The following is a 57,671-nucleotide window of genomic DNA, read 5'->3' as shown; positions in this document are numbered from 1 at the left end:
TTTACTTTAATCAGAAAACATTTGGGATGCATAACATTTGCCATTGGAGCCGACAACTACACCTATGCCCATTTTATTAAAGTTTTTACTAAGTATATTGGCTCTATGTCCTGGTGAGTTCATCCAACTATTTACAATAACTTCTGCTGTTACATTAGAGCGCAAAGCTGAAGCATCAGAGGAACTCATAGTCCATATATTTTCTCCAAAGGCTGAATAAGTAACACCAAAGCCTCTAGCAGTATCCCAAGGATTTTTAGTGTAAGGAGAATAATGTTCGAAATAGTTATATTGGAGCATTTCATTAGCTTTATATCTAGAGGCCTGCCTAAGTTTGTCATTCATGGATAAGGAGCTAAGACCTGCTTTTCCTCTTTCATTATTAACCAATGTTAAAACCTTATCTTCTACCGCTGCTAAATAGTCAAAGGTGTATTTTGTTGGTATAGCAGGAAGGGTTCCTGTGGGAACAGGGGCAGCTTCCTTAGATGGTTTTGATGGAGCAGGAGGAGGAGTAGCAGGCACCTGTGACTTTGGTGCAGCGGAGCTACTCTCACCAGGGTTAGTGGTGGTAGGAGGAGCTGAAGGTGATGTAGCAGGAGGAGTTCCTGTACCACCTTGTGGTGTGGTTCCCCCAGGAGTTTGACCAGGAGTCCCTGGTGTTGCTGCTGGAGGTGCTTCAGGAGTTTGCATTGAAGGACTCTGAGGATTAGTAGCAGGAGGTAAATTCCCCTTGTTTTTATTTGCAGGTGCACAAGAGGTAAAAAATATTACCATAGTTAATAAGCAAAACAATTTTTTCATAATAACACCATCCTTTATTAAATAAGTAAGAAGTAAGAAGTAAGAAGTAAGAAGTAAGAGGTAAGAAGTAAGAAGTAAGTTAATTTAAAAAACTCTTTGAGTTTTATCCTTCACTCTTACCTCTTAGCTCTTACCTTTTACTTATCTTTTACTTTCTTTTACAAATTTGAATTTTATATTTCAATACAGAGTTAAAAAGATTTTTTTAACCCAAATTTAGTTTTCCCAATGGAAGGTATTAATATTTACTATAGTTCAAAATATACAAAAAATATAGAAATTTTTAAAACTTTAGTTTATAATAGCATTATAAAGTAAATATCATGGATGAAACTCTCGGGAGAGAACCTTAAGTGGTGGCCGAAGGAATAAGTAATACCTACCAAGTATTATGAATCTCTCAGGCGAAAGTACCGAGAATGGACATAACTCTGGAAAGCATAGCACCGAAGGAGTAAATCTCTCAGGTTAAAAAGACAGAGCAAAGGTAATTAGCCTTGCTGTGTCTTTTTTTGAATGTATGAGAGAACGATTTCAATTTAGTGTCTTACAAAATGAAGGGAAATATTCAAAAACATGCTACATGAATCCTTTCTTATGGGGGGTAATAAATGATAGAAAAATTTATAATAATAACTAACAACTCATTATGTAGGGATTCTTTCAAAGACTTGTATGAAATTCACTACATAGACTCTTCAGTAGAAGAAGTCTTTAAAACCGCAAGGAATTATATACATAAGGGACACGTACTGCTCACTCATCCGCTTTTAAGCAGTATTAAGCCTAATGAGACACCTTATAGAACTATACTAGTAACCAAAGCTATTAGTGAGAAGTATGATTTGAATTCCTTAGAGACAATGGAAAAATCCATTCATACATTGGAAAAGTTTTTAAGAGACTTTAAAACACCCATTTGGAATGAACTGATACTAGAGGATTTTAAATTTATCGATTATGACTTAACACTTAATGTAATCAGGTAATTTATGTCTTGGTTTGTTACAAAATTAACAAATATATTAATATTAAAATAACTATTAACATTTTAGGGGGAATAAATTATGGCTCACATTTATGACACTATAATCATAGGTGGAGGTCCTGCAGGATTATCAGCTGGATTATATGCAGCTAGATCTAAGATGGATACACTGCTTATAGAAAAAGGTAAATATGGCGGTCAAACTGCTACTACCGCAGAATTAGAAAATTATCCAGGATCTATGGAAGAATGCACTGGACCTGGTTTAATTGAAAGAATGAGAAAGCAAGCAGAGGAATTTGGAACAGAATTTGTAAAAGATGAGATTGTAGAAGTGGAACTTGAGGGTAATGTAAAGGTTGTCAAGGGAGTAAAAGAAACTTATTATGCTAAAACTATAATCATCGCTACAGGTGCATATCCACGATTAGCAGGTTTTGAAAAAGAAATGGAGCTTAGAGGTAGAGGAGTTTCTTATTGCGCTACCTGTGATGCAGACTTTTTTACTGAATTAGATGTAGCGGTAATTGGTGGAGGAGACTCAGCTTTAGATGAAGCTATATACCTAACTAAATTTGCAGAAAGCGTAACTATAATTCATAGAAGAGATCAATTTAGAGCAGCTAAATCTATAGTAGAAAAAGCTCAAGCTAATCCTAAAATAAATTTTATATATGACTCAGTGGTGGTAGAAGCAAAGGGTGATGAAATACTAGAGGGATTGGTACTTAAAAATGTTAAAACAGGTGAGCTCAGTGATTTAACAGTGGATGGATGCTTTGTGTTTGTGGGATATCTTCCTATTACAGAGTTATTTAAAGGAAAGATTGAATTAACAGAAAGAGGAGATATTATAACAGATGTGGAAATGAGATGCTCTATTCCAGGAGTATTTGCCGCAGGAGATGTAAGGGATAAGTCATTAAGACAAGTTATAACTGCAGCATCAGATGGAGCTATTGCCGCTACCACAGCTGAAAAATATATAGAAGCAAATGAGCATTTATATGCTAAAGAATTAGTATTAAGCTAATATTTATACTTAGTACAATTATTATTAAGCTAACAATTATTTTAAAATATAATCTTACAAGAAAGGATGGGATAAAATGTTAGAACTGAATAAGGATAATTTTGAAGCAGAGGTATTAAATTATTCTGAAAAACCAGTATTTGTTGACTTTTGGGGAGACAAATGCGAAATATGCAAGGATTTAATGCCAGGAGTACACGAACTAGAAAATAAGTATGGGGACAAAATTAAATTTGCTAGTCTTAACATAAGCAGCGCAAGAAGATTAGCTATAGGACAGAAGGTGTTAGGACTTCCAACTATGATAATTTACAAAAATGGAGAAAGAGCAAAGGTAATAACTCCCGACAAGATAAGCAATCTACAAGATGTAGAAAATTTTATTAAAGAAGAATATGAAAGCCTATAATTTAAAAAATAAATTATAAAAAGGGGTGGGACCTTGAAACTTGAATTAGGATATATTTACATAAAAGATGTACAGTTTGGAGACTCAACTAGAGTCCAGAATGGAGTGCTTTATGTAAATAAAGAAGAGCTATTAAAAGAAGTTTCCGGAGATGAAAGAATCAAAAGTATCGATTTCGATATAGCAAGACCTGGAGACGAAACAAGAATTATTCCTGTAAAAGATGTAATAGAACCAAGGGTTAAAGTGTCTGGTAAAGGTGGGATATTCCCAGGGTTTATTAGCAAAGTAGACACAGTAGGTTCTGGAAGAACTCATATTCTTAAAGGGGCTGCAGTAGTTACTACAGGAAGTATAGTAGGCTTCCAAGAAGGTATCATTGATATGAGTGGTGAAGGAGCGAAATATACTCCTTTTTCAAAAACAAATAACTTAGTAGTTATTTGTGAACCAGTGGAAGGTATTGGAAAGCATGAGCACGAAGAAGCTATAAGAATGGTGGGCTTTAAAGCTGCTACTTATTTAGGAAAGGCTGGAGCTACAATAGAAGCTGATGAAATTAAAGCTTTTGAAACTCTTCCATTATTAAAACAAGCAGCCATGTATCCTGAATTACCAAAGGTTGTATATGTCTATATGCTTCAAACTCAAGGACTTCTTCATGACACTTATGTATATGGAGTAGATGCTAAAAAGATTATACCTACATTCATATACCCTACAGAAGTTTTTGATGGTGCTATTGTAAGTGGAAACTGCGTTTCTGCTTGTGATAAGAATCCTAGCTATGTACACATGAACCATCCAGTTATAGAGGATCTTTATGAAAGACATGGTAAAGATATAAACTTCTTAGGTTGTGTAATCACCAATGAAAACGTATATCTTGCAGATAAAGAAAGAAGTTCAAATATGACTGCTAAACTTGTGGAATTCTTAGGAGCAGATGCGGTTATTATATCCGAAGAAGGTTTTGGTAACCCAGATGCTGACTTAGTTATGAACTGCAACAAAATTACTGAAAAAGGAATTAAAACAGTACTCATTACTGACGAGTATGCTGGACAAGATGGAAGTTCACAGTCTTTAGCAGATTCAACCCCAGTGGGTGATGCAGTAGTAACTGGTGGTAATGCTAACGAGGTTATTACTCTTCCTGCTATGAAAAAGGTAATAGGACACCCAGAAGCAGCTAATATAATAGCTGGAGGATATGTAGGAAGCTTAAGAGAAGATGGATCAATTAATGCTGAGATTCAAGTTATAACTGGAGCAACCTCAGAGGTTGGGTTTAACTATCTTACAGCAAAAGGATTCTAAAAAATAGGAGGTATAAATATGTTAAAAAATAAAAAAGTTGTAGCTATAGGAGATAGAGATGGTATACCTGGTCCAGCTATAGAAGAATGTGTTAAAAGTGCTGGAGCAGAGGTAGTATTTGCATCAACAGAATGCTTTGTTTGAACCGCCGCAGGCGCAATGGATCTGGAGATCCAACAAAGAGTAAAAGACCTTACTGATAAGTATGGTGCAGAAAATCTAATAGTGGTTTTAGGTGGAGCAGAAGCAGAAGCTTCAGGACTTTCCGCAGAAACCGTAGCTGCTGGAGACCCTACTTTTGCAGGTCCTTTAGCAGGAGTAGCATTAGGCTTAGGTGTTTATCATGTAGTAGAACCTGAAATCAAAGATGAATGTGATGCAAGTGTTTATGATGAACAATGTGGAATGATGGAAATGGTACTTGATGTAGATTCTATCATAAGTGAAGTAAAGTCCATAAGAGATGAATATTCAAAATACTAAACCCAGAAGGGGGGATAGGCTTTGTTAAAAATAGTACATTATATTAATCAATTTTATGCTGGTATAGGCGGCGAAGAAAAAGCTGACCATAAACCAGAGGTAAGAGAAGGCTTCGTTGGGCCTGGTATGGGATTAAATGGACTTCTTAAAGGAGAAGCTGAAATAGTTGCCACTATAATTTGCGGAGATTCATATTTTAATGAAAATATGGATGAAGCTAAGGAAGAAATATTAAACTTGATAAAGGGGTATAACCCTGACCTATTTATTGCCGGACCTGCATTTAACGCTGGTAGATACGGTGTTGCTTGTGGTGCTATAGCAATGGAAGTTCAAGAAAAATTAAATATTCCTGTACTTACAGCTATGTATACTGAAAATCCAGGTGTAGACCTTTATAAAAAAGGATTATATATAGTAGAAACTAGGAACAGTGCAGTTGGAATGAGAACAGCTCTTCCAGCCATGGCAAAATTAGCACTTAAATTAGCTAAAGGTGAAGAGATACTTTCACCAGCAGAAGAAGGATATATAGAAAGAGGCATAAGAAGAAATTTCTTTGCTACAGAAAGAGGTTCAAAACGTGCAGTAAACATGCTTGTTAAGAAACTTCAAGGTGAAGAATTCAACACTGAATTTAAGATGCCTGTGTTTGACAGAGTAGAAGCCAATCCACCGGTAAAAGACTTAGCTCATGCAAAAATTGCTATAGTAACCTCAGGAGGTATAGTTCCTAAAGGAAACCCAGAGCATATAGAGTCTTCCAGTGCTTCAAAGTACGGGGAATACAGTATTGAGGGTCTTGAAACCATAACTTATGAAACCCATGAAACTGCTCATGGTGGTTATGACCCAACTTATGCTAATGATGATCCAAACAGAGTTATTCCAGTGGATGTTTTAAGACAGATGGAAAAGGAAGGTAAAATAGGTTCTTTATTTAACCTATTCTATACCACAGTAGGAAATGGAACAGCAGTAGCATCCTCCAAAAAATTTGGAGCTGAAATAGGTGAAAAGTTAAAAAATGCCGGAGTGGACGCCGTAATCTTAACGTCTACTTGAGGAACTTGTACACGTTGCGGAGCAACGCTAGTTAAAGAAATTGAAAGAGTTGGACTTCCAGTAGTTCATATGTGTACTGTAACACCTATATCCTTAACCGTTGGAGCAAATAGAATACTTCCAACAATAGCAATTCCACACCCATTGGGAAATCCGGCACTATCCCATGAAGAGGAATATGAATTAAGATATAAGCTGGTAGATAAGGCTTTAAAAGCTTTAGAAACTGATGTTGAAGGTCAAAAGATATTTGAATAATTAACCCTATTTATGAACACGGAAATTTACAAAAATACGCTGATACGAAAGGAGGAATAAGCTTAAAGCAAAGACCTTATTACGTGTTAAGAGTATTTTTGTAAACCCGTGTTTAATAAACTATTAATTTAGATAATGATTTAATTAATATTCATATATGGAGGTTTTAAAATGGATTTTCCGGTTATTAAAAAAGCATCTTATATATTGGTGAATACTCCAGACATGGTACTTCATAGTGGAACCACCCTTACAGCAGAAAGAGAGAGTCATCCTGAATCAGATTTGTTTGGAAAAGTAAAAGAAAATTTAAGAAGTTTTGAAGAGGTAGTAGCTTATGCTCCAAATCAAACTTATATAGGAAATATGACACCAGAGGAACTTTCTGAAAGAAAAAGACCTTGGCATGGTGAAAGTGTTTCTGAAGCTAATAGATTTGGACAATTCGGAGAAATAATGCCACAAGATGAGTTTTACGGGTTAATGAAAGTGTCAGATGTATTTGATTTAGTTTTATTAGAAGCTAACTTTACAGAAAGCGTAAGAAATAAGTTTGCTTCTCATCCGGTTTTAAAGAACAAAGTTGATGCCCTTAAAGCTGGAGTAGACATAGAAGAAATAAACACTCTTATAGAAAAAGGTATTGGAGAACCTCTTTATCATGAAGATAAAATTGTAGGCTGTGTAAAAAGAGCTCATGAGTTTGATAAGAATCTTTCTGCCCATGTAATAGTAGAAAATTTAGCTGTTAAAGCCTCTGGAGTTTTAGCCTTAATGCATCTAGTGGAAAACAGTGAAGTAAAAGCAGAAGAAATAGATTATATAATTGAATGCTCAGAAGAAGCTATTGGAGATATGAACCAAAGAGGTGGAGGAAATATTGCCAAGGCTATAGGTGAAGTGGCTGGTTTTAAAGGAGCTACTGGAGCAGATATGAGAGGATTCTGTGCAGGACCTACTCATGCGCTTATCAATGCAGCATCCTTAGTTAAATCTGGAATATTTAAAAACGTTGCTATAGTAGGCGGCGGAGCTACAGCTAAATTGGGCATGAATTCAAGAGACCACATCAAAAAAGGACTTCCAGTTTTGGAAGATTGCTTAGGAGGTTTTGCAGTACTTATAAGTGAAAATGATGGTGTAAGCCCAGTACTTAGAACAGATATTATTGGAAGACATACTATAGGGCATGGTGCCTCTCCACAAGCTGTCCTGGAAGCATTAGTGCTAGAACCTTTAGAGAAAGCTGGACTTAAAATAACTGATATTAATAAATATGCACCTGAAATGCAAACACCTGATATTACAGAGCCAGCAGGTGCAGGAGATGTACCTACTCAAAATTACAAGATGATAGGTGCTTTAGCAGTTAAAAAAGGACAACTTGATAGAAAAGAACTTCCAAACTTTGTAATAGAACATGGCTATCCTGGATATGCTCCTACCCAAGGACACATACCTTCTGGAGTTCCAATTATAGGCCATGGAAGGAATAGAATATTAAGCAATGAAATGGACAATTTTATGGTAGTAGGTAAAGGAAGTTTATTCTTAGGTAGGATGACTAATCTTTTTGATGGAGTATCTATCGTAGTAGAAAAGAATACTGGATTAAAGGAAGAGGAGCAAGGGATTTCAAGGGAAGAAATTAAAAACATGGTAGCTGATGCAATGAAAGATTTTGCGGCCTACTTAATGAATAAGTAAGGGGCGTGATAATAATGGATAAAGAAATGGTTAATAAAACTATTGGTGAGGTGTTTAACGAAATCGCTGATAATATTAAAAAGGGCGACTTTGGTAAGAAAACAAAAATAGGACTCACAATACTAGGCTCTGAACATGGTGTAGAAGAAATGGTGAGAGCTGCAGAAATAGCAAGGGCAAATTATCCTAACATAGAGATTATACTTATAGGAGATAAAGTTACAGAGGAATTCCCAGTGGTGGAAGTTAAAGATGCTGAAGAGGGACACAAAAAAATGGTGGAACTTCTTGAAAGCAAAGCCATAGATGGCTGTGTTACTCAACATTTTGAGTTCCCTATTGGAACCTCTACTATGGGTAAAGTGGTTACTCCTGCAAAAGGAAAGCAAATGATAATTGCCAGCACCACAGGAACTTCTGCTATAAATAAGGTAGAAGCTATGGTGTTAAATGCTATAGGAGGTGTTGCTGTAGCAAAAGCAAATGGAATTTCAAATCCTAAAGTGGGAATCTTGAACATAGAAGGAGCAAGGAAGGTTGAAATAATATTAAAGGAATTAAAAGATAACGGTTATTCCTTTGAATTCTGTAATTCTCAAAGAGCAGATGGTGGAGCTGTTATGAGAGGAAATGATCTATTAATGGGAACTCCAGATGTTATGGTATGTGACTCATTAACAGGTAATCTTCTTATTAAGGTCTTTTCAGCTTTTAATACAGGAGGGGATTATGAAACCTTAGGTGCTGGCTATGGACCAGGAGTAGGTGAAGGATATGATAAAGTCATTAATATTATATCAAGAGCTTCGGGAGCTCCCCTCATAGCAGAAGCTATTAAATTCTGTGCAGAAAGCGCTAAAAATAACCTTATGGAAAAGGTTAAACAAGAATTTTTATCCGCCAAAGCTGCAAAACTTAATGATATACTAGAGAAACATCTTAAGAGCAAAGCTGATGATACTGCTGAAGATGTTAAGATGCCTCCTAAAAAGGTTGTAACTTATTCCATAGCGGGTATAGATATACTGGAATTAGAAAATGCCTGCAAAGCTTTATGGAAGGAAAATATCTACTCTGAAAGCGGAATGGGATGCACAGGACCAATAATATTAGTTGCTGAAGAAGATGGTGCTTCTGCTGAAAATATCCTTGTTAAATCAGGGTATAAATCATAGTATATAACAAAATTTAAATTAGTAATCTAGTAAATTGCTAAACTTAACATTAATAGTATTAAAAAAATTGCTTTTTTCATAGAATATACAATTAAATGAATATAATTTAAAAAATATCTAATAATAATTATGAAATTAAAATTTTATGTTTAATTTTAACAATATTAATTATAAAAGATATTTAAAATAATCCGGGCATATGCTATAATTACTAAGATAAATATTAAATGATAAAGTTTACAATTAATATTTTGTTCATTATTTTTATAAATAATCACAAAATATAGTGTTTTCTTTGCTTTTATTATTTATAATATATACAATACCATTATTATTTTGGATGGTATGTAAAGTTATATTTAGGAGGGGTTTATATTATGAAAAAAAGATTAGTTGCAGCTTTATCAGCTATGGCTGTTGCGGCTACAGTACTTGCTGGTTGCGCTAAACCTGCACCAGAGGCTCCAAAACCAGGAGCAGGAGATACAGCAAAAAAACTAAAGGTTGGTCTTGTAACTGACCAAGGTGGAGCTAATGACGGTTCCTTCAACGAAGCAGCTGATAGGGGAATAAAAAATGCTGCTAAAGAATTAGGCGTTGAAAGATTAAATCCTATCGAGTCTAAACAACAAGAACAATACCAACCAAACCTTAAGACTATGGCTGGTACAGCTGACCTAACTGTTGGTGCTGGATTTATGATGGTGGAATCCATGGCTGCTATTGCAAAGCAAGTTCCAGATAAGAAATTCTTAATCATAGATGGAGTAGTTGAAAGTCCTAACGTTGCTTCTTTCTTATTTAAAGAGCATGAAGGTTCATTCCTTGCTGGTGTAATGGCTGGTAAGCTTACTAAAACCAACAAAATTGGTTTTATAGGTGGTAAAGAAGGGGAAGTTATAGGAAGATTTGAATCCGGATTTATTGCTGGTGTAGCTTCCGTAAACCCAGAAGCAGCAAAAGGCTTAATGCCAAAAGATGCTAAATCCCACGGACAATTTGTTAAATATATAGACGACTTCTCAGATCAAGGTAAAGGTAAAGAAGCAGCTAACATGCTTTATAATGCTGGAGCAGATATTATATTCCACGCTGCTGGCGGTGCAGGTGAAGGATTATTCAAAGCAGCTCAAGAAAAGAAACTTTGGGCTATAGGTGTTGACTCCGACCAAGCTATTACTAAACCAGCTTACAAAGACGTTATATTATATTCCATGATGAAAAAAGTTGACGTTGCTGTATTAGATGCTATTAAAAACCTAAAAGATAACCAGTTCCCAGGTGGAAAGGTTGTTAACCTTGGAGTTAAAGAAGGCGCAGTTGGAATATCTGATACAGTTCATGCTAATGTAACTGCTGAAGCTAAAGATTTAGCTAAAAAAGCAGAAACTGATATCAAAGAAGGTAAAATTGTAGTTCCAGGAACTTTAGATGAATTATTAAAGTTCAAGGCTCCTGCTCTTAAATAATTGTAGGTTTAATGTTTAAGGCTAGATGTGAGAGCATCTAGCCTCTGCTATAACAGGAGGAGAGTATCTATGGAAAAAGTAATTGAAATGAAAAATATAACTAAGGTTTTTCCGGGCACCATTGCAAATGATGATGTTAACTTCGACCTGGACAAAGGCGAAATACATGTTCTCTTAGGGGAAAATGGGGCAGGTAAAACTACTCTCATGAACGTCCTGTATGGGCTTTATCAGCAAGAAAAAGGCGATATATATGTTAATGGCCAATTAGCCAATATTAAATCTCCAAAAGAAGCTATTAAGCTTGGTATAGGAATGGTTCATCAACACTTTATGCTAGTACATAACTTTACTGTAGCTCAAAATATGGTTTTAGGTTATGAAACTAGAAAAGGCTTAGTTATTGACATGAAAAAAGCTGAAAAAGAAACTAAGGAATTATCTGAAAAATATGGTTTTAATGTAGATCCTAAAGCGGTTATTCAAGATATGACAGTAGGCCAGCAGCAAAAAGTTGAAATATTAAAGGCATTATACAGAGGTGCAGAAATACTAATACTAGATGAACCTACAGCTGTTTTAACACCTCAAGAGATAAAAGAATTGGGAATTATATTAAAAAATCTTGTTAAAGAAGGAAAATCTATCATACTTATTACTCATAAGCTTAAAGAAGTTAAAAGCATGAGTGATAGGGTTACCATCATAAGAAGAGGTAAAGTTATAGATGTGGTTAACACAAAAGACACAGATATAGATAATTTAGCTGAAATGATGGTAGGTAGAAAAGTTAATTTAGTAGTAGAAAAAAAGAAAATAAAGACAGGAGATACTGTTTTAAAAATAGACAATTTAAAGGTGCTTGACAATAGAAATCTTCCAGCGGTAAGAGGAGTAAATCTTGAGCTTAAAAAAGGTGAGATACTTGCTATAGCTGGAGTAGATGGTAATGGACAAACCGAGCTTATTGAAGCTGTAACTGGTCTTAGAAAAGCAGAAAGCGGAAATGTGGAGTTAGCTGGTAAGGATGTTACCAATAAATCTCCTAAAGAAATCATTGAAACAGGACTGGGACACATAGCTGAAGATAGGCATAAGAGAGGTCTAGTGCTTAAGTTTTCTTTGGTAGAAAACTCTATACTAGGATATCACTATAAAGCTCCTTTTGCAAAAGGCATTATGATGAATTATCCCAAAATAAGAGAATGGTCTAAAAAGTTAATTAAAAATTATGATGTTAGAACTCCCAATGAAGATGTGGAAGCTGCAGCCTTATCTGGTGGAAATCAGCAAAAGGTTATTGTTGCAAGAGAAATAGAAAAAGACCCTGAGGTTATTATAGCAGCCCAGCCAACTAGAGGCTTGGATGTAGGGGCTATTGAATATATTCATAAAAGATTAGTGGAAGAAAGAGATAATGGAAGAGGAATACTTTTGGTATCCCTAGAATTAGATGAAGTTCTCTCTCTAGCAGACAGGATTGCAGTTATTTATGATGGTGAAATTGTAGATGTTCTAAACAGGGAAGATGCTACAGAGCAAAAACTTGGCATACTTATGGCTGGGGGAACTTTGCATAAAGTTGAAAATGGAGGAGAGAAAAATGAAGAAAACTAGTTCAAAGATTTTTCAGCCCATTAGAGGCGTTGGTTCATCAATACTTGCCGTTATTTTTGGCTTATTGATATCCGTATTATTTGTTACTATCTCCTCCGATAAAGGGTTATTTGGCTCTGCTTCATTACTTTTTGACTCCTTATGGAAAGGAAGCTTTGGAACCAGCGATAATCTTATTGAAACTTTCGTATTTGCCATACCACTTATATTTACTGGATTGGCACATGCTGTAGCCTTTAAAACTGGGCTTTTTAATATTGGTGTAGAAGGACAATTCATTATAGGAATGCTTTGTGCGGCAGTTATTGGTATGATTCCAGGACTGCCTAGATTCATCCATCTACCATTAGTGCTTTTAGGTGGTGCCATAGGTGGTGCTATATGGGCAGCTATACCTGGTTATTTAAAAGCAAAAACTGGAACTAATGAAGTAGTTAACACTATTATGATGAACTTTATTGCTATGCACTTAACTAACTATGTAGTTAATGCTAATAAGGCAAAAGGAACAGAAGCTACAAAATTACTTCCTGAAAGTGCAACCCTTTCAAGATTTTTAGGAAGTCAATACAGATTAACTACAGGTATATTTATAGCTTTAGTCTTTGTGGTGTTAGTTTATTTACTACTATGGAAAACAACCATAGGATATGAACTTAGAGCAGTAGGGTTTAACCTATTTGCTGCTGAATACGGCGGTATAAACATTAAAAAGAATATAGTACTTGCTATGGCTGTATCAGGATTAATAGCAGGGCTTGGCGGAGCTATTCACATTTCAGGAGTTCAGCATCAAGCATTTAAACTCTTTGGATTCCCTAACTTTGGTTTTGATGGTATTGCTGTTGCATTGGTTGCAAAGAGCAATCCTTTTGGAGTTATTTTCTCCGCAATACTCTTTGGAGCATTAAACTTAAGCTCAGGGACTTTAATGCTTTTTGGTATTTCAAAGTCAGTGTCATATTTAATACAAGGTACAGTAATACTATTTATTGCAGCTGAATATATTTATAGATTTATTGGAGAAAAGAGAAAAAAGGAGGCATTAAAGAATGAGTAACGAAACTAGAATATTAATTATAGGTCTTATTGCTTCCACGTTAAGAATGGCTACTCCTCTTATATTTGCATCTTTAGGTGGCGTTTTCTCTGAAAAATCAGGAGTTGTTAATATAGCTTTAGAAGGAATCATGACAGCAGGAGCTTTCTTTGCTGTTTTAGGTTCACATTTAACCGGTAATGCTTGGATGGGAATTTTATTTGGTATAGCAGGCGGTATGATTTTTGCAGCTATACATGCTTTCTTAAGCATTCATCTTCAAGCAGAACAAGTAGTTTCTGGTGTAGGTATAAATGTTTTTGCTGCAGCTTTTGTGGGCTTTATGCTTTACAAGGTATTTGGAAACCCATCCCAGTCAGAAGCGGTGGCATCCATCCCTTACCCCACTGAGTTTTTTGCCAAAATTCCTGTTATTGGAGCCGTATTAAAAGACCTTAACTGGTTTGTTTGGCTGGCATTTATAATGGTAATAGTATCCTCTTATATATTTAATAAGACACCATTAGGACTTAGAATTAAGGCTGTAGGAGAGCATCCTAAAGCTGCTGATACTTTAGGCATAAGTGTTTATGGTATCAGATATTTTTCAGTTTTAATGTCAGGTGTGCTAGGTGGATTAGGAGGAGCGACACTTTCCATAGGTATACTTAACTCCTTTAGAGAAAATATGGTTAGTGGTAGAGGTTTTATAGCTCTAGCTGCTATGATATTTGGTAATTGGAAGCCTAAAAATGCTATGATAGCATGTCTTCTTTTTGGATTTGCTGAAGCGCTTCAATTGGCAGCACAAGGCTTTGCCTTTAAGTTACCTCAAGAATTTTATGCAGCCTTCCCATACCTCTTAACCATGTTAGTACTAGTAGGTGTAGTTGGAAAAACTCAAGCTCCAGCAGCAGATGGAGTACCTTACAAAAAAGGACAAAGATAAAATTAGGAGCAAGGTAATCTTGCTCCTTTTACGTTACATACATATCATTACACTGACAATGTGAAAAATAATAAAGTTTGGATTTTGGTATTATGTTACTTTACTGGTTTAGTGCTTCCATTATTAAATTGCTTTTGTATATGATATAATAATTATAAAACTTTTAGGATTGTATGGTGATTTATAATGAGATTAGATTATAATTTGAATTTAACACAGGAACAAAAATTAGTTATGACCCAAGCCATGCAGCTATCAATTAAGCTTTTACAAATGTCTACTTTAGAATTAAAGGAATATATAGATAAAGAGTTCTCTGAAAACCCGATACTAGAGGCTCAATATGAGAAAAATCAAGAAGAAGCTAAAGTTCAAGATAGAATTAATTATAAAGAGATGGTAAAGTATTTTGAGTTCGATAACTATGGATCTCAAAGTTATTCAAACTATGATGAGGATTCTGAAATTTCGCCCTTTACCTTTATAAGCAATAAAAAATCCCTTAAGGAATACTTGCATGAGCAAATTATAGACACAAGTCAGGAAAAATATATTAATTCTATATGTGACTATATAATAGAAAATATAGATGAAAGAGGATACTTGCCAGTATCTTTAGAGGAAATAAGTAAAGAAATAAATATTTCCATGGAACTGGCTGAAGATGCTTTAAATTTAGTGCAAAGCCTAGACCCACCAGGAATTGCAGCACGGGATTTAAAGGAGTGTCTTAAAATACAACTTATTCGTAGAGATTTTAAGGATGAAAACCTTTTTACTATGGTGGAAAGAGAATTGGAAAATCTTGCGGATAACAGGTATCCAGTTATAGCTAAGGAAATGAATATATCAACTGTAGAAGCTCAAGCTTTAGGAGATATAATAAAGACTTTGGAACCAAAACCTTCTAGAGGTTTTTACACAGGGGAGGATACTAAGTATATTATCCCTGATGCCTATATAAGAAATATAGATGGGGAATATTTTATAATAATGAATGATACTGTTCTTCCTAAGTTGTCAGTTAATAATATGTATAAGGAAATAATACAGGAAGAGAAAGATAAGGAAGCTACAGAATATGTAAAAGAAAAACTTAATTCTGCAATGTTTTTAATAAAAGGAATAGAAAGCAGAAGAAGTACCTTATATAAAGTTTTAGAAAAAATTATTGAAAGACAGAAGGAATATTTTGATAATGGAGAGGACTATTTAAAACCTATGACTCTTAAGGACATAGCTATGGAGATAGGAATGCATGAATCCACGGTAAGTCGTGCCATTAAAGATAAATATATATTAACAGGTAGAAAAACCGTTAGGATAAAAGATTTATTTGTAACGGGAATTCAAAAGAACTATTCCAATGAAGATGTAGCCACTACTAATATAAAGAAAAAGATAAAAGAACTTATAGATGAAGAAGACAAAAGTAAACCCATGTCTGATCAAGGAATTTGTGATGTTCTTAATGCAATGCAATATGATATTTCTAGAAGAACTGTAGCCAAGTATAGGGAAGAAATGGATATAAAAAGTTCAAGTAAAAGAAAAAGATTTTAAAAAAAGCATGTAATCCTATGATTATATGCTTTTTTTACCTATTCACTCTTACCTATTCTTATAATTATGTTGACAAAATGTTTACTAAATTAGTATTTATTTACCACTGTAATAGTGATAAAATTATTAATAAAATAGCCCTATCCAGAGAATAATAGTATTAGCAAAATAAAGTTTATTTACAAAAAAATTTTAAAATACCCTTTTAAAATCATATTCTTTAGTTTATAATAGTACTTGTGGGACACAAATTTAAAGAGCGGGACAAGAAAAGACCAAAGGAGTGCTTATCTTGCAGGAAATATTAAGATTACAAATGAAGATTATTCCTGAGCTTATCGAAATACTCGAAAAGAGATATAGCATTCTTCGTACCATATATTTTAATCAACCTATTGGTAGGAGAATTCTAGCTAACAAATTAGAACTAGGCGAAAGGATTGTAAGAACTGAAATAGGTTTTTTAAAAGATCAAAATCTCATTGACATAAATCCTCCAGGCATGACGGTAACAAAAGATGGAGAAGAAATTATCGAAAAGCTTAAGGATTATATACATGAGCTTAAAGGTCTTACCAGCATTGAGAAGGCTTTAAAAGAAAACTTAGGTGTTAATAAAGTTATAGTAGTCCCAGGAGATTTAGATGAAGATAAGACTGTGTTAAAAGAATTAGGAAAATCTGCAGCAAATTACATAAAAAGTATTATAAAAGATAATTCTATACTTGCTATAACAGGTGGAAGCACTATAAGGGAAGTAGTAGATAGTTTTCCTAAAACAACTCAGTTTAACAACATATTAGTAGTTCCTTCACGAGGAGGCATGGGTAAAAAGGTAGAGACTCAAGCCAATACCTTAGCATCTGTACTTGCTCAAAAGCTTAATGGAAATTACAAGATGCTTCATGTTCCTGAAAATATAAGTGAAGAAGTGATGGATACACTAATAAAAGAAAAAGAAATAAGAGAAACTATAGAAAGCATACATAAAGCAGATATATTTTTATATGGTATAGGAAGAGCAGAAGATATGGCGCGAAAAAGAGGTATTTCTGAAAAAGAAATTCAAAATCTTAATTCTCTGGGTGCTGTAGGTGAAGCCTTCGGATGCTATTTTAACTATGAAGGTAAGGTTGTATACTGTACTCCTACCTTAGGCATTAGTATTAATGATAGTGCTAGAATTAAAACCCATATAGCGGTAGCTGGTGGCAAAAGTAAAGTAGAAGCTATACTATCAACTTGCATAAATCAAAGTCAAGCTACGTTAGTTACCGATGAAGCAGCAGCAAAAGAACTATTAATATTATTAAATGTAAATGCATAAATAAGCTGCTTTTCTTCAATATAATAATTGGTAAATATTTTTTTAAATATTAAATAAATTTTAGGAGGTAATTATATGTCAAATGTTAAAGTGGCAATTAATGGTTTTGGAAGAATAGGACGTCTTGCTTTCAGACAAATGTTTGGAGTAGAAGGATTTGATGTTGTTGCAATCAACGATTTAACAGATCCTAAGATGTTAGCACACTTATTAAAATATGATTCTTCTCAAGGTAGATATCAAGGAACAGTTGAAGCTAAAGAATCTTCTATAGTTGTTAATGGAAAAGAAATAAAAATATATGCTGAAGCTGATGCTTCAAAACTTCCATGGGGAGAAATTGGAGTAGATGTAGTACTTGAATGTACTGGATTCTATGTATCAAAAGAAAAATCTCAAGCACACATTAATGCAGGTGCTAAGAAAGTTGTTATTTCAGCTCCAGCTGGCAACGATCTTCCAACAGTTGTATACAATGTAAACCATGATGTATTAACATCTGAGGATCACATAATATCAGCGGCATCTTGCACTACTAACTGCTTAGCTCCAATGGCTAAAGCTCTTAATGACTATGCACCAATTCAATCTGGTATTATGTCAACAATCCATGCTTACACAGGAGACCAAATGTTATTAGATGGTCCACATAGAAAAGGTGATTTCAGACGTGCTAGAGCAGCAGCTGTAAACATAGTTCCAAACTCAACAGGAGCTGCAAAGGCTATAGGATTAGTTATTCCAGAATTAAAAGGAAAATTAATCGGTTCTGCACAAAGAGTTCCAGTTCCAACTGGTTCTACAACAATTTTAACATCAGTTGTTAAAGGAAAAGATGTTACAGTTGAAGGAATTAACGCTGCTATGAAAGCTGCTTCAAATGAATCTTTCGGTTATACTGAAGAAGAAATAGTATCTTCTGATGTCATCGGAATCACTTATGGTTCATTATTTGATGCAACTCAAACAATGGTTTCTAAAATAGGAGAAGACTTATATCAAGTTCAAACAATTGCATGGTATGACAATGAGAATTCATACACTAGCCAAATGGTTAGAACTATAAAACATTTTGCTAAATTATTAAAGTAATTTAAACATTTGATTATAAGTATTTAAAGATTTAAAATAGGTCTGGTTTTGTAGTTGATTTGGGCTATAAACCCAGGCCATTTTACTATAATAGCTTATTACCTATAAATCACACTAAAAAGAGGTGGAAATATGAATTTTAATAAGAAAACTATTGAAGATATAGACGTAAAAGGCAAAAGAGTGCTTGTTAGATGTGACTTTAATGTTCCTTTAAAGGATGGAGTTATAACTGATGAAAATAGATTAGAAGGAGCACTTCCTACAATAAAATATCTAATGGAAAAAGGAGCAAAGGTAATCTTATGCTCACACCTTGGAAAAGCCAAAGGACCAGACCCATCTAAGACCTTAGCACCTGTAGCTAAAAGATTAGGTGAAATGTTAGGTAAAGAAGTGGTTTTTGCAGCAGATGATGTAGTAGTAGGAGATAATGCAAAAAAAGCTGTAAAAGACATGAAAGAAGGAGATGTAGTTCTTCTTGAAAATACTAGATTTAGACCAGAAGAAGGAAAAAATGAAGATAGTTTTTCAAAAGACCTTGCTTCCTTAGCAGATGTTTATGTTAATGATGCCTTTGGAACAGCTCACAGAGCTCACTGTTCTACAGTAGGGGTAACAAAATTCGTTGATACTGCTGTATGTGGATATTTAATCCAAAAAGAGTTAAAGTTCCTAGGTGGAGCTATAGAAAATCCACAGAGACCTTTTGTTGCTATACTTGGAGGAGCAAAGGTTTCAGATAAGATTAATGTAATCAATAATCTTTTAGAGAAGGTTAATACATTAATAATTGGTGGAGGAATGGCTTATACTTTCCTTAAGTCCCAAGGTTATGAAATTGGAACATCTTTAGTAGAAGTTGATAAGGTAGACTATGCTAAAGAAATGATAGAAAAAGCAGCTAGCAAGAATGTTAAGCTATTACTTCCTGTAGATAATGTGGTAGCAGATAAATTTGCAGCAGATGCTAAGCCAATTATAACTGAAGATGAAAACATCCCAGAAGGTCACATGGGATTAGATATTGGACCTAAAACAGCAAAGATTTATGCAGATGCTGTAAAAGATTCTAAAACTGTAATTTGGAACGGACCTATGGGAGTTTTCGAATTTGAAAACTTTGCAAAAGGTACAGTAGAAGTTGCAAAAGCATTAGCAGAAACAGATGCTACTACTATAATCGGTGGTGGAGACAGCGCTGCTGCAGTAAATATTTTAGGATTTGGAGATAAGATGACTCATATCTCCACTGGTGGAGGAGCTTCCTTAGAATTCTTAGAAGGAAAAGAACTTCCAGGTATTTCAGCTTTAAACGATAAATAATATAGAGCAGGGCGAAAGTTCTGCTCTGCATTTAAAATGCGAGAATGAGGTGTTGTAAATGAGAAAAGCAATTATTGCAGGAAATTGGAAAATGCATTACACAGTAGAAGAGGCTGTAAAGGTAGTAGAAGATTTAAAACCATTAGTAAAGGATGCTTCCTGTGAAGTGGTAGTTTGTCCAACCTTTGTATGTCTAGATGCTGTGGTAAAAGCAGCTAAAGGTTCTAATGTTAAAGTGGGCGCACAAAATATGCATTTTGAAGAAAAAGGTGCCTTTACTGGAGAAGTTGCTTCAGGAATGTTAGAAGCTATGAAAGTAGATTATGTTATTATAGGACACAGCGAAAGAAGACAGTACTTTGCTGAAACAGATGAAACTGTTAATAAAAAACTAAAAGCGGCTTTTGCACACAATCTTATCCCAATACTATGTGTTGGTGAATCTCTTGAAGAAAGAGAAGGCAATAAAACTGAAGCTGTTATAGGAACTCAAATTGAGAAAGATTTAGAAGGACTTAAAGCAGAGCAAGTAGAAAGCTTAATTATAGCTTATGAGCCAATTTGGGCCATAGGCACTGGTAAGACTGCAACTTCAGAACAAGCTAATGATACTATTAAAGCTATAAGAGCTATGGTAGCTAAAGGATTTGGCAAGGAAGTAGCTGATAAAGTAAGAATTCAATATGGTGGTTCCGTTAAACCTTCAACTATAAAAGAACAAATGGAACAATCAGACATAGATGGTGCTTTAGTAGGCGGAGCCAGCCTTATAGCATCAGATTTTGCTGCTATTGTTAACTACTAAAATTTATAGTAGATATTAATTATTAAAAGATAAATAATATTTATTAAGTTGTATTTTGTTGCTGTACAGAGTATAATTAAAGGTAGCAAAAGCAGTAAATATAATTATTAATGTCGATTTTGGAGGTTAACTATGGCAAAAAAACCAGTAATGTTAATAATATTAGATGGATTTGGTATTGCACCAAAATCCGATGGAAATGCAGTAGAGGCTGCAAAAAAGCCAAATTATGATAAACTTTTTGCTACCTATCCTCATACTGAGCTTCAAGCAAGTGGAATGGATGTAGGACTTCCAACAGGACAGATGGGAAATTCTGAAGTTGGACATTTAAATATAGGTGCAGGAAGAATAATTTATCAAGAATTAACAAGAATAACAAAAGCTATTGAAGATGGTGATTTCTACAATAACGAAGCTTTAAATATAGCTATGGATAGAGCTAAAGAAAACAATTCTTCATTACATTTGTTAGGGTTGCTTTCCGATGGTGGAGTTCACTCTCATATAGATCACATAAAAGCTTTAATTAGAATGGCAAAGAAAAAAGGCTTACAAAAAGTATATCTTCACGGATTTATGGATGGAAGAGATGTACCGCCTGCTTCAGGAAAAGATTTCGTAATAGAAATTCAAGATTGTATGAAAGAAGTTGGAGTGGGTAAAATAGCTACTATCAGTGGAAGATATTATGCTATGGATAGAGATAACAGATGGGAAAGAGTTCAGCTTGCTTACAATGCCATGGTGTTAGGTAAAGGTGAAACAGCAAATAGCGCTGTAGAGTGCATGGAAAATTCATATCACGATAACAAAACCGATGAGTTTGTGCTTCCTTGTGTTATACTAGAAGACGGAAAACCTACGGCAACAATAAAAGATAAGGATTCAGTTATATTCTTTAACTTTAGACCAGATAGAGCTAGAGAAATAACAAGAGCATTAAATGATAAGATATTTGCTGGATTTGAAAGAAATAATCTAGATTTAACTTATGTTACTATGACTCAGTATGATAAGACTCTTGAGAACGTAATTGTTGCATATACTCCTCAAAGCTATTCTAACACTTTAGGAGAGTATGTAAGCAATAAAGGCCTTAAACAGCTTAGAATTGCTGAAACTGAAAAGTATGCTCACGTAACCTTCTTCTTTAATGGTGGTGTAGAAGTGCCTAATGAAGGTGAGGACAGGGCTTTAATACCTTCACCAAAGGTTGCAACTTACGATTTAAAGCCTGAAATGAGTGCTTATGAAATGACTCAAGAAATTTTAACAAGACTAGACATGGATGTTTATGATATGATTATCATGAACTATGCTAACCCTGATATGGTTGGACATACAGGCGTTTTTGAAGCAGCTAAGAGAGCAATAGAAGCTGTGGATGAGTGTCTTGGAAAAGTGGTTCAAAAGGTTCTTGATAAGGATGGAACAGTATTTATCACTGCAGATCATGGAAATGCAGAAATCATGATTGATTATTCCACTGGTGCTCCAATGACATCACACACCACTGATCCAGTTCCTTTCTTATATGTATCTAAGGATGCAGTAGGTAAATCATTAAAAGATGGTGGAAAGCTTTCAGATATAGCCCCTACCATGCTTAAAGAAATGGGATTAGAAATTCCATCAGAAATGACTGGAAAATCATTAATTTAATAATTAAGTTTGTAAATTAAATGTATATTAAAAGGTTAAAACTTAAATGTATATTAACCTTTTAATATGCTAAAAATTAAACTATGTTTATATTATTAATTAATTATTTAATTAATATAAAGCCAATTAACATCAAGGAGGTTTTTTAAAAATGCTACAAAAACAATATGTAGAAATAGTAGATGTTTATGCAAGACAGATTCTTGATTCTAGAAGTTTCCCAACTGTTGAGGTTGAAGTAGTTCTTGAAGATGGAACTATGGGAAGAGCAGCTGTACCATCAGGTGCTTCTACAGGTATTTATGAAGCAGTAGAATTAAGAGACGATGATAAATCAAAATATAATGGAAAAGGTGTATTAAAGGCTGTTGAAAATGTTAATGACCTTGTAGCTTCAGAGCTTATAGGAATGAATGTTTTTGAACAACCATTAATAGACAAAACTTTAATAGAATTAGATGCAACAGAAAACAAAGCTAAACTTGGTGCTAATGCAACATTAGGAGTTTCTTTAGCTGTAGCTCAAGCAGCAGCTAACTATCTTGGACTTCCACTATACAAATACATAGGTGGAGTTAATGCTAAAGTTCTTCCAGTTCCAATGATGAACATCATAAACGGTGGAAAACATGCTGATAACTCTGTAGACCTGCAAGAGTTCATGATTATGCCAGCAGGTGCTGAAAGCTTCAGCGATGCATTAAGAATGTGTTCAGAAGTTTACCATGCACTTAAGAAATACCTAAAAGAACAAGGACATGAAACTGGAGTAGGTGACGAAGGTGGATTTGCTCCAAACCTAAAATCCAACGAAGAAGCTATCCAAGTTATAGTAGAAGCTATAAAGAAAGCTGGATACACTCCAGGAAAAGATATATTCATAGCTTTAGACCCAGCATCTTCAGAAATATTTGAAGATGGAAAATACAACCTTGCTAGCGAAGGTAAATTGTTATCTGCTGCTGAAATGGTGGAATACTATGCTCAACTAGTAGAAAAATACCCAATCATCTCCATTGAAGATGGTATGGCAGAAGAAGACTGGGAAGGCTGGAAGCTTATAACTGACAGATTAGGAAGCAAAGTTCAATTAGTTGGAGACGATTTATTCGTAACTAATTCTAAGAGATTAAAAATGGGTATAGATAAGGGTGTTGCTAACTCTATACTTATAAAACTTAACCAAATTGGTACTTTAACTGAAACTATCAATGCTATAGAAATGGCTAACAGAGCAGGCTACACTGCAGTGGTTTCTCACAGATCCGGTGAAACAGAAGACACTACTATAGCTGATTTAGTTGTAGCAATGAATGCTGGTCAAATCAAAACTGGTGCTCCAGCAAGATCTGAAAGAGTTGCTAAGTACAATCAATTATTAAGAATTGAGGATGAACTTTGCGAAGTTGCTGAATACAGAGGATTAGATGCATTCTTCAACGTAAAGAACATAAAGAACTTAAATAAGTAAGCTTATTTAACAGCTAAATATACAAAACTCCGATGTCCAACATCGGAGTTTTATCCTTACCTCTTACTTCTTACCTCTTAGCTCTTATCTATTCTCTTACATATTATTTAGTTGTAAATTAGTAGAAATTATGCTAAAATGGAAAAGATGATTTTGTACTCTATGGAGGTGAATCTAAATGAGAATGGCATTGTTTGTTTTGGAAGTTATATTATCTATAGTTTTAATCGTATCTGTATTAATGCAGCCTAGTAAATCTGATGGATTAAGAGGGTTAATGCAAGGAACTACAGAAACCTTTTTTAGCAAGAACAAAAAGAGAACAAGAGAAGCGGCACTCTATAGAGTAACTATAGTATCTGCTATATTATTCGCAATAAATACTCTAGCATTAAATTTAGTAAAATAGTATAAAACTTTCCAGCTGACTTATAAACATAAGGCAGCTTTTTATTTTTCAAAAATTGAGAGAATTTTCATGTAAAAGTATAACATTTTGAATTAATATGTGATATTATATAGATATTACCAATATATAGCATACGTTATATGTCTATTAATAGCATATATTACGTGCACTAGAGGAGGAATATTATGAATAGCTCTATTGTATTAGCCATAAGTGGCGCCGCAGCTCTTTTGTTTGCATTTATCCTTGCTAAAAGCATAACAGCACAGCCTTCAGGAAATGAAAGAATGAAGGAAATAGCAGGATATATTGAACAGGGAGCTATGGCTTTTTTAAGGAGAGAGTACAGATACCTTACAGTTTTTATAGTGGTAGTTTCCGTTATTATAGGAAGATTTATTAATGTACCTACAGCAATATGCTTTGTGGTAGGTTCCGTTTTTTCTATACTGGCGGGATATTTTGGTATGAAAGTAGCAGTGAAATCTAACGTAAGAACTGCAGAAGCAGCAAAACATAGTCAACAGTCAGCTTTAAAGGTAGCTTTTTCCGGTGGAGCTGTTATGGGGATGAGCGTGGTTGGATTAGGAGTTATAGGCCTTGGTCTATTAGCAATTATATTTAATTTAAATGCATATTATTTAACTGGCTTTGGTTTAGGAGCAAGTTCCATAGCTTTGTTTGCCAGAGTTGGAGGTGGAATATACACAAAAGCAGCGGATGTAGGGGCAGATTTAGTAGGAAAACTAGAAGCTGGAATTCCTGAGGATGATCCTAGAAACCCTGCTGTTATTGCAGATAATGTGGGAGATAATGTTGGGGATGTAGCTGGCATGGGTGCTGATCTTTTTGAATCCTATGTGGGGTCCATTATTTCAGCTATAACCTTAGGAGCAGCAGCTTTTAATAATAATAAAGGAATAGTATTTCCCATGATATTGTCGGCTGTAGGAGTAGTGGCTTCAATTATTGGTGCTATAGTGGTTAGAACTAGTAAGGCGGAGAACCCTCAGAAAGCCCTTAATATAGGAACCTATATATCAGGTATACTAATGATAATAGGTGCAGCTGTAGTTGGATACACAACCTTTGGTGACTTTAAAGGTTTTTCAGCTATTGCAGCAGGGCTTATAGTAGGACTTCTTATAGGAAAAATCACTGAAATATATACTTCAGCAGATTATAAAAGTGTTAAAGAGGTGGCAAGACAAGCTGAGACTGGATCAGCAACTACTATAATATCAGGACTTGCTGTAGGAATGAAATCTACTATGTGGCCTATAATATTAATTGCAGTAGGAATATTGTTCTCATATTTTGTGATGGGGGGAAACACTGACCCTACCTTGGGACTTTATGGAATAGCATTAGCGGCAGTAGGTATGCTTTCTACTACAGGATTAGTAGTTTCTGTAGATGCCTATGGACCTATTGCAGACAATGCTGGAGGCATTGCTGAAATGGCTTCCCTTCCTCATAGTGTTAGAGAAGTTACAGATAAGCTGGATTCTGTAGGTAATACCACTGCAGCCATAGGAAAAGGCTTTGCCATTGGTTCTGCAGCATTAACCGCATTAGCTTTATTTGCTGCTTATGCTCAAGCGGTGGATATTAAAATTATAGATTTATTAGCTCCTACCACCTTAGTAGGGGTGCTCATAGGTGCCATGCTTCCTTTCCTTTATGGTGCTCTCACTATGGAATCTGTAGGAAGAGCAGCCCATGAGATGGTAGAAGAAGTAAGAAGACAATTTAAAGAGATACCAGGAATAATGGAAGGCAAAGCTACTCCAGAATATGCTACTTGCATAGATATATCTACCACAGCTGCATTGAGAGAAATGGTATTACCAGGAGTTTTAGCCATTGTAATTCCTCTTGGTGTAGGTATTTTACTTGGACCAGAAGCTTTAGGAGGCCTCATTGGAGGAGCTATTGCTACGGGGGTATTAGTGGCTATATTAATGGCCAATGCTGGAGCAGCTTGGGATAACTCTAAAAAGTATATAGAATCAGGAGCTCATGGTGGAAGAAATAGTGAGGCTCATAAGGCTGGTATAGTAGGGGACACAGTAGGTGATCCTTTTAAGGATACAGCTGGTCCAGCCATGAATATACTAATAAAACTAATGACTATTGTTTCTTTAGTATTTGCACCTATTATATTAAAGTTTGGCGGCATACTTTTAAACTTATTTAAATAAAAGATTAGAACACAATGAGAATTTATAATTAATTCTCATTGTGTTTTACTTTTCAATGAAATTTTATAAAAGTTTTCTTGTAATATGGAAAATGTTATAATATAGTTAGCATTAACAAAGGAATTATGGGAAAACTAAAAATACTATTTCCCAAGAAATAATTAATTTGTTGTTTGGAGGTTTGACCATGAACATTAAAAGAGCTTTAATTGAATTTATGAAAGAAAATGTCTATAAACCTATGGATATTCAAGAATTGGCTACAGCATTCCATATAGAAAAGAATGATTATAAAACCTTTAAAAAGACTGTCAAAACCATGGAAAGAGAAGGTCTCATAATAAGAACAAGAGCAGATAAATTTGGACTCCCAGAAAAGATGGGATTAGTAGCGGGGAAAATCCAAGTACATCCTAGAGGATATGGTTTCGTTATACCAGAAGAAGAAGGAGTAGAAGATATATTTATACCTAGTTCTTTCTTAAACGGTTGTATGAACGGAGATAAAGTTATAGCAAAGGTTACCAAGGAAGATGCTACAGGTAAAAGGCGAGAAGGAGAGATTACAAGAATAGTAGAAAGGGTAAATAAAACAGTTATTGGAGTTTATGAAGATAGTAGAAATTTTGGATTTGTGGTTCCAGAGGATAAAAGAATACAAAACGATATATTTATTTCAAAATCTGAAAGAAACGATGCTAAAACTGGGGATTTAGTTATAGTAGAAATCACAGAATGGCCAGATAAAAGGAGAAATCCTGAAGGTACCATTATACAAGTTTTAGGCAAAAAAGGAGAAAAAGGTATTGATATACTCACTATCATTAAAAAGTATGGATTACCAGAAGAATTCCCTGATAAAGTAATAAATTATACCGATTCTCTTGAAGATGAAATTCCAGAAAGCGAATATAAGAGAAGAAAAGATCTTAGAGCGGTAAGAATGGTTACCATAGATGGAGAAGATGCAAAAGATTTAGATGATGCTGTATCCATTGAAAAGCTTCCTAATGGTATTTACAAGTTAGGGGTTCATATTGCAGATGTTACATATTATGTTAAAGAGAAAAGTCCATTAGATAAAGAAGCCTTTAAAAGAGGAACCTCAGTTTATTTAATAGATAGAGTTATACCTATGCTGCCTAAAAAGTTATCTAACGGCTTATGTTCGCTTAATCCTAAGGTAGATAGACTTGCCCTAAGCTGTATAATGACCTTAGACAATAAAGGTAAGGTATTAGAGCATGAAATAGCTGAGAGTATAATTAAAACCAGTGAAAGAATGACCTATACCGATGTAACTAAGATTTTAAAAGATAAGGATGAAGACCTCATAAAGAGATATGATTATCTTTATGAAGATTTTCTTGCCATGGAAGAGCTATGTAATATTTTAAATAAAAAGAGGATAGGTAGAGGGGCTATAGATTTTGATTTTGAAGAATCAAAAATTATATTGGATGAAAAAGGAAGACCAGTTGATGTTAAGCCTTATGAAAGAGAGATTGCCAATAGAATAATTGAAGAGTTCATGTTGGTGTGCAATGAAACTATAGCTGAACATATGTATTGGACTAACATACCTTTTGTATATAGAATTCATGAAAATCCCAATGAAGAAAAATTAGAAAGATTCTCTAATTTTATTCATAATCTAGGCTATACAGTAAGAGTTGGAAAAGAAATTCATCCAAGGATTCTTCAAGATATACTGGAAAAGGTAAAGGGGAAAAAGGAAGAAACCGTAGTAAGCACACTGCTTCTTCGTTCTATGATGCAAGCTAGGTACTCTCCGGAAAGTGTAGGGCACTTTGGGTTAGCGGCAAGATATTACTGCCACTTTACATCTCCTATAAGAAGATATCCTGATCTTCAAATTCATAGGATCATTAAAGAATTCATAAATGGAAAAATTAGTGACGAAAGGTCTAAAAAGCTTGTTACTATAGTGGATAATGCTTCTAAACAATCTTCTGAAATGGAAAGATTGGCTCAAGAAGCAGAACGTGAAGTGGATGATCTTAAAAAAGCAGAGTACATGAAGGAAAGGATTGGAGAAGTATTTAATGGACTTATTTCCTCCATCACTAGCTTTGGAGCATTTGTTCAACTTCCTAACACTATAGAAGGTTTAGTTCATATAAGCAGCATGGATGATGATTTTTATATCTATGATGAAAATCATCTAACCCTTACTGGGGAAAGAACTAAAAAGATATACCGTCTTGGAGATGCTGTAAAAGTACAGTGCAGTAAGGTGGATATTGATTCTAGGGATATTTTCTTTGATATCGTAGAGGATGAATATGGTGTTATAACTAGAGGTAACAAGAAAGATACTGATAAGAGTATATTTGATGATTTGGATGATGATGAAGAAGAAAATTCATTAAATTTGCCAGAGGGTTCTGAAGAAGATGATATTGTTTAAAAGTTAACAAGGAAAAATGAAAGTTTTTTATTGTAAACTTTTACTTTTTGTAGTACGCTATAAGTAGGTAATTTAAAGTAGGCTGAGTTTAGGAGAGTCGCAATTAAATTTTGTGTTAATTGCGGCTTTTTTTATTAATTTTTCACATAAAATAAATAATTTATATATAAATAAAAGTATAAATAAAATTTTTAGCTTCATTTAACAAACAATTGGATTATAAGACTTTGTTTTTAAGGTGAAGGGGGAATGTATTAATGATTGACTTAGAGGGGTTATTAATTGAAAACCCAGTAGTAGCTGCCATTAGAAATGATAATGATCTAAATAAGGTTAAGGACAGTAATGTACATATAGTATTTGTATTATATGGTTCTCTTCTAAGTATTGGGAGAATATGTAAGGAATTAAAGGAAAAGAAAAAAGTGGTTTTTGTTCACTTAGATATGATTGAAGGTTTGAAGAGTGACCAGAAGGGAATTGAATTTATTAAAGAATATGCTAACCCCTTTGGAGTAATAACCACTAAACAAGGTTATATAAAGTATGCTAAAAATTTAGGCCTTTATACTATTCAAAGAATATTTATTATAGACTCGTTATCTTTAGATACAGCAATAAAGAGTATATTGGCATCTCAGCCTAGTGCTGTGGAGGTTATGCCAGGAGTTGCAAGTAAGATAATAAAGTCTTTAGAAAAGCAAATTAGACTCCCAATAATTGCAGGAGGGCTAATTAACACAAAGAAAGAAGTTATGGAATCCTTAGCTGCAGGAGCTATGGCCATTTCCACCACTGCTCAAGAGTTGTGGGAGTGAAGTGATTCTTAGCTATGACATAAAATTTTAATAGGAGAATATGAGTTAAGCAAAACGATTTTTAAATTGTTTGCAAGACCATTTCTATATAAGTAAGTGTTTACAAAAAAAGAAAAAGGGAGAGATGAATGTGGGAAAATACGTAATGGCGCTAGACCAAGGGACAACTAGTTCAAGATGTATTATTTTTAATGAGAAAGGATTAATTGAGAGTGTAGCTCAAAAAGAATTCACTCAAATTTATCCTAATGCTGGGTGGGTAGAACATGATCCTATGGAGATATGGTCCACTCAAGTAGGAGTAGCTTCAGAGGCTATGGCAAAAATAGGTATTACCGCAGCAGATATAGCTAGTATAGGTATTACAAATCAAAGAGAAACCACAGTAGTATGGGACAAAAATACAGGGAAACCTGTTTATAACGCTATAGTTTGGCAATGTAGAAGAACATCAGATATGTGCACAAAACTAAAAGAACAAGGTTTGGCAGATAAGTTCAGAGAAAAGACAGGATTAATCCTAGATGCTTATTTCTCTGGAACAAAAGTTAAATGGATTTTAGACAATGTAGAAGGGGTAAGGGAAGAAGCAGAAAAAGGTAATATACTATTTGGAACAATAGATACATGGCTTATATGGAACTTAACTAAGGGTAAAGTTCATGTAACCGATTACTCCAATGCTTCAAGAACATTATTATATAATATTCATGAACTTAAGTGGGATGATGAAATACTTGAAATTTTAGATATACCAAAATCAATACTTCCAGAAGTAAAGCCATCTAGTTATGTATATGGCAATACTGAAGATTCATTGTTTGGAAGTGAAATTCCAATAGCAGGTATAGCTGGAGACCAACAAGCAGCTTTATTTGGACAATGCTGTCATGAACCAGGAACAGCTAAGAATACTTATGGGACAGGCTGTTTCTTATTGATGAACACTGGTGAAAAAGCAGTTGAATCTAAAAATGGTTTACTTACTACTATAGCTTGGGGCATAGATGGTAAAGTTGAATATGCTTTAGAAGGAAGTATATTTATAGCTGGAGCTGCCATTCAATGGCTTAGAGATGAATTAAGAATGATAAAAAATGCTGCAGAATCAGAAAGATATGCTACTGCAGTGGAAGATACCAATGGGGTTTATATGGTTCCTGCTTTTGTAGGGCTTGGAGCACCATATTGGGATCAATATGCAAGAGGAACTATTGTGGGCTTAACAAGAGGAGCTAAAAAAGAGCACTTTATAAGAGCTACTTTAGAGTCCTTAGCATATCAAACCAGCGACGTTTTAAAGGCTATGCAAGAAGATTCAGGCATTGAACTTCAAGCCTTAAAAGTAGATGGTGGAGCTTGCGCTAATAACTTCTTAATGCAATTCCAATCAGACATTTTAGGTGTTCAAGTTGATAGACCAGAAGTAATTGAAACTACAGCTTTAGGGGCAGCATATTTAGCTGGACTAGCAGTTGGTTATTGGAAGAATAAAGATGATGTTTGTAAGAACTGGGCAATATCAAGAAACTTTGAATCACAAATGAGTGAAGAAAAGAGAGCAGAACTATTAAAAGGGTGGCATAAAGCTGTGAAGAGAGCTACAGCTTGGGAAGAATAATTAATTAAAATAAATGGTTTAGGGGGAAATAAAATGTCAATTTATTTGGGAGAATTTTTGGGGACTTTGATATTAGTATTGCTTGGGGATGCAGTAGTTGCAAATGTTGTACTAAATAAAACTAAAGGTAACAATGGCGGATGGATAGTTATTACTACTGGTTGGGCTTTAGCAGTTGCTGTACCAGTATACATTTTTGGACCAGTATCAGGTGCACATTTTAACCCAGCAGTTACCATTGCTAATGCAGCCATAGGAAATTTTGCATGGGCCAATGTTCCAGGATATATTATAGCTCAAATGCTAGGTGGTATAGCCGGTGCTTGTTTAGTTTATATTCACTATAAGCCTCATTTTGATGCTACAGAAGATCAAGATACTAAGAGAGGAATTTTCTGTACAGCTCCTGCTATAAGAGGTACCCTATATAGTTTTATAGCAGAATTTATAGGTACATTTTTGTTAGTATTTGCTTTATTAGGTATTGGAAACACAAAAATGGTAGACGGACTAGCTCCTGTAGTGGTTGGTTTAGTAATTTGGGTAATAGGTTTATCCTTAGGTGGAAACACTGGTTATGCTATTAACCCAGCTAGAGATTTAGGACCTAGGATAGCTCATGCTTTCTTACCTATAAAAGATAAAGGACATTCAGATTGGGGATATGCATGGATACCAGTAATTGCTCCAATACTAGGAGGTTTATGTGCAGCACTTCTATTTAATGGAATATTCTAATAGGAGGTAATAGTATTGAAAAAAGTAATTAACAATCCTGAACATGTGGTGGAAGAAATGCTGGAAGGCATAGTTTATGCTCATCCTGAATATATTAAAAAGCTTGAAAATGCAAATGTTCTAGTTAGGAGAAATTCTCCCGTAGAAGGTAAAGTTGCATTGGTAAGTGGTGGAGGAAGTGGACATGAACCCGCCCATGGTGGATTTGTAGGTAAGGGAATGCTAGATGCAGCAGTAGCTGGGTCGATATTTACCTCTCCTACACCAGACCAAGTATATGAAGCTATCAAAGCTGTTGCCACAGATAGTGGTGTACTACTAATAGTTAAAAACTATACTGGGGACGTGATGAACTTTGAAATGGCCAAGGAAATGGCGGAAATGGACGGCATAAAGGTTGATCATGTGGTAGTAGATGATGATGTGGCAGTGGAAAATAGCACCTGGACTATTGGTAGGCGCGGTATTGCAGGAACAGTATTTGTTCATAAAATTGCAGGAGCTAAGGCTGAGAGCGGAAGTTCTTTAGAAGAGGTAAAGGATGTAGCTTTAAAGGTTATTGCTAATGTAAGAAGTATGGGTATGGCTTTAAGCCCATGTACTGTTCCAGCAGCGGGAAAACCTAATTTCACCCTAGGAGAAAAGGAAATGGAAATAGGTATGGGTATCCATGGAGAACCAGGAACTCATAGAGAAGATTTAAAGAGCGGGGATGAAATTGTAGAGCATCTACTAAATAAAGTATTAGATGACATGGATTTAAAGAATGACGAAGTGGCAGTGATGGTTAATGGCCTAGGCTCAACTCCACTTATGGAGCTTTATATAGCTAATAGAAAAGTGCATTCTATGTTAAAGGAAAAGGGGATAAAGGTTTATAAAACTTTTGTAGGAGAGTATATGACCTCCATAGAGATGGCTGGTTTTTCCATTAGCTTATTAAAGCTTGATGAGGAGCTTAAGAGTTTATTAGATGCACCAGCAGATACACCAGGTTTTAAGATTATATAATATTTAAGCCATTTAATTTATCTTTACTTAATGGGAGTAGTAAGTATATCTTACTACTCTTGTTTTTCTAAATTAATAGAATATTGAAAAAATATTGCTATAATTAATATAGAGAATTAAGTAAAAACTTATTATAAAGGAAGTGTTTTTATGAGTTTAGATGTAAATAATGTAGTGGAAGTTTTTAAAGAAATAACAAAAAATATAGAAATAAATAAGCAATACCTTACAGATTTAGATGCAGCTATTGGTGACGGTGATCATGGCATCAATTTAAACAAGGGTTTTCAAGTAGTTATGCAAAAGCTAAATTCCTCTAACCCAAAGGATGTGGGAGAAGTATTAAAAACAGTAGCCATGAGTTTAGTTTCCACAGTAGGTGGAGCTTCAGGAGCTTTATATGGCACAGCCTTTATGAAAGCTACCCCTATGGGAGTAGGAAAAGAAACCATGGATTTAAAGGATTTTAGTGAAATGCTTAAGGTTTCTATAGATGGAATAAAGTTAAGAGGCAAAGGAGATAAAGGGGATAAAACCATGCTAGATGTTTTAATTCCTGTATCAGAAAGTATAGAAGAATCAATAAATAAAAATCTAACCCCTTTGGAAGCATTAAAAGAAGCTAGAGAAATGGCTTTTAAGGAAATGGAGCAAACAAAGAACATAATTGCAAAAAAGGGCAGAGCCAGTTATTTAGGGGAAAGAAGCATAGGCCATCAAGATCCAGGTGCTACTTCCAGCTATATAATTATAAACACTATATATGAGTATTTACAAAAGAAGGAGGAGTAAAATGATTTCTTTGGTATTGTTATCCCATAGCAAGAAATTAGTTCAAGGACTTAAGGAATTAATTATGCAAATGACTCCGGAAATAGATTTATATATGGTGGGTGGTACTGCAGATGGAGGCATTGGATCAGACTATGATGAAACTTTAAAGGTTTTAAAGGAAGCATATAGGGAAGAGGGAGTTATAGTATTATTTGATTTAGGAAGCACCTATATGACTGTAGATATGGTAATGGATGAAATAGAAGAAGAAAGAAAAAATAAAATAAAGATTATAGATGCAGCCTTAGTAGAAGGTGGAGTAACTGCAGCTGTAGCCATTAGCAGCGGAAGTGATTTAGAAACCATAGAGGAGACCTTAAAGCCGTTAAAATTAGGAAAAATTTAATAAAGCAAAGCCTTGCCTCATATTAACCATATATAGATTCTCCATTGAATGTGTGGTATTATTAGAATTAAGTTAAAATAGTAAAAACCACAGTAGGTGAGATTATGGCAAAGAAAAATGAAAATAAAACTTTAGCTGAAAATAGAAAAGCATGGCACGATTATTTTGTAGAAGAATCCATGGAAGCAGGTATTGAGCTAGTAGGCACAGAAGTTAAATCTGTTAAGGCAGCAAGAGCTAACCTTAAGGATAGTTACGGAGAAGTGAGAAATGGCGAAATATTTATAAGAAATATGCATGTAAGCCCCTATGAGCAAGGGAATATATTTAATGTGGATCCTTTAAGAGATAGAAAATTGCTCCTTCATAAAAGTGAAATAAAAAGGCTTTTAGGTTTTGTATCTCAAGATGGTTATACTTTAATACCTCTTTCACTTTATCTTAAAAATGGAAGGGTTAAAGTGAATCTTGGAGTATGCAAAGGTAAAAAGAACTACGATAAGAGAGATGCTATGCTGGAAAAAGCACATAAGCGTGATATTGAAAGAGAATTTAAAGAGAGAATGAGATAAAATCTGCCAGACAAATGATAAGTGACAAGTTGCTACATTAAGCACCTTGTCACTTATCACTTGTCTGGTACTTTTTTTTATATTCTGCATATCTATAATATATAATCCTCCTTAACCAATTTTGTAAGCAAAATAATCAATGAACAGTAATAAAGCTACATACCAATTTTTTAAGGAGGAATTTATGGAAGTTGTGCTTACATCCATGCATTATATTTATCTATTATTTATTATCATAATTATTGCATTTATGGTAATGAAAAAGGATACCACACTAGTTTCAATTATAGGAGTTTTTGTTTTAGGTCTCCTAGGAACTTCTTCAGTTTATAAAGCTCTAATGGGAATTTTTAATGGTCTTATTTATGCCACCAAAGAGCTTATGCCCACTATATTTATAATTTCTGTAATTACAGCCATGAGTAAAGTATTAATGGCTTCAGGAATTAATGAAGCTATGATATCACCTTTTAAAAGATTCATTAAAAATTATGATATGGCATACTGGGTTATAGGTATAGTAATGATGATAATATCCTGGTTCTTCTGGCCTTCTCCAGCAGTGGCTTTAATAGGAGCTATTTTCCTTCCTATAGGGAAAAAAGCTGGATTGCCAGCCATAGGTGTAGCCATGGCTATGAATTTATTTGGGCATGGTATTGCATTATCCACAGATTATATAATACAGGCAGCTCCTAAGCTAACATCAGATGCCGCTGGAATATCTGTAGGTGAGGTTATGAGAGCAAGCATTCCCCTTACTATAGTAATGGGACTTGTTACCACTATAACTGCTTTTATTTTACTTAAGAAGGAAATTAAAAATGGAGTATACAAGGATGAGTTAGAAAACGCTAAGGAGGATTATTTAGAAGAAAATAAATTAGATGTTAATTTTTCCTCTAGAACTAAAAATCTTTTAGCCCTTATGATGCTTGTACTATTTGCGGCAGATATAGCAATAATGTATAAAGCCAAACTTCAAGGGGGAGATGCCACAGCTTTAATAGGAGGCACAGCACTAGTGATATTAGCAGTTATTGGAGCATTAGCCTACAAAAAAGCTGTATTTGAAAAGATGACAGCTCATATGGTGGAAGGTCTTCAATTCGGCTTCAGAATATTTGGAGTGGTTATACCCATTGCAGCATTTTTCTATCTAGGAGATTCTGCCATATTAGATATCTTTGGCAAGGTACTTCCAGAAGCTTCTAAAGGCATAGTAAATGACTTAGGCTTAGCATTAGCATCTATAGTGCCAGTAAACGCTACTGTTTCTTCTATAACCTTAACTGCAGTAGGAGCCATAACAGGCCTTGATGGTTCAGGGTTTTCGGGTATCCCTCTAGTTGGCTCCGTAGCAAGGCTTTTTTCCACAGGGTTAGGTTCAGGTACAGCCACCCTTACAGCTTTAGGGCAGATATCTGGGATTTGGATAGGAGGGGGAACTTTAATTCCTTGGGCAGTTATACCAGCTGCAGCCATGTGTGGAGTAGACCCCTTTGAGCTTACTAGGAAAAATTTAAAACCTGTGGTGATAGGACTTATTGCCACCACTATAGCAGCTATATTTTTCATATAAGCCTTAGCCTGCAGATTTATTTTATTCTGTAGGCTAAAAAATTGTTTCAAATATATGTTATAATTACATAAAATATATATAAATAAGTGATGGTAGGGGAATAAGAAATGGGAGATATTCATTTACAATACTACTATGATTTGTTTAGAGAAAAATGGTGGGTTTCCAGCAATACCTTTAAACTTAATATAGATAAGATTAGTTATTTTCAAAAGAAAAAAAGAGAAAAAGAATTAGATAAACTTATAGATACAGTAGTAAATCATATAAAAAGCTTTCCTAAAAGTGAAGTGGAAAAGAAACAGTGGAAAAGTAAAGGTGATAAATTTCTTAGAGAGCTTATGAAAAAAGATAAGCTATTTAAACTGGAGAATTTCGATGAAGATTTAAAAGAAAGGTTTTTTAAAAGTACAGAGAATTTTATTAAAGCCTCTAGGGAGTTTGATAAAAAGCTTAACTTAGAAGATATAGGCCAAGCTATGAGAAATGTTTGGATTATTAATATACTGCAAGCGGTTATGGGAGAGGAAGTAAGCCTTACTAAAGCTATTTTTGGATATAGCATGCTTTATCCTTATACAGATAATTATTTAGATGATATATATATAGGAAGCAGTGAGAAAAATAAATTCAATAATAGGCTACAGGAGAGATTAAAGGGAGAAAATATTTCCTATAATAATAACCATGAAGCTCAGGTTTATAAATTGGTAGAAAATATAGAAGAGGTTTTTCCTAGAAGGGAATATCCTAAAGTATATGAAAGCCTGCTGCAAATAAATAATGGACAAATTAGAAGCTTAGAGCAGCAAGAAGAGGTAACTATACCCTATGATAAGGATATATTAGGAATATCCATTCTAAAAGGGGGATCCTCTGTACTGGTGGATGGTTATCTAGTTAGGGGAGAAATGACCCCAGAGGAAATAGAGTTTTGCATGGGCTATGGATTTTTACTTCAACTAGGAGATGATTTGCAGGATGTAAAGGAAGACTTAAAAAATAACCATATAACCCTTATGTCTCAATTAGCAGGAAAGTATTGTTTAGATACTATATCAAATAAACTAATTAATTTCACCATGGATTTAGTGGATAATCTTCAATGCAAAAATAAAGACAATGAAGTTAGATTAAAGGAATTAATAAAAAATAACTGTATAATGCTTATACTATTTTCCATAGGCTTAAGCAAAGAGTATTTTTCTAAGGAATATGTAAAAACTATTGAAGGATATTTACCTTTTACCATAGACTATTTAGAAAATTTAAAACCAAAAATAACTAAAAAGCTTCAAGAAATAAAAGATGAACAAGGGATTTCAGGAGAAAGACTTATGTATATTTTAGATGAAGTTGTATCCTTGGGATAATAATTGTAAATAAGGTTATTAAAGCTTATTTAATAAAATGTTGAAAAATATGAAATAACAATCCTATTGAATAATGGGCTAAAGTAGTGTAATATAGTAATTGCCGAAAAGGGAAGTGCTTCTGTTTTCGGAGATAAAATTTCTAAAAACTAAATATAGATAATCAGACAATGCGAAACTCTCTGCCAGTACACCTAAATAATATGGGGGTGCCCTGGTTTCGACGGGGGTGGGGATGTCTGAGGAAGCGAGTGGAGGGAACTCTGGACCCGCCTTAAAAAACTAGGGATTAAAGATAAACGCAGAAGACAATTTTGCATTAGCAGCTTAATATAGCTGTTCGTTCTACCCGGGAGGCCTACGGCCTGGGATAGGGCGCCGATTAGTAGGGAACCGCACTCTGGAAAGCTTTGACCTGAGGACGGAATAAATGAAGCTACTAAAGCAGGAAGCCTGTCCATGGGCGTCCTGTAGAGGGAATGTTAAACCATAGGACTGCACTCGGAGATGCCTCAGGCATATCACCTTCGGACACGGGTTCGATTCCCGTCACCTCCACCATGAAATCCACGACAGGAATGTCGTGGATTTTTTTATGACATTAGAAAGGATAAATGGTATAATTATGTCTATAAGGATATACTTGGGAGGGAGTTTATATGTATGTAAATGGTTCGTTAATAAAAAATATAAATGAGAATAGTTTAATAAACTTTTTAAAGAGTAAAGGTTGTATAAAGGGTGAAGGCGAAAGTGGCAAGGATACTACTTTATGGATTGGTGAATTGTTAGATAATAAGAGAATAACTTCAACAGAATTAAATGAATTTTTATTTCAAGAACTATTTTATGGAAGAAGTAACATGATAAATATTTTTGAAATTGTAAGCTGTAAAAAGATGAGAGACGAACAAGTATGGAATGAAAGATTATCAGAAAGTTATAACATAAATTCAACAAATTTTAATGAAATTATATCAACAGTAGTTCATCAAGATACTCCAATAAAGATTGTTGCAATGAATACATTAGTTGATGAAGAAGGAAAGGTTATATGCGTTGATATAATTTTGGCAAGATATATTCAAATTAATTTAAATGGTAGACAAAGTAGTTCGTGTTGTTTTATACCAATAAAGTTTGATTTGGATAATAAGTTACTTATTATTAAGATAAGAAATCAGTATGGAATACCTGAAAAAGAACATAGACCTAAAGCTACATTGGACAAGATATTTGAAGATTTTAAATTAGTAATGGACTTTGAGACTATTACGCATGATTATAAACATCAAAAGGTTCTATATAATATGAGCAAAGGATTATTAGAAGAATTATATAATATTGTACCTAATTATAATTCTCTAACTGAGATGGATGAGTATATAGAAGGATTTATTAATAATGTCATAGATAATATGGATATTATTAATGTGGAAGATGATGCACAGGGGAAAAAAATAATTAACAAAGGGGTAATAGATTTAAAGGATGAGATAAATAAGGTTTTACAACAATTAGTTGTAGCAGATTATTTTTTTAATGAAGATATTGACCTTTTCAGTAAGAATAATGTTTCAGCTGTAATTACAAGTATTAAGTTTAATGATAAAGAGAAAAACACAGCAAGACTTGCAGGTGAAGATAATGCTAAAGTAATAGTGTGCTCAAGAACCTTTATGAGTATGAGAAAATCAATAGAGGCTGTAGAGAATGTATTTGCACTAAGTATAGCTCATAAAAGAAAAAGTGATAGTATTGAAGTCAAATTTGATGCTTCGGAGAAAGACAGATTGTCAATTTTAATATTAAATCAAAAAAATTATACAGAAGAAGATTATAATAAAATTTGGAGGATGTATAAAAAATATGAAAAAAAATCTTTTAACACAATTGAAAGATATAGGAAAGAATATGTCGGTTAATGAACTAAAAAACATAAGCCCTGGGCGATTAATGGACTTATTGAATATAGACAAGGCTCAAATGAAAGACTTTGCTGACTATCTACATAAAGAGTATGTATTAAGTTATAAATATGATTTTAAATGTAATAATTGTGGAGCAAATTGTATTGCTTATGAAAGAAAAATAAAAAGTAATATTTACATTTGTAAAAGTTGTTGTGCTGAGATTGAAAATGATGTAATTTTAAAAAAGGGATGGATAACTTATAATATTGATAAAAATGAAATGATGGGGTTAGATGAAAAAAATAATATTGATTTGGTTAGTGGAACATTAATAGAGAATAAGTTTTTATTAGGTTCTAATAAAGTTATTGAGTTAGTAAGAAAGAGGGATAATAAAATGAAAATATTTATAGGAAGCTCAAAAGAAGCAAAAAGTGAGATGGAAAGATTAGCAAGATTTCTCGAAGAATTTAATTGTGAGGTTGTAGCTTGGAGCGACTCTTCAACATTTGTTGCAGGGGATTTTACATTAGAAAGCTTGATTAAGGTATCTAAACAAGTAGATGCTGCCCTATTTGTATTCAATGGAGAAGATGAGACATGGTATAGAGAAAGTGTTGTCAACTCTGTAAGAGATAATGTTTTATTGGAGTATGGGTTATTTGTTGGTACTAAGGGAAGAAAAAATGTTATTTTTATGTGCAAGAATAGTCCCAAGATAGCAACAGATTTATTAGGTATAAAATATCTTGATGCGGGTAGAGGAGATTTTACTTTAAAAAATGATATAAAAGTTTGGCTAGAAAGGATATGTTAATTTTACATGTAATATAAGTGATGGATTTTAAAGGTTACGCTTCACCTCCACCATACATAAAACGAAAGTTTATTTTTCTAGGTGGAAAATAAAGATGAGAAAATGTGCTGTATTAGTTGTGGTAACTAATACAGCACGTTTTCTTTGATTTGTTTCATTTTAGCAATGTATACTTAAAAAGTTAATCTGATAAAAGTACAATATAAGCACCGGAACAATAAAATGTGAAAGATTAACTAATGGTTAACTAATGGTTAACTAATATAAGGCAAACTGTTGAAAAAATACTAAATTTATGTATAATATAAATAGACTTAAATATAAACATGAAAAAAATATAAATGAAAAGGTGTTGTAAATATGCGCAAAGAGGTAGTTTTTAACTAAACTAACTGAATAAGGATTGTTTTTAGAGAGTACGTTTGAAAAATCTTGAGTTATCAAGATTTATTGGTTGCGGAATTAATTTGAAAAATATTAATGACTACCATGTTTATTTGTGTACTTCTAAAATAATCAGTATTTAAATGAGCATGTTACACCTTATTTGCATAAGTAGGAAAGCCGTGTTCTAAACACGGTATTTTTATGCCTATTTTTGCTGCATTTATAAATATTATATAAGATTTTAGTGTATATAGCTTAATAATAAGTTGTATAAATTAAAGTCCTATATTTTATGTTTATATTTAGGTCATATAATTATGAGGCTGTAAGTGAACCTGTGTTCATTTGCGGCTTTTTGTTTTTTTAAGGAGATTATTAGGATGATTAAGATATTAAGATCACAAGATACAAGCAAACTTTTTCGTAATATAAGGATGGTGAATAATTAATGGTTGAAAAGTTTTTAGCATATAAAAATTATTTATTATTTTCAGCTTATTCAGCTATTTCACCGATGTGCTTTTCATTGGTAGCGACAATTATGATAGTGTACTATATTGAAAAGGTTCATGGTATCGCAGGAATGATATTAAGTGCTATAGCAATGCAGTTTATAGCTATAAAAATTTCTATAAGCATTGGGATAGAATGCACTTCACTATTAGTTGTATATATTGTTTCTTTAATAACGGATAAAAAAGATGTTAAATGCGCTAGAGGGGGAGATGATACTTATGAAAACAATTAATATAGGAATTGTGGCTCACGTTGATGCGGGAAAAACAACTACAACTGAAAATCTTTTATTCTACAGTGGAGTTATAAAAGCAATTGGTAAGGTAGACTTAGGTAATACACAAACAGACTCCATGGAGCTTGAACGTAAGAGAGGAATTACTATAAAATCATCAGCAATATCCTACACTTGGAATAATGTTAAAGTAAATATTATCGACACCCCAGGACATGCGGATTTTATTTCTGAAGTAGAACGCTCTTTAAGTGTTTTAGATGGAGCTATATTAGTTATATCTGCAGTAGAAGGTATTCAATCACAGACGAGAATATTATTTAACACATTGAAGGCTTTAAAAATTCCAACTATAATTTTTATAAATAAAGTAGATAGAGTTGGAGCAAATTGTAATAAAGTTTTTGAAGAAATAAAAAAGACAATGTCTAATAAAATAGTCAGATTACAAGAGTTATATGGTGAAGGAAGCAGAGAGGTTTATCTAAATAATTTAGATGAAACAAATGATGATGTTATTAATGTTTTATCAGATTTAGATGAAGTATTCTTAGAGAAATATGTTAACGGAATAGAATATGATAAAAAAGAAATACAAGAAAAGCTTTCAATTTATTCAAGGGAAGGAGGTTTATATCCTGTGCTTTTTGGTGCCGCATCAGTTGGACTTGGCATCAAAGATTTGTTAGATGGAATTTGCAGTTATCTACCATTTGCCAGTGGAGATTACAGCGGTGGGTTATCTGGAATAGTGTTTAAAATTGAAAGAACAAATACAAATGAAAAGAAGGTTTACGTAAGATTATTTAGCGGTAAAATATCTGTAAGAGATAGAATTGAAGTACCCAATAAAGATATGATGGAAAAAGTGAAGAAAATTAGTGGCTTAGAAAATGGTAAACTTGTTGAAATATCTAGTATAGAAGCAGGAGATATAGGTATTTTATATGGGCTTACAAGTTTTCAAGTTGGAGATGTTATTGGAATTGCGAATAATAGAACTAAAAATATATCTATAGCTAAACCAGCATTAAAAACGAATATATCTGCCGTTAACAAAGAAGAAAATAGAGAGCTATTTAAGGTATTAACCTTTCTCACAGAAGAAGATCCACTATTAGAATTAGGTATGGATGATGGAGATAAAGAGATTTATATTAACTTATTTGGTGAAGTTCAAATGGAAATATTAAGTTCTATATTAGAAGATTTATATGAAATTAAAGTAGAGTTTTCAAATATCCAGACTATTTACAAAGAAACGCCTAAAAATGTTGGTACGGCAATAATGCGTATGCAGGAAGGGGTAAATCCTTTCTGGGCAACAGTAGGCTTAAAAATAGAACCTGCAGGTAGAGGTGAGGAATTAAAATATATTTCCAATGTTTCAGTAGGATCATTACCAAAGTCTTTTCAAAATGCTATTGAGGAAGCAGTTGTTAAGACAAGCAAACAGGGTCTGTTTGGTTGGGAAGTTACTGATATAAAAGTTACACTCACCTGTGGAGAGTTTTCTAGTCCAGTCAGCACTCCAGCGGACTTTAGAGATGTAACTCCTATGGTATTTATGGAAGCATTGTATGAGGCTAAAACTGACTTATTGGAACCTCTGCATGAGTTTGAACTAAGGATTCCACAAAATGTTTTGAGTAAAGCTATTTGGGACTTAGAAACTATGAGAGCAACCTTTGATAATCCCATTATTGTTGAAGATGAATTTTTAATAAAAGGGTTAATACCAGTAGAAAATTCAAAAGAATACAAGCTAAAAATAGCTTCCTATACAGAAGGTAAAGGTATGTTTCTAACAAAGTTTTTTGGATACAAGGAAGTACCATTTGAATTCACTAAAACCCGCCAAAAGGCAACCTATGATCCTTTAAATAAAAAAGAATACTTGCTTCACAAGTTAAATGCAATTAGAGATTAATAGTTATTTTAAAAAGAAAATATCTAAAGGGTTGAGTAGTGAATATTAAGGGTTGTGCTTCACCTCTACCAATAAATCCACGATAATTTGTCGTGGATTTTTACTATATATAAGTTTAGAATTATTTAGAGTGAAATGTATCACAAGTAAGTGGGGTATTTGTAGAATTTGCATTAGACATATAAAGTAAATTTGAACATGTATGATCAGTAAAAGTACTATCAGAGTATTGGAATATTGAGGATAAAATAAACAAGTGACGATCATCACTTGTTTATTTAGCTTAATACAAATTAATCTCCATCCTCTCCACCAGGGCCATCCCGTCTTGGTCGTGATGATTCTGGAAGAGGTTCAACATTTTTATATTTGTTAGAGGCAGAGAATTTGTTCTCATGGATAGCATTTAAAGAATTATTTTGGTGCTTAGAGTTTGAGCAATTCTTCTGCTGGCTGAAACTGGAATGGTTATTTTCATTAGCCATTGTATAATCACCACCTTCTAAGTTATTTTGTACATATAATAAGTTTTTATGTTAGAATTTTTTTGCAATTATTAACATTATCTTTAATTTTTCAATTTTAAAGTAACCTAAAATATGAAGGCTTTCATTATAACTTCTTATATTTTTTCTTAGAGTAATTTATCCATTGAATATACAAATCTGGTCTATTACTTTTTAAAAAATTAAAGAAGTCTTCTTTGTATCCAAGGTTCTCTAGACCACTAATAAGTAAATGTGGAATTGTGGATTTTTTTTTCATTGCTTTGGCAGTATCTATGAGCTTAAGTTCATTGGAAGGTGTTACAAAGATATGAAATATTGCTGCATCTTGTCTCAAATAACCAACCTTAACCATGGATTCATATAGTTCTATTAGCTTCCTTGAAATTTGAGGCGTTAATTTTTGTTTTGATAAGTATTGGTTTAATTCAATACCATTAATATATTCCCTTATGATATAGTTTACTCCGGATTCATAAAGTTTAGGAAAATGTATATTTGTTTGAGCCATTAATAAAGTTTCAAGTTCATTCTTGCACTCTTTCTTATTTTTAAAAACTTTTATGCACTTTTTGGCGTCTATTTTATAGACTTTACCTTGGGTTCCTTTGCCTATAAATTCTAAATTTCTTATATCTATATCTAGATTTAGCTTAATATTAATCACCTGTTTGAAAATAATTGCAATGTCAGTATATGCATGAGATAAAGAAAGAGTGAGAGCATGTATGCATTTATGTCAAAGTCGTAGACTTGTTATTAGAATTTTTGAAATGGTTATATTGGATTTCATCTACTATATATTTACTCCACCATAAGACTCTAGACTAATCTAATTAGCTTAGGGTCTTTTATTATCTACTTTTTTAAATAGATAATTAAAAAAATACTATAACTTTTTAACTTTAGATAGTCATAATGTAGGAAACACATTGTGAAGGGGGAGCAGTGGTAATTTTAAAGCAATATAAAAAATTAAAAATGGAAAAATTTAAATTAACTATTGAATTATTACCAATATTTGTGGTATACTTATAAAGTGAGCAGATTGCAGGACCTTGCAATTAGCTTATGATATTATAAATTGAATGTTTTTTTATTGCAATAGGAAGCTTGGCGGAGCTACTTATTGCTTTCTTTTTTGTCTAGATTTAATGTGATTTCAGAGGACAGCTCATCCTTTTTTACAGTTGTTTTTGCTTGGAATAAAGCTTTCATTATATCTTGTCTATAACAGAAGCCAAGCAACATAGCAACAATTCCAATTATGGTTAAACATAAAATAGAAATTATAAAATTTAGGTTCACAAGACCACACTCCTTTAATAAATAGATGGGTAGGTGCAATCTGCTCATTTCTTGGATAGAGGTTAGAAAATGATATATGCTTGTAGCTTAATTGTAACATGTAATCTTTTACATGGAAGTAAAATTGCATGAAAACACCAATTGTTGTAATTAATTTAAATCAGAAGTTTAATTTAATTAATTAAAAATTTAATTTATAGGAAGGTATTTACGAAGTAATATAGAATATTCAATTAAGAACCAATAAATGTAAAAGGGGGATGATGCTATATGTACAATATATTAATCTTAGAAGATGATTGTATTCAGTTGAGAACCCTGTCAGATATTATAAAACAATCAGGCAACATTTATCGAGTATATGAAGCTACCAATATCACAGAAGCTCTTAAAATAGCCAAGCATGAGATAATTAATCTTTTTTATGTGGATATCAATTTGAAAAATGAATCAGGCCTTACTTTTGCTCTAGAAATAAGAAGAATAGAAAAATATAGATTGACCTGGATAATATTTGTAACAATTTATAAAGAGTTTATGCTTCCAGCTTTTAAGAAAATTCACTGTTATGATTATATATTAAAACCTTATAATAAGGAGAACATCCAAAGAATAACAAGGTTTTTACTGTCAGGCAGCTGTGTACAGGTTGCTATTACGGAAATTAATGAGAAGTTTATAATTGTTCCAGTAAAGAACATCCAGGTGAAAATATTTATCAATGAAATAATTTTTGTGGAAGTCTTTATTAGGACTTCAACAATTCATACTGTAAACGGTTCTTTTACCATAGATTATTTATCACTTAAGAAGATAAATTCAATGATAGAAGATAAGAATATACATCAGAGCCATAGATCTTATTTAGTTAATGTAAAATATATCAATAAGATTGAAAAAACTAATGATAAAACTTCCTATAAGATTTATTTCTATAATACTGACAAAACTGCATTATTAGGAAACAATTATAAGAAATGTATAATTGATAAGTTTAATAATGTTGTGGGTGGAGAGATAGATGAGTGATTATAAGATATTCATCCTAATATTCCTTGAAGTAGGAAGTTATATGCTGCTGTGGAACATGTTTAATAAAAAACATGAAAAAACATTATATAAAAGTGTTCTCATTGTATTTTTTACTTCATTAGTAGTACTTATTACAAATTATATTTATCCCCCTTTTCAGTTTTTTGCAAATTATGTGTTTCTATTTTTGGCTATTAAAATTACATTTAAGAAAAGTATGAAATATTTATTATTAGAGTTTGGGTTGATTATGGCTATTTTTGGCATAATACAGCTTGCTTTAATAATTACACTGACATTGTCTATTCCATACTCTATGGTAAAAGATGATTTTATATATTTACTTGTTACAAATCTCATCTGTATGCTTCTTAGTTTATATATGTATAAATATGTACCTTGTGAAAAACTAAAGATTTTTTTTAGACAGAAAAATTCTAAAATATATTTCTTATCTGTGAATCTTCTCATTTATATAGTAATTGCAAAATGGGTATGGAATTTTAAAAGACATGAGTTTTTAGATGTGATTGCACTGTATCTTATCATTCCTGTAGTATTCATTCTGGTAAATTTATTTTTTCTTGAGTATAATATGAAAAATAATGAAATAAAGAAGTCGCTGGAGGAGTATGAGAAATATTCTGCTGTAATATCGAAACTATTAGAGGAGGTAAGGATAAGACAGCATGATTTTAAAAATCATCTAAATACTATTTACAGCCTTGTCCTAGTATCCGATGAAAAAAATTTAAAGGAAACTATAGCACAATATATGGGTTCTCTTAATATTTCCATGGAAAACATGGAGAAGGTGCTTCAAATAGATAATACTGTGATAACGGCTATTCTATACAATAAAATAAATGAGGCTGTGAGGAATGGTATTGAGTTTAAGTATTCAATCCAAGGGGGTTCCATATTTCCTTTTAAGGATTATGAACTTTCAGAGATTTTAAATAATCTTTTGAATAATGCATTTGAAGCTGTTTTAAATTCAAAAGGTGATTTGAAAAAAGTATTCTTAAATATAGGCTGCTATGAAGATAATTACATTGTGGAAATTGGAAATACAGGGGAAAGAATAGAATTTAATGATATCGGTAAAATTTTTGATTTAGGATATACTACTAAAACTGGAAGGAATCGTGGATATGGACTATACAATGTAAAAAAAATAGTTGAATCCTACGGAGGTAGAATTCAACTATCTTTTGAAAATGGCTATACAATTTTTACTATTACGGTGTCATAAATTGGGTACTATTCTTCTTTCAAGCATTCTGGAATTTCTGGTTCACCAAGAAATAGAAAAGACCCATACCATGGAAATACGAATGAAGTTATAGAGAGACAAAGTGCACATAATAGGGTTTTTCCTCTGAAGTTGTTAAGTAACTTTTTCATAGTTTCCCTCCTTTCAGCTGAAAGTATTGAGTAATTAATATTACTCGCTTTCTGCTTATAAATTATTTTTTAAATAAGTTATAGCTTCGGCTTTTTAACCAGCACTAGCTGTATATTTTGTATTAATATAGTGCTGAAGCCGCAGTTTGTATAGGGAGTGTTTTCTAAAAACAATAAAGTAATGGTCCATAAAGCTACAGACAGAGCTGCTATAAACTTATACTGTAGCTTTTTTTTATTATTTTTTATAGGTCTCCTTACACTAAGTATTGGAGCCCTAACTAAAGCTATTAGAAAACTTGCTATACCAACAAGCAGATAATATACTTGAGGAAGTCTAGGGATTAAGGGAGCAAGTACACTAGTTAAGATAAATATCAGTATTGTTATAATCAAACAATTAAGATGTCCTTTTAAATGCACTCCGCCAGCAAACACCCTTGTGGATAGCAGTATGAGTAAGGAAAAATAGAAGTAATTTTCCTTATGTATTATATTAAAAAACAGTATTAGAGAAATAATTTTAAACCCTTCACTTAAAATTACACTTAAACCATACTGTATCCTTGCTCTGTCTTTAACGTTGTTGTAGCTTTCGGTACAAATGTATGAGGTAAGTTGTAAAGCCAATTTATCTATCATTTTCAATACACCGCCTATAAAGTGAAAATACTTTAATTTTATAATACATTCATTTAAAGAAGCTTCTTTGTATAATGATATGATTTGAATTACAAATTTAGTACAATATGAATTTAAATTAAATTTATAATAGAAAATAATTTGGACACTTTTATAGCTTTCTACGTTATATAAGTGAAAGCATTAATCGAGGAAGTGATAGGATGAAGGTTTATTCCGTTTATAAAAAATATAACAAGGATTTCATTGCCTATGCAAAATCTATTACTGGCAACAAAGATATAGCCTTTGATCTTGTACAAGATGCCTATGTAAGAGCATTAGAAAATGAGAATATATTTTTAAATATGAATGAATATCAAATAAAAGGTTGGTTTTTCACCGTAATTAAAAATAGAAATATTGATTTTATAAGGAAAGAAAATAAAGTGGTGCTCTTTGATAACGATGTTCCAGAAGAAGAAATTAAAAGCTTTGAAGAGGAAGTCGTGATGAAAAATTTATTAGAATCGTTGCCAGAAAAGAATAAGCAGATACTAAGGCTTAAGTTTAACATGAATTTAAATAGCAATGAGATAGGAAAAGTCCTAGGAATGTCGCCTTCCACAGTAAGATCTCGATTAAGTGCTTCATTAAAACTATTAAAAAAGAATTTGTAGGAGGTATAATATGTCCAAAATTGAAAACATAAATATGTTAGACGCTAGAAACATTAAAGAGGATTTAGCAAAAGAGATTTCAAATATATGCAACATAGGGTTTCTTATAGAAAGTGATGATTCACAACTTCTACTTAAAGATTGTAAAAAAATGAATGTGGGTGCTACTGTAAAGGCACCAAAAGACATTGAGGTTATAAACTATTCAGGGGAGCTTGAAATAGACAGTGAGTATTTAGAAGGATTTTCAAAGCCAGTGATTTTTATAGTAAGCGGATCTGTTACATTTAAGGCAGATATGGATAGTGAGCTAATAGAAGAAAAAATACATTTCGTAGCAGTGCAAGGTAACCTGATATGTCCTAAAAAACTAGCAGGAGTTATACAATCAAGATGCATAGTTCAAGGAAAAGTTTTTAAATATAATACTGGATATATATTTTTTAAGAATAAATTTAAGTTGACAAATAAGTTTATGGCAAGTTTACCATCAAAAGTTAAGCTATCTTTCAATGAATTAGTAATCTTAGAGCCTATGGATAAAAAGCTTTTTGAAGAAAAGATAGCTAATATCCAAGTTTTAAACAGATTAGTTATCAATGGGGAAGTTGAAAATATTATCTCTGAATATGTTGAAGATTATTATTCAATAGATAAAGTTATATTGCCAAAGGGTTCAAGCAATATAATCTATATAGATAATGATATTATTATTAATGACAGTTCAATAAAAAAATACAATGATAGTATTTTATTTGTAGAAGGCGAAGTAGAAATAGATTTAGAAGAGGATATAAAACTTGAAGACTATATTAAAGCTTTATACTCAGAAAAGATAATTTGTAGTGATAAGTATTATGATAGGGTTAAAAAAATTTTAGGTAGCGATGATATAGAAGTAGAAATAATAAATGGGAAAATAGTTACAAATACCGGCAAATTAAGCTTTTCTGGAAATATGGATCAAATTCAAGAACAAATAAGTATAAGAAACATGGGGAAATTAATATTTGAAGAGAATATTGATTCTGATAAAGTTAATAAAAAAGTTTTGTCCATAATTAATTACGGTGTTATTGTAGTGCCAGACCATATAATGGGAGTTGTAAACAGTAAACTGAAGGAAAACTATGGAAGGGTTAAGTCCTTAGAAGAAGCAAGTAGGGATAAAAAAGAATCTGAAAAAGTACTATACGCTAATTTATCAGAATTAACATTATAGCTAGCAGCAATCCAGGGAATTTATGTTATCCCTGGATTGTTTTTTTAACAGAATTTATAGGTGCTTTTTTAAAGATATGCTACAATAAAGTAAAGATACGTGCAGGTGATGAAAGTATTATCTCTTATATAGAATGTCTTTATGTCTATGGAGTCATTAAATGGATTTAACAAGTAGGGTGGTAACATATGAGTTTAGAAAATAACATAATTATAAATATTTATTCAATACTATTACTTATTATTATAGGATTTCGTGCAGCAAGACTCACTGAAAAAGATTCCTTGAAAGATAAACTTTATATGATGATGTTATACAGTACTATTTTTATGCTTATTATAGACATATTAAGTAGATTTGATGGTAAACCTAATACCATTTACCCTATTATAAATAGATTTGGAAATTTATTAATTTTTATGACAAGCCCTGTTTTATCTTCAATATGGTTATTATACGTTCATTTTCAAGTATTTCACCATGAGGATAAAACAAATCAATTAGCTTATAAGTTAGTTTTTATTAATATTGTAAATGCTATTATTTTAATGATATCTCAATTTTATGGATGGTTTTTCTATATAGATGCAAATAATATTTACCACAGAGGGCCATTGTTTTTGCTCCCTGCCTTTCTCACAATTACATTGATGTTGGTGGCATTTTTAATAATCTTAAAAAATCGAGGAAAATTAGAAAAAAAATATTTTTTCTCACTTATGTTTTTTGCTTTTCCACCACTAATTGGTATTGTACTACAAATCAAATTTTATGGTTTTTCACTTATTCTAAATAGTGTTGTGCCCTCAATGCTTGTATTATTTTTAAACATTCAGAATCATAACATATATTCTGATTATCTTACTGGAGTAAATAATCGCAAGAGCCTTGATATGTATTTAGAGAAAAAAATTAGTACAAGCACTCCAAACAAAAGTTTTTCTGCTATTTTACTAGATTTAGATAATTTTAAAGCTATAAATGATAACTATGGTCATGACATGGGAGATAACGCCCTAGAAACCACTGCAAAACTTCTAAAGAGCTGTTTAAGATCAAATGATTTAATTGCTAGATATGGCGGTGACGAATTCTTTATTATTCTAGATGTATCAAAGAGAAAGGACCTAGAAAACATGGTTAAAAGAATTAATAACTGCTTTGAAAAGTATAATGAATCCAGCTCTGAACCATATAAAATTCTATTTAGCAGCGGTTATGCCGTATATGACTACAATTCCCACATGAAATCAGAAGAATTTCAAAAGTATGTTGATGTGTTGATGTATGAGGATAAACAGAAGCATAAAATAGTAAAAGATAACGGTCCGATATAGTTTTTAATTACTAATATCATAAATTTATAAAGTAGATTACTCATGGTTAAAATAAATGAACGTAATTCCAAAATTTAATAATCCGTATAGGTAATATAGTTACTAAAGGAAATATGGCTGTGACTCCTTAATTTTATAATTAGAATGTCACAGTCATATTTATTCTAATAAAATATGGTTAAACTTTTAAAACTCTAGGGAATGGATTATAATATTTACATATTATATTACTAATTTCCAAACTAATATTTGTATGTATATTTTTCATATATGCTAGGGAGTGAGATACGTGGCTGTGAATGAACTTTCAAGTAAGGAATTTATCTATTCTGCGTTAAAGGATAATCCTTTTCAAGGTGTTTTGGCTATAGATACTAGGGGAATAGTATTTTTTTGCAATGACTTTTTTTTGAACATTTTGGAGGTTAATGAAAGTGATATAGTTGGCGGAGAAATTAAAGAATTTATTCCTAACTGCAGATTAAAGGATACCATAGCTGGGGGACATTACAGTTGGGGAGAGGTTTTAAATATAAACAATAAGGAAATAGTTGTATCAAGATATCCAATAAAATATAATGACTCTACCGTAGGGGCTGTTTTAAAAACCATTTTTCCAGATATGAACATAGCAAGAGAAGTAAGTACAAAACTTTCTACCCCTCATTTGAATATAGGTTATTGCAGCAATTTACATAGTTGTATGGATTTGATTGGTGACTCTCAGCCTATGCTCCTTGTAAAAAAATTAGCCTGCGTAGCTTCTAGATCTATGTCTAACCTGCTGGTAACAGGGGAAAGCGGCACAGGGAAAAATGTTTTAGTTCAAGCTATACATAATAGGTCTATGAGAAGAGAAGGTCCTTTTATTAAAGTAAATTGTGCTGCTATACCAGAAAATTTGTTAGAGTCTGAGCTATTTGGATATGAAGAAGGGGCATTCACTGGTGCTAGCAAAAAAGGAAAAGTAGGAAAATTTGAACTTGCTAACGGTGGAACCTTGTTTTTAGATGAAATTGGAGACATGCCTCTATATATGCAAGCAAAAGTTCTACAAGCGATTCAAGATAAAAGAATAGAAAGGGTTGGAGGCAATACACCCATTGATTTGGATGTTAGAATAATTGCTGCCACCAATAGGAATTTAGAGAAATTAATTACTCTAAATAAGTTTAGGGAAGACTTATATTATAGATTAAAAGTACTAGAAATTAAGATGCCTTCATTAAGAGAAATACCAGAGGATATACCTAAATATGTAGATGGTTTAATGAAAAAAATAAATAATAGATTAGGCTCTAACGTAAAGGGTTTTACCCATGGTTCAATGGAGATAATTAAAAGCTATCACTGGCCAGGCAATGTAAGAGAGTTGGAAAACTTTTTAGAGCAAGCAGTTAATTATAGCGATGATTCCATAATTGATATTAATAATTTGCTTGTAAAACCTTGGGAACATCATGAAGAGATTAAATTAATCAATATAAATCCAGGGGATAATCACTTTAACAGTTTAATTGATAAGACTGAAAAGGATATAATTATTGAAGCTATTAAAAAATGTAATGGTAATAAAACCAAAGCTGCGCAATTACTTAATATGCACAGGTCTGTTTTGTATAAAAAGATTAAGCGCCTAAACATAGAATTATAATTTTACAATATGTCTCTTTTTGTGTACACAGTGTACTTATAAGTGTATACAAAAGGAGACATATTTTTATTTATAAAACTCTATTTAGCATATAGAAGCATTGCAAATGAGTATCTATATCATTTGGCATAAGTATTGCTATACATTTTAGAAGCAAATGAAAGGTAGTACAAAGTAAGCTATGAAGCAGAAATAAAAAAATAAAAGATCTAAAATGAAATTTGGAGGTATTATAATGAAATCTAAAGTAACATCAATGGATGAGGCACTTAGTGTAATAAAAGATGGAACAAGCTTGATGATAGGAGGATTTATTGATGCAGGTTTTCCTATTAAATGTATTGAAAAATTAGCCGAAAAAGGAACCAAAAATTTGACTCTTATTTCAGCAACTTCAGGTATGGATGGCTTTGGTACATCTATGCTTTATAAAAATAAGCAGGTTAAAGAATTAATTTCCAGCCATGTGGGAACTTCTAAGGAATCCACTGAGGAATATTTAAATGGCAATTTATTAATAAAGGAATTCTTTCCTATGGGTACTTGGATGGAAAAGGTAAGAGCAGGAGCCATGGGATTAGGTGGTGTTCTTGTTCCAGTAGGTGTAGGAATTTTAGATGAACCTGGTTTATTTAAAAACTTAGATGAGCCAAAGAAAGTCATTAATGTTAACGGTTTAGATTGTTTTATAGAACCGGCATTAACTGCTGAAGTATCTATAGTTAAAGCTTGGAGAGCAGATGAGTTTGGAAATTTAGAATTTAGAGGAACTAGCATGAATGATAATGCAGATATAGCTATGGCAGGTAAATTTACTATAGCAGAGGTTAATGAAATCGTTCCTTTTGGAAGTATAAGTCCTGAAAGAGTTGGATGCTCAGGGGTTTTTGTAAATGCTGTAGTTCAAGGATATACAGTGGAAGAACAGGATGAGATATATGGCGAAGCATGGATTAAAAAAGGTAAATTAAGCAGGGAAGATTAACTTTACTTAGAAGTTTATACGAGGAGGAATATAAAATGGATGTTAGAGAGATAATTGCAAGGAGAGCAGCTCAAGAGTTAAGAGATGGTGAAGTTGCAAATTTAGGGATTGGTATACCTACACAAGCAGTTAATTATTTACCAGAAAATATACAGTTAATTATGCATACAGAGAATGGGGCTTTTGGCTTTGGACCAAGGCCAAAATATAGTGAAGTAAATTCAGATATTACCAATGCAGGATCAGAGCCAGTTACATTTTTACCTGGGGCAGCTTGTATGTCCCTTGCTACATCTTTAGGTGCTATGAGAAAAGGATATATAGATGTAACCATATTGGGGGCTTTAGAAGTAGATCAATTTGGTAATATAGCAAATTGGGCGGTAAAGAGGAATGGTTACTGGTGGCCAGGTATAGGCGGTGCTATGGATTTGACCTATGGAACAAAAAGAATTATAGCTACACTGCAGCATACTGATAAAAAAGGAAACTCTAAAATAAAGAAGAAGTGTGAGCTGCCTTTAACAGGTAAAAATTGTGTAAGTACTATAATAACTGAAAAAGCAGTCTTTGATGTTGTAGATAAAGTATTAGTTTTGAGGGAAGTTTATCCTGGGTTAACTGTAGAAGATATAAAAGCTATAACTGAAGCAGATTTTGTAATTTCAGAAAACTTAAAAGAAATGCACCTATAAAATTATAATCTATACACATATAAAACTATAATCTATACACCTATAAAGATATATTATACAAGGTAAGAGGTAAGAGCTAAGAGGTAAGAGTTATGGATAAAACTCGGGGAGTTTTTTATAGTTAATTTGTGGATAAGTAATATGTAAGAGCTAAGAAGTAAGAGTGAAGGATAAAACTCATAGAGTTTTTTATAATTAAATTGTGGATAAGTAAGAGGTAATAGTTGTGATGAAAATTCAGCCTTGCTGAATTTTTTCAAAACTCTTACCTCTTACTTCTTACCTCTTATCTATTACCTATTTACAAATTAAAGTTTATTTTCCTTCATAAAGGCAGGGATACTTTGGGCAAAGAATTCAACGAAGGTGTCTTTAAAGTTTTGGTCTTCTTGTTTCAAAACACCAAGGGAATATTGCATGGCCACACCGTCTATTGCTGCCACTAGGATGGAAGCAAGATTTTTTTTACAGGCTGCATTTTCAATGCCAAAGGCATAAAAGTACATATCTGCTACTTTGCTGATGATTTCATTATAATCCTTTTTAAGGACCTCGCTAAGTGTTCCACCTTTTGATACCACATATCCTATCAATAAAACTAAAAGACGTTGCTCGTCAGCCTTTGACATACGTTCCCTAACTTTATTACTAATTTCATTTAACATATTTTCAGTGCTTTTAAGATTACTGCTTTCATCCTTTTCAGAAAGCTTTTGAGCAAAGTACATAGCTTCCTTTACGGCATGGTAGAATAGCTCATCTTTATTTTTGAAATGATGATAGATGGCACCAGTGGTAAGACCTGCAGCAGAGGCTATTTCACGCATACTTGTTTCTTCAAAGCCTTTTTCTATAAATACGCTAATTGCGGCATCTAAAATACGTTGCTTTTTTTCATTTTGTTGATTAGCGATCACATTATTCACCTCATTCATAAATAGTATATCATATTTTTAAATCATCAATACCCACTCATAATAGTAGCAATATTTAAAGAATATAATTTTTTGTATTTTCAGAATATATTTTCTACTTTGAATGTTAATTTATTGACAAAGGTATATAGGTATTATATGATAAACATAACAAGTGTTATGTTTTGTGACAAACCGCAGATTTGCACAGCTTAATTACTTTAATTAATAATCAAAATTATATGAAAAGGGGAGAGGTTTTATGGAGGCTTATAAAATTTTAGAAATTAAGCAAAGTGTTTTTGAAAACAATGACCGTCAGGCGGACCTACTCAGGGGGAAATTAAAAGAAGATGGTGTTTTTTTATTAAATCTTATGTCTTCACCGGGATCTGGGAAAACCACCACTGTTTTGAGAACCATTGAAGCCTTAAAAGACGAGATAAAAATTGGGGTTTTAGAAGCGGATATTGATTCAGATGTGGATGCACACAAGGTTTCACAGGCTGGTGCTAAAGTGATTCAGTTGCACACTGGAGGAATGTGCCATCTTGATGCGGATATGACTAGACAAGGGTTAGAGGGTCTAGGCACAGAAGATGTGGATTTTGTAATTTTGGAGAATGTGGGTAACTTGGTATGTCCTGCAGAATTTGACACTGGTGCTTCTAAAAATGCTATGATCTTAAGCATACCAGAAGGAGATGACAAGCCTTTAAAATATCCTTTAATGTTTTCTATAGTTGATGTTTTATTAGTTAATAAAATAGATGCAGCGGAGTACTTTGATTTTGATTTAGAGGCAGTAAAAGAGAGAGTACGAAAACTCAATCCAAATATTAAAGTTATTCCCATATCAGCTAAAACCGGAGAAGGAATGGAAGAGTGGATGGATTGGATACGTTTGCAGGTGAAGGGTTGGAAAGATAAATAATTTATTTTACACATCTATTACTACTAAAAGGTTTACTGCATTGTAAACGTTTATGCAAGGGTGCTTATAGTTTTGTTTATAGTTTATATATAATTATTTTTGGGGGGGATAATATATGGTCAAGGAAAAGGTACTTGATCTTGCAAATCACATCAGCAATAAGAAACGTGGCTCAAAAAATGAAATAAAAGCTACAGATCCGGAATATATGATTCTTGAACCTGTGGTTACAGATGAAATGGCGGAAGTAGTACTTTGTATGGAAATACGCAAAAAGGTTACAGCTAAAGATGTTGCTCCTTTATGCGGTAAATCTGTAGAGAGAACAGAAGAATTATTGTTAGAATTAGCGGACATAGGGGTTTGTTTTGTCAATGAAATAGATGGAGTAGATACCTTTTGGTATGAAACTTGGGTTCCTGGAATCATGGAGATGATGACTAACAATAAGAAGAATGTTGAAAAGTATCCACAAATTGCAAAGGCCTTTGAAGCTTATGGGAGAGTGAGAGGACCTAAGACAGCTGGAAGCTTTCCGGTAGGGGTAGGACTCATGCGTGTTATTCCTATAGAACATGCTATTGAAGGTGAAACTAGAAGAGCATCTTATGAAGAGGTTTCAAAATATCTCAAGGACAACGATATTTTTTCTGTATCAGATTGTTCTTGCAGAACAGTAAGAGAAGTTATGGGAGAAGGTTGTGGTCACCTTAAAGAAGATATGTGCATTCAGATGGGACATGCTGCGGAATATTATATACGTACAAAAAGAGGTAGACAAATTACTCGTGAAGAAGCTTTTGAAATTATTAAGAGAGCAGAAGAAAACGGTTTAATGCACCAAATACCTAACTTAGATGGTTCTGGTAAGACTCATGCTATTTGTAATTGCTGTGGATGTTCCTGTTTATCTTTAAGAACTGCTAGCATGTTCATTAATGCTGATATGGTGCGCTCAAACTATGTTTCTAAGGTGGATCAGGATAAATGCGTTGCCTGTGGTGAATGTGTACAAAATTGTCCTGTTAATGCATTACAATTAGGTCAAAAATTATGTTCAAAAGAACCAGTTAT

Annotated in this window: 52 protein-coding genes, 1 other RNA gene and 2 riboswitches (1 of these 55 only partly in view); of the genes, 46 read left to right on the top strand and 7 right to left on the bottom strand. The window is 33.0% G+C overall.

The features are described from left to right. Window positions 1-6 precede the first annotated feature (6 nt). Window positions 7-804 carry a CAP domain-containing protein gene (locus BUA82_RS12195; RefSeq protein ID WP_073008491.1) on the bottom strand — a complete coding sequence of 266 codons (798 nt, stop codon included), beginning with the start codon at window positions 802-804 and terminating at the stop codon, window positions 7-9. A 327-nt stretch (window positions 805-1,131) separates the two neighbouring features. Then, a riboswitch (glycine riboswitch) is annotated at window positions 1,132-1,230 on the top strand. 3 nt (window positions 1,231-1,233) lie between these two features. Further along, window positions 1,234-1,286, top strand: a riboswitch (glycine riboswitch). A gap of 129 nt (window positions 1,287-1,415) precedes the next feature. Between BUA82_RS12195 and BUA82_RS12190 the strand changes: the two genes are divergently transcribed. The 36 genes from BUA82_RS12190 (at window position 1,416) to tet (ending at window position 43,302) form a co-directional block, all read left to right on the top strand. Beyond that, window positions 1,416-1,793, top strand: coding sequence for a GrdX family protein (locus BUA82_RS12190; protein ID WP_073008488.1), 378 nt, complete (start codon window positions 1,416-1,418; stop codon window positions 1,791-1,793). Between the two features lie 78 nt (window positions 1,794-1,871). Next, window positions 1,872-2,825, top strand: coding sequence for a thioredoxin-disulfide reductase (trxB, locus tag BUA82_RS12185; protein WP_073008485.1), 954 nt, complete (start codon window positions 1,872-1,874; stop codon window positions 2,823-2,825). Window positions 2,826-2,901: 76 nt separating this feature from the next. Next, window positions 2,902-3,234 (top strand): thioredoxin family protein, encoded by a 333-nt coding sequence (locus BUA82_RS12180; RefSeq protein ID WP_073008483.1) that lies wholly within the window; start codon window positions 2,902-2,904, stop codon window positions 3,232-3,234. Between the two features lie 33 nt (window positions 3,235-3,267). Continuing rightward, entirely contained in the window at window positions 3,268-4,554 is a 1,287-nt protein-coding gene (locus tag BUA82_RS12175; RefSeq protein ID WP_073008480.1) for a glycine/sarcosine/betaine reductase component B subunit, read from the top strand. Between the two features lie 18 nt (window positions 4,555-4,572). After that, entirely contained in the window at window positions 4,573-5,037 is a 465-nt protein-coding gene (grdA, locus tag BUA82_RS12165) for a glycine/sarcosine/betaine reductase complex selenoprotein A (protein ID WP_083599925.1), read from the top strand. 21 nt (window positions 5,038-5,058) lie between these two features. Beyond that, window positions 5,059-6,360: a glycine reductase complex selenoprotein B gene (gene grdB, locus BUA82_RS12160; protein WP_083599924.1), complete on the top strand. Its 1,302-nt coding sequence runs from the start codon at window positions 5,059-5,061 to the stop codon at window positions 6,358-6,360. A 171-nt stretch (window positions 6,361-6,531) separates the two neighbouring features. Beyond that, a complete protein-coding gene (gene grdC / locus BUA82_RS12150) occupies window positions 6,532-8,067 on the top strand; it encodes a glycine/sarcosine/betaine reductase complex component C subunit beta (protein ID WP_073008466.1) in 1,536 nt (511 codons plus the stop codon). Window positions 8,068-8,081: 14 nt separating this feature from the next. Further along, the gene (grdD, locus tag BUA82_RS12145) at window positions 8,082-9,242 is read left to right on the top strand and encodes a glycine/sarcosine/betaine reductase complex component C subunit alpha (protein WP_083599923.1); all 1,161 of its coding nucleotides are present in this window, start codon (window positions 8,082-8,084) and stop codon (window positions 9,240-9,242) included. A 374-nt stretch (window positions 9,243-9,616) separates the two neighbouring features. Further along, a complete protein-coding gene (locus BUA82_RS12140) occupies window positions 9,617-10,711 on the top strand; it encodes a BMP family lipoprotein (protein WP_073008463.1) in 1,095 nt (364 codons plus the stop codon). 69 nt (window positions 10,712-10,780) lie between these two features. Next, window positions 10,781-12,328, top strand: coding sequence for an ABC transporter ATP-binding protein (locus BUA82_RS12135; RefSeq protein WP_073008460.1), 1,548 nt, complete (start codon window positions 10,781-10,783; stop codon window positions 12,326-12,328). Next, the gene (locus tag BUA82_RS12130; protein ID WP_242948968.1) at window positions 12,315-13,388 is read left to right on the top strand and encodes an ABC transporter permease; all 1,074 of its coding nucleotides are present in this window, start codon (window positions 12,315-12,317) and stop codon (window positions 13,386-13,388) included. Before BUA82_RS12135 ends, BUA82_RS12130 begins: the two co-directional genes overlap by 14 nt. Next, window positions 13,381-14,316, top strand: coding sequence for an ABC transporter permease (locus tag BUA82_RS12125; RefSeq protein WP_073008457.1), 936 nt, complete (start codon window positions 13,381-13,383; stop codon window positions 14,314-14,316). Before BUA82_RS12130 ends, BUA82_RS12125 begins: the two co-directional genes overlap by 8 nt. Window positions 14,317-14,502: 186 nt before the next feature. Then, window positions 14,503-15,879, top strand: a complete 1,377-nt coding sequence (gene rpoN / locus BUA82_RS12120) for an RNA polymerase factor sigma-54 (protein WP_073008455.1) — start codon at window positions 14,503-14,505, stop codon at window positions 15,877-15,879. Window positions 15,880-16,171: 292 nt separating this feature from the next. After that, window positions 16,172-17,206: a sugar-binding transcriptional regulator gene (locus tag BUA82_RS12115; RefSeq protein WP_073008451.1), complete on the top strand. Its 1,035-nt coding sequence runs from the start codon at window positions 16,172-16,174 to the stop codon at window positions 17,204-17,206. A 75-nt stretch (window positions 17,207-17,281) separates the two neighbouring features. Then, window positions 17,282-18,298: a type I glyceraldehyde-3-phosphate dehydrogenase gene (gap, locus tag BUA82_RS12110; RefSeq protein ID WP_073008448.1), complete on the top strand. Its 1,017-nt coding sequence runs from the start codon at window positions 17,282-17,284 to the stop codon at window positions 18,296-18,298. A 132-nt stretch (window positions 18,299-18,430) separates the two neighbouring features. Next, window positions 18,431-19,624 (top strand): phosphoglycerate kinase, encoded by a 1,194-nt coding sequence (locus BUA82_RS12105; protein WP_073008445.1) that lies wholly within the window; start codon window positions 18,431-18,433, stop codon window positions 19,622-19,624. Window positions 19,625-19,682: 58 nt separating this feature from the next. Beyond that, the gene (gene tpiA / locus BUA82_RS12100; protein ID WP_073008442.1) at window positions 19,683-20,429 is read left to right on the top strand and encodes a triose-phosphate isomerase; all 747 of its coding nucleotides are present in this window, start codon (window positions 19,683-19,685) and stop codon (window positions 20,427-20,429) included. A 132-nt stretch (window positions 20,430-20,561) separates the two neighbouring features. Continuing rightward, window positions 20,562-22,094 carry a 2,3-bisphosphoglycerate-independent phosphoglycerate mutase gene (gene gpmI, locus BUA82_RS12095; protein WP_073008440.1) on the top strand — a complete coding sequence of 511 codons (1,533 nt, stop codon included), beginning with the start codon at window positions 20,562-20,564 and terminating at the stop codon, window positions 22,092-22,094. Window positions 22,095-22,245: 151 nt separating this feature from the next. Further along, entirely contained in the window at window positions 22,246-23,565 is a 1,320-nt protein-coding gene (eno, locus tag BUA82_RS12090) for a phosphopyruvate hydratase (RefSeq protein WP_073008438.1), read from the top strand. Between the two features lie 178 nt (window positions 23,566-23,743). Continuing rightward, the gene (gene secG, locus BUA82_RS12085; protein ID WP_073008436.1) at window positions 23,744-23,974 is read left to right on the top strand and encodes a preprotein translocase subunit SecG; all 231 of its coding nucleotides are present in this window, start codon (window positions 23,744-23,746) and stop codon (window positions 23,972-23,974) included. Window positions 23,975-24,159: 185 nt separating this feature from the next. After that, complete coding sequence (locus tag BUA82_RS12080; RefSeq protein ID WP_073008434.1) at window positions 24,160-26,178, top strand: sodium-translocating pyrophosphatase; 2,019 nt, start codon at window positions 24,160-24,162, stop codon at window positions 26,176-26,178. Window positions 26,179-26,365: 187 nt separating this feature from the next. After that, window positions 26,366-28,609 carry a ribonuclease R gene (gene rnr, locus BUA82_RS12075; protein WP_073008432.1) on the top strand — a complete coding sequence of 748 codons (2,244 nt, stop codon included), beginning with the start codon at window positions 26,366-26,368 and terminating at the stop codon, window positions 28,607-28,609. Between the two features lie 260 nt (window positions 28,610-28,869). Continuing rightward, window positions 28,870-29,427, top strand: coding sequence for a glycerol-3-phosphate responsive antiterminator (locus tag BUA82_RS12070; RefSeq protein WP_178140730.1), 558 nt, complete (start codon window positions 28,870-28,872; stop codon window positions 29,425-29,427). Between the two features lie 130 nt (window positions 29,428-29,557). Continuing rightward, window positions 29,558-31,048, top strand: coding sequence for a glycerol kinase GlpK (gene glpK / locus BUA82_RS12065; protein WP_073008428.1), 1,491 nt, complete (start codon window positions 29,558-29,560; stop codon window positions 31,046-31,048). Between the two features lie 33 nt (window positions 31,049-31,081). Then, complete coding sequence (locus BUA82_RS12060) at window positions 31,082-31,786, top strand: MIP/aquaporin family protein (protein ID WP_073008425.1); 705 nt, start codon at window positions 31,082-31,084, stop codon at window positions 31,784-31,786. Window positions 31,787-31,801: 15 nt separating this feature from the next. Beyond that, complete coding sequence (gene dhaK / locus BUA82_RS12055) at window positions 31,802-32,797, top strand: dihydroxyacetone kinase subunit DhaK (RefSeq protein ID WP_073008423.1); 996 nt, start codon at window positions 31,802-31,804, stop codon at window positions 32,795-32,797. A 150-nt stretch (window positions 32,798-32,947) separates the two neighbouring features. Continuing rightward, entirely contained in the window at window positions 32,948-33,589 is a 642-nt protein-coding gene (dhaL, locus tag BUA82_RS12050) for a dihydroxyacetone kinase subunit DhaL (protein WP_073008420.1), read from the top strand. A 1-nt stretch (window position 33,590) separates the two neighbouring features. Beyond that, on the top strand, window positions 33,591-33,977 hold the full coding sequence (gene dhaM / locus BUA82_RS12045) for a dihydroxyacetone kinase phosphoryl donor subunit DhaM (RefSeq protein ID WP_073008417.1): 387 nt from the start codon (window positions 33,591-33,593) through the stop codon (window positions 33,975-33,977). Between the two features lie 104 nt (window positions 33,978-34,081). Then, complete coding sequence (gene smpB / locus BUA82_RS12040) at window positions 34,082-34,549, top strand: SsrA-binding protein SmpB (protein WP_073008413.1); 468 nt, start codon at window positions 34,082-34,084, stop codon at window positions 34,547-34,549. A gap of 184 nt (window positions 34,550-34,733) precedes the next feature. Further along, window positions 34,734-36,131, top strand: a complete 1,398-nt coding sequence (locus tag BUA82_RS12035; RefSeq protein ID WP_073008410.1) for a hypothetical protein — start codon at window positions 34,734-34,736, stop codon at window positions 36,129-36,131. Between the two features lie 107 nt (window positions 36,132-36,238). Further along, window positions 36,239-37,504, top strand: a complete 1,266-nt coding sequence (locus tag BUA82_RS12030; protein WP_073008407.1) for a hypothetical protein — start codon at window positions 36,239-36,241, stop codon at window positions 37,502-37,504. Window positions 37,505-37,709: 205 nt separating this feature from the next. Next, window positions 37,710-38,065, top strand: a transfer-messenger RNA (tmRNA) gene (ssrA, locus tag BUA82_RS12025). 98 nt (window positions 38,066-38,163) lie between these two features. Further along, complete coding sequence (locus BUA82_RS12020; protein ID WP_073008404.1) at window positions 38,164-39,429, top strand: hypothetical protein; 1,266 nt, start codon at window positions 38,164-38,166, stop codon at window positions 39,427-39,429. Continuing rightward, a complete protein-coding gene (locus tag BUA82_RS12015) occupies window positions 39,374-40,234 on the top strand; it encodes a TIR domain-containing protein (RefSeq protein ID WP_073008401.1) in 861 nt (286 codons plus the stop codon). Before BUA82_RS12020 ends, BUA82_RS12015 begins: the two co-directional genes overlap by 56 nt. Before the next feature lie 835 nt (window positions 40,235-41,069). Then, window positions 41,070-41,369: a hypothetical protein gene (locus tag BUA82_RS20700; protein WP_073008398.1), complete on the top strand. Its 300-nt coding sequence runs from the start codon at window positions 41,070-41,072 to the stop codon at window positions 41,367-41,369. After that, window positions 41,356-43,302 carry a tetracycline resistance ribosomal protection protein gene (tet, locus tag BUA82_RS12005; RefSeq protein WP_073008395.1) on the top strand — a complete coding sequence of 649 codons (1,947 nt, stop codon included), beginning with the start codon at window positions 41,356-41,358 and terminating at the stop codon, window positions 43,300-43,302. Before BUA82_RS20700 ends, tet begins: the two co-directional genes overlap by 14 nt. A gap of 293 nt (window positions 43,303-43,595) precedes the next feature. On the opposite strand, the gene BUA82_RS12000 is transcribed toward tet, so the two are convergent. From BUA82_RS12000 to BUA82_RS11990, 3 genes are all read right to left on the bottom strand, one after another. After that, the gene (locus BUA82_RS12000; RefSeq protein ID WP_073008392.1) at window positions 43,596-43,787 is read right to left on the bottom strand and encodes a hypothetical protein; all 192 of its coding nucleotides are present in this window, start codon (window positions 43,785-43,787) and stop codon (window positions 43,596-43,598) included. A gap of 127 nt (window positions 43,788-43,914) precedes the next feature. Further along, window positions 43,915-44,475 carry an RIO1 family regulatory kinase/ATPase domain-containing protein gene (locus BUA82_RS11995; protein ID WP_242948967.1) on the bottom strand — a complete coding sequence of 187 codons (561 nt, stop codon included), beginning with the start codon at window positions 44,473-44,475 and terminating at the stop codon, window positions 43,915-43,917. Between the two features lie 455 nt (window positions 44,476-44,930). Further along, window positions 44,931-45,116, bottom strand: a complete 186-nt coding sequence (locus BUA82_RS11990; protein ID WP_073008389.1) for a hypothetical protein — start codon at window positions 45,114-45,116, stop codon at window positions 44,931-44,933. A 270-nt stretch (window positions 45,117-45,386) separates the two neighbouring features. On the opposite strand from BUA82_RS11990, the gene BUA82_RS11985 reads away from it, so the two are divergent. Continuing rightward, window positions 45,387-46,145 (top strand): LytR/AlgR family response regulator transcription factor, encoded by a 759-nt coding sequence (locus BUA82_RS11985; protein WP_073008386.1) that lies wholly within the window; start codon window positions 45,387-45,389, stop codon window positions 46,143-46,145. Beyond that, entirely contained in the window at window positions 46,138-47,403 is a 1,266-nt protein-coding gene (locus BUA82_RS11980; protein ID WP_073008383.1) for a sensor histidine kinase, read from the top strand. Before BUA82_RS11985 ends, BUA82_RS11980 begins: the two co-directional genes overlap by 8 nt. Before the next feature lie 8 nt (window positions 47,404-47,411). Here BUA82_RS11980 and BUA82_RS20485 read toward each other — a convergent pair whose 3' ends face one another. Together BUA82_RS20485 and BUA82_RS11975 are read right to left on the bottom strand one after the other, a co-directional pair. Next, window positions 47,412-47,555, bottom strand: coding sequence for a cyclic lactone autoinducer peptide (locus BUA82_RS20485; RefSeq protein ID WP_143148623.1), 144 nt, complete (start codon window positions 47,553-47,555; stop codon window positions 47,412-47,414). Window positions 47,556-47,633: 78 nt separating this feature from the next. After that, window positions 47,634-48,197: an accessory gene regulator B family protein gene (locus BUA82_RS11975; RefSeq protein WP_073008379.1), complete on the bottom strand. Its 564-nt coding sequence runs from the start codon at window positions 48,195-48,197 to the stop codon at window positions 47,634-47,636. A 203-nt stretch (window positions 48,198-48,400) separates the two neighbouring features. On the opposite strand from BUA82_RS11975, the gene BUA82_RS11970 reads away from it, so the two are divergent. The 6 genes from BUA82_RS11970 to BUA82_RS11945 all read left to right on the top strand — a co-directional run bounded on the left by BUA82_RS11970 (window position 48,401) and on the right by BUA82_RS11945 (window position 54,749). Continuing rightward, window positions 48,401-48,856 (top strand): RNA polymerase sigma factor, encoded by a 456-nt coding sequence (locus tag BUA82_RS11970; protein ID WP_073008376.1) that lies wholly within the window; start codon window positions 48,401-48,403, stop codon window positions 48,854-48,856. Between the two features lie 10 nt (window positions 48,857-48,866). After that, a complete protein-coding gene (locus tag BUA82_RS11965; protein WP_073008373.1) occupies window positions 48,867-50,078 on the top strand; it encodes a hypothetical protein in 1,212 nt (403 codons plus the stop codon). Window positions 50,079-50,266: 188 nt separating this feature from the next. Further along, window positions 50,267-51,415, top strand: a complete 1,149-nt coding sequence (locus BUA82_RS11960; protein ID WP_073008370.1) for a GGDEF domain-containing protein — start codon at window positions 50,267-50,269, stop codon at window positions 51,413-51,415. A 289-nt stretch (window positions 51,416-51,704) separates the two neighbouring features. Further along, window positions 51,705-53,069 (top strand): sigma-54 interaction domain-containing protein, encoded by a 1,365-nt coding sequence (locus BUA82_RS11955; protein WP_073008367.1) that lies wholly within the window; start codon window positions 51,705-51,707, stop codon window positions 53,067-53,069. A 235-nt stretch (window positions 53,070-53,304) separates the two neighbouring features. Continuing rightward, window positions 53,305-54,054: a CoA transferase subunit A gene (locus tag BUA82_RS11950; RefSeq protein ID WP_073008364.1), complete on the top strand. Its 750-nt coding sequence runs from the start codon at window positions 53,305-53,307 to the stop codon at window positions 54,052-54,054. A 35-nt stretch (window positions 54,055-54,089) separates the two neighbouring features. Then, entirely contained in the window at window positions 54,090-54,749 is a 660-nt protein-coding gene (locus BUA82_RS11945) for a 3-oxoacid CoA-transferase subunit B (protein WP_073008361.1), read from the top strand. 308 nt (window positions 54,750-55,057) lie between these two features. Here the strand turns inward: BUA82_RS11945 and BUA82_RS11940 are convergent, their stop codons facing one another. Beyond that, on the bottom strand, window positions 55,058-55,684 hold the full coding sequence (locus BUA82_RS11940; protein WP_073008358.1) for a TetR/AcrR family transcriptional regulator: 627 nt from the start codon (window positions 55,682-55,684) through the stop codon (window positions 55,058-55,060). Between the two features lie 241 nt (window positions 55,685-55,925). Between BUA82_RS11940 and hypB the strand changes: the two genes are divergently transcribed. Continuing rightward, window positions 55,926-56,597, top strand: coding sequence for a hydrogenase nickel incorporation protein HypB (gene hypB, locus BUA82_RS11935; RefSeq protein ID WP_073008355.1), 672 nt, complete (start codon window positions 55,926-55,928; stop codon window positions 56,595-56,597). A gap of 115 nt (window positions 56,598-56,712) precedes the next feature. Continuing rightward, window positions 56,713-57,671, top strand: partial view of an FAD-dependent oxidoreductase gene (locus tag BUA82_RS11930; protein WP_073008353.1) — the 5' portion only. The gene runs 1,720 nt beyond the window's last position; 959 of the gene's 2,679 nt are visible here — the first part of the coding sequence; the start codon lies at window positions 56,713-56,715; the stop codon falls past the right edge of the window.

The organism is Clostridium amylolyticum (genome assembly GCF_900142075.1).
Lineage (GTDB): Bacteria > Bacillota > Clostridia > Clostridiales > Clostridiaceae > Clostridium_AA > Clostridium_AA amylolyticum.
Note: the sequence above shows the minus strand (reverse complement) of the source record. Positions and strands in the feature narration are given on the sequence as shown.

What these genes read in the sequence shown, in the direction of transcription:
- BUA82_RS12195 (WP_073008491.1), bottom strand. Translation starts at nt 804, where the DNA reads ATGAAAAAATTGTTTTGCTTATTAACTATGGTAATATTTTTTACCTCT.
- BUA82_RS12190 (WP_073008488.1), top strand. Translation starts at nt 1,416, where the DNA reads ATGATAGAAAAATTTATAATAATAACTAACAACTCATTATGTAGGGAT.
- trxB (WP_073008485.1), top strand. Translation starts at nt 1,872, where the DNA reads ATGGCTCACATTTATGACACTATAATCATAGGTGGAGGTCCTGCAGGA.
- BUA82_RS12180 (WP_073008483.1), top strand. Translation starts at nt 2,902, where the DNA reads ATGTTAGAACTGAATAAGGATAATTTTGAAGCAGAGGTATTAAATTAT.
- grdC (WP_073008466.1), top strand. Translation starts at nt 6,532, where the DNA reads ATGGATTTTCCGGTTATTAAAAAAGCATCTTATATATTGGTGAATACT.
- grdD (WP_083599923.1), top strand. Translation starts at nt 8,082, where the DNA reads ATGGATAAAGAAATGGTTAATAAAACTATTGGTGAGGTGTTTAACGAA.
- BUA82_RS12135 (WP_073008460.1), top strand. Translation starts at nt 10,781, where the DNA reads ATGGAAAAAGTAATTGAAATGAAAAATATAACTAAGGTTTTTCCGGGC.
- BUA82_RS12130 (WP_242948968.1), top strand. Translation starts at nt 12,315, where the DNA reads ATGAAGAAAACTAGTTCAAAGATTTTTCAGCCCATTAGAGGCGTTGGT.
- BUA82_RS12125 (WP_073008457.1), top strand. Translation starts at nt 13,381, where the DNA reads ATGAGTAACGAAACTAGAATATTAATTATAGGTCTTATTGCTTCCACG.
- rpoN (WP_073008455.1), top strand. Translation starts at nt 14,503, where the DNA reads ATGAGATTAGATTATAATTTGAATTTAACACAGGAACAAAAATTAGTT.
- gap (WP_073008448.1), top strand. Translation starts at nt 17,282, where the DNA reads ATGTCAAATGTTAAAGTGGCAATTAATGGTTTTGGAAGAATAGGACGT.
- BUA82_RS12105 (WP_073008445.1), top strand. Translation starts at nt 18,431, where the DNA reads ATGAATTTTAATAAGAAAACTATTGAAGATATAGACGTAAAAGGCAAA.
- tpiA (WP_073008442.1), top strand. Translation starts at nt 19,683, where the DNA reads ATGAGAAAAGCAATTATTGCAGGAAATTGGAAAATGCATTACACAGTA.
- gpmI (WP_073008440.1), top strand. Translation starts at nt 20,562, where the DNA reads ATGGCAAAAAAACCAGTAATGTTAATAATATTAGATGGATTTGGTATT.
- eno (WP_073008438.1), top strand. Translation starts at nt 22,246, where the DNA reads ATGCTACAAAAACAATATGTAGAAATAGTAGATGTTTATGCAAGACAG.
- secG (WP_073008436.1), top strand. Translation starts at nt 23,744, where the DNA reads ATGAGAATGGCATTGTTTGTTTTGGAAGTTATATTATCTATAGTTTTA.
- BUA82_RS12080 (WP_073008434.1), top strand. Translation starts at nt 24,160, where the DNA reads ATGAATAGCTCTATTGTATTAGCCATAAGTGGCGCCGCAGCTCTTTTG.
- rnr (WP_073008432.1), top strand. Translation starts at nt 26,366, where the DNA reads ATGAACATTAAAAGAGCTTTAATTGAATTTATGAAAGAAAATGTCTAT.
- BUA82_RS12060 (WP_073008425.1), top strand. Translation starts at nt 31,082, where the DNA reads ATGTCAATTTATTTGGGAGAATTTTTGGGGACTTTGATATTAGTATTG.
- dhaL (WP_073008420.1), top strand. Translation starts at nt 32,948, where the DNA reads ATGAGTTTAGATGTAAATAATGTAGTGGAAGTTTTTAAAGAAATAACA.
- dhaM (WP_073008417.1), top strand. Translation starts at nt 33,591, where the DNA reads ATGATTTCTTTGGTATTGTTATCCCATAGCAAGAAATTAGTTCAAGGA.
- smpB (WP_073008413.1), top strand. Translation starts at nt 34,082, where the DNA reads ATGGCAAAGAAAAATGAAAATAAAACTTTAGCTGAAAATAGAAAAGCA.
- BUA82_RS12035 (WP_073008410.1), top strand. Translation starts at nt 34,734, where the DNA reads ATGGAAGTTGTGCTTACATCCATGCATTATATTTATCTATTATTTATT.
- BUA82_RS12030 (WP_073008407.1), top strand. Translation starts at nt 36,239, where the DNA reads ATGGGAGATATTCATTTACAATACTACTATGATTTGTTTAGAGAAAAA.
- BUA82_RS12020 (WP_073008404.1), top strand. Translation starts at nt 38,164, where the DNA reads ATGTATGTAAATGGTTCGTTAATAAAAAATATAAATGAGAATAGTTTA.
- BUA82_RS12015 (WP_073008401.1), top strand. Translation starts at nt 39,374, where the DNA reads ATGAAAAAAAATCTTTTAACACAATTGAAAGATATAGGAAAGAATATG.
- BUA82_RS20700 (WP_073008398.1), top strand. Translation starts at nt 41,070, where the DNA reads ATGGTTGAAAAGTTTTTAGCATATAAAAATTATTTATTATTTTCAGCT.
- tet (WP_073008395.1), top strand. Translation starts at nt 41,356, where the DNA reads ATGAAAACAATTAATATAGGAATTGTGGCTCACGTTGATGCGGGAAAA.
- BUA82_RS12000 (WP_073008392.1), bottom strand. Translation starts at nt 43,787, where the DNA reads ATGGCTAATGAAAATAACCATTCCAGTTTCAGCCAGCAGAAGAATTGC.
- BUA82_RS11985 (WP_073008386.1), top strand. Translation starts at nt 45,387, where the DNA reads ATGTACAATATATTAATCTTAGAAGATGATTGTATTCAGTTGAGAACC.
- BUA82_RS11980 (WP_073008383.1), top strand. Translation starts at nt 46,138, where the DNA reads ATGAGTGATTATAAGATATTCATCCTAATATTCCTTGAAGTAGGAAGT.
- BUA82_RS20485 (WP_143148623.1), bottom strand. Translation starts at nt 47,555, where the DNA reads ATGAAAAAGTTACTTAACAACTTCAGAGGAAAAACCCTATTATGTGCA.
- BUA82_RS11975 (WP_073008379.1), bottom strand. Translation starts at nt 48,197, where the DNA reads ATGATAGATAAATTGGCTTTACAACTTACCTCATACATTTGTACCGAA.
- BUA82_RS11970 (WP_073008376.1), top strand. Translation starts at nt 48,401, where the DNA reads ATGAAGGTTTATTCCGTTTATAAAAAATATAACAAGGATTTCATTGCC.
- BUA82_RS11965 (WP_073008373.1), top strand. Translation starts at nt 48,867, where the DNA reads ATGTCCAAAATTGAAAACATAAATATGTTAGACGCTAGAAACATTAAA.
- BUA82_RS11960 (WP_073008370.1), top strand. Translation starts at nt 50,267, where the DNA reads ATGAGTTTAGAAAATAACATAATTATAAATATTTATTCAATACTATTA.
- BUA82_RS11950 (WP_073008364.1), top strand. Translation starts at nt 53,305, where the DNA reads ATGAAATCTAAAGTAACATCAATGGATGAGGCACTTAGTGTAATAAAA.
- BUA82_RS11945 (WP_073008361.1), top strand. Translation starts at nt 54,090, where the DNA reads ATGGATGTTAGAGAGATAATTGCAAGGAGAGCAGCTCAAGAGTTAAGA.
- BUA82_RS11940 (WP_073008358.1), bottom strand. Translation starts at nt 55,684, where the DNA reads ATGAATGAGGTGAATAATGTGATCGCTAATCAACAAAATGAAAAAAAG.
- hypB (WP_073008355.1), top strand. Translation starts at nt 55,926, where the DNA reads ATGGAGGCTTATAAAATTTTAGAAATTAAGCAAAGTGTTTTTGAAAAC.